We start from the raw sequence: 54,874 nt of genomic DNA, 5'->3' as shown, positions 1-54,874 counted from the left end.
CATGGCCCCCACCACCCACAGCAGCCAGACGCCAGCGAAATAGACCGTCCAGAGCCAATTCCGGGCGCGTAGTCCGATCCGGCTGGCTTGGCCGGCAGACAATCGGGACGGACGTCTCCAGACAGCTTCGATGCCGATGACGAGCAACACGAGGCCAAGCGAATAGGCGACCAGTTGCCGGGCCGGGTCGGAAAAGCCGAGAGTGCCGAGCAGGCGGATGGTCACCCAGCCAAAGGCATACCAGCCGACGAGATAGCCCAGGCGTTTCGCCCAGTGGCGGGCGGCATCCTTCGTGATCGGGACGACACGGAATCGACCCTCTTCCTCTGCCCGGGGCGCGAGAAGCACGTCGAAAAGCGCGCTCGCCAGGCGGAAGACGACGATCGCGAAGAGATAGCCGACGACGATCTCCCGGATAACAGGCGGCCATTGGAACAGCAGGAAGAAGCCGATGCTGCCAAGCCCGAAGGAGAGGACGTAACATGCCGCCCACAGAAGCCTCGCGGCCAGTGCCACCACCCTCTCGCGGACCGTGGCAAAGGGCGCGCGCGCCATCCATGCACGCCAGCCGGCGCTGATCCACCAGAACAGCCATTGCGCGGCCAGACCGACGGCGACGAAGGCCGCGACCAGGAAGATCGGCCTCGTCCCGCCATTCGCCTGGATGTCCCGTTCGAGCACTGCCCCGCCTTGCATCGTCTCCAGGGGAAAGGACTGGATAGCGCCGAGAAGGCCGGAGGCGTGGGCACGGAATCGCATCGCGAATTCCGAGAATGATGGGTCGGAGTTCGGGGTTGCCAAGGGCGGTTTCGCCGCAGCCTGGGCTGCTTGGGACTGCTGTTGCAGGAAGCGCTGGACGTCAGGATCCGAGAACATCCCAATGAAGCGTTGAACGCTTTCAGGCTGCGCGTTCGCAGGCGTCACGGTCTGAGCCACGGTAATGGAGGCACAAAGGAGAACGGCCGCCAGGGCGGCCGCCGTGAGAAGCGATCTAACCATGCGGATCTTGGAAACTCGTGGCATTGTCTATCCTGATCTTTGTGAACTGTCAGTTGCCAATTCCTGAACCGTTATTGCCTGCACGACTCCTTCGATCGGCCTCCGGCAGTGCAGTCGGGCGCCCGCTGCTGTTTGCCCATAGGACCCGTGAGGCCGCTGACCTGGCCGGCATAATTATCTCTGGTGTCGGCATCGACGACTGCGACCGGGGCGGCAAGGATCAGGCCGGCTGCGCTGCCCGCTGCGGCGGCCGTGCTCGTTGTTGCGGCAAGGATCTTGTCCCCGAGCCCGACCTTGCTGTCAGTCAGCGTCTGGCCGTCGGAAATCCGCGCTCCGATCAGCTGAACAACCTCGGGCGATTCTGCAAATTTCCCGTGGTTCAGTCTGTCGCCCGCTTTGACTTTGGTGAGGTCGATCACCGTGATCTGGCTGTCGGCCAGTTCCTTCTTGAAGGGAGCCTGCTCGGGATCGATGGCGCCGAGTCTCGCGACGTCACCCCATACCCTGCGGGATACTGCGAGCGCGCGGTCATCTCGCGAGACGAACAAGGTGAACTGCGGATGCTGCTTGCCCATGTCGACGATCTGCTGGCGGAAGACATCGACATCCACGTCGGGCGAGGCYAGCATCACATTCTCGAACTTGGCAGGGAGGCGGCCGTTGCGGATCGCCATCTGGCGAAGCGCTTCCAGCGCCAGCCAGTTCCCCATGGAATGCGCGAGGATGGACACCTCCTTCACTTCAGGATCCCTGGCGAGATATTGGAAGAGCATCTCCAATGCGTTGCGCGTGTAGTTCGTGCTCTCCCTGTCATATCCGTATGCAAGCAGACTGCCGCGCGACGGCCATGTCACGAGCACGGGAGCACTATGGACGCCGGAATCCTTGACGATCTGAGCGAAGCGATAAACGGAGTCTTCGAAGCGGTTGTTGAAGCCGTGAATGAACACCAGCACGCTGCGGTCGTGGCTCTTCCTGACCGAGGCGCTCAGCCATTTCTTGGCGTCGTCGCGCGTGATCTCGTCGGCTTTCAAGGTTGCGAAATCGGTTGCGGGATTGGATGGAAGCCTCTTCGGCCAGGCGACTTCGCCGACCTTTCGGACGTTTGCAGGGGGGATGGATACGGTGATGTCGGCAAAGGCCGGGGCGAGTGCGCGCTCGCCTGTAAACATTTCGCCCCGTATCGTGGAGCGGCTGCGCGTCGTGGTCACTAGCATGTCGACCTTGGTGGAATTCGGCGCGCTGTCGGCAACGGGGATGARCACATTCTTCGGGTGGCCGCCACATCCGACCAATACGCAGAGCAGCAGGAGAGCCAAGATCCATTCCAGACCTGGGTAAAGTCTCGGTTGAATTCGGCCATTATGACATCTTGCTGTGCTCACTGCGGCTGCTCCTCATAACTCTGCCGAGTTCAGGCAGGCCTCGACGCCGCACGCCGCGGCGGTCGAAGTCTGCACAAGGCCAGACTACGCGAAGATCGGAGACGTTACCCGTATAATCGGGGTATGTTACGCAGAGACAGTGTCAGCGGGGTTGCAGATCCGAGACGGTGGGAGCAGCCGACGCCGATTTATCGGGCACCGCCGCTCCCGCCTCGCGAACTGGCATCCGGACCTTCAACCCGGACGACAATTGGGACGTGACTGCTGATTGAACACGGTCGCGCGTGTTGGGAACCAAGTCTGCTCCACGTCGTTGCCGCTTCGTACCTGACAATGATGCAAAGGAGGAAACGATGATTTCCGCAGAGCAGATCCGTGAACATATGGAAGTGCGGGCTGCCGACGGCACCCATGTCGGCACAGTCGATCATCTCGACGGCCCCACGCGCATCAAGCTGACGAAGCTCGATTCGGAGGACGGCAAGCACCACTTGATCCCGATCGATTGGGTCGATCACGTGGATGCTCACGTCCATCTGTCGAAGAACGCCAGGGATGTTCGAAGCCAGTGGGCCACCATCAACTGACAGCCGGTCGGCTGCGGCTTGCGGGCCGCAGCCTCCTTAGAACAGGATAGTTAGAGCATGATGACTTTGACGCCGGCCACCGCCCGTTCAAGCGATAGGAGATCGATATGCCAGCCAAGTCCAGGGCCCAGCAGAAGGCCGCAGGCGCCGCCCTCTCGGCCAAGCGCGGCGAGACACCCAAGAGTGAACTCAAAGGCGCCTCGAAACAAATGGTCGAATCCATGAGCGAAAAGCAGCTCGAAGAGTTCGCCTCAACCAAGAGGAAGGGCAAACCCCAGCATGTTTCGAAATGAGGGTGCCGAGCACCGCCATGTGGTGCGGAACGTTTCCGCCGCTTAACAGCTACGGGGCGGTGACCTTGAAAGCGGGCTGCCTCTGCCGCCGGCGCCGGCCGCCTATCAACCGAGATTGGCGGTTCGTCCGCGGTCGGTGTATGGTTCCGACAATCGTTTCGCGGCAATTGCCCATCAGCTAGAAGAGCGCATCGCGCTAAAACGGAGTCCGAGATTGGCCGTCGCTTTTACCAAGGAAGAGAGTTTCGAAACCGCTTCGGAAACCCTGCTGCCCGATCGTCCGATTTCGGCGCATCCGAACCTTGTTACGGAAGCAGGACTGAAGGCTCTCGAGCTGCGCTTCAAAGAGGCTCGCGAGGCCTATGATGGCGCGAGCACCATCGACGACGTGAACGAACGGCGGCGGCAGACAGCCAGTCCCTTGCGTGATCTTCGCTACTTAGCCGCAAGACTTCGCACCGCCCAGCTCGTGCCTGACCCTACGTCAATCGACACCGTCGCCTTCGGCAGCACGGTGACTTTCCGCCGTGACGACGGGCGCGTGCAGACCTATCGTATCGTCGGAGAGGACGAAGCCGATCCCAAGGCCGGATCGATTTCCTACGTTTCCCCGGTGGCGCGGTTGCTGATGGGCAAGGCTGTCGGCGATGTAGTGGAGACAGGCGGCCAGGAACTGGAAATCATCGCCATCGCATAGGCGCGCGCTATTTGCGTGGCCATCCCCGTTATTTTGGTACTATCCGGTACTTTATTTATCGAACCTTTACCATCCGCGGCTAGAACGATGACATTCCACCATCGAAAGTCATGCTCATGGTCAGCGCAATTTCCAGTTCTGCATCCACCATTTTGAGTTCAGCCGCTACAACCTCGTCTTCCAGTTCGTCGGATCAGCTTGTCTCTCTCGAGGCACAGCTTGCCGAAAAGAAGGCAGCCCTGTCGGAAACGCAGGACGAGCAAGAGAAGGCCACGATCGAAAAATCCATCGATACGCTGGAAGCGAAGATTGCCAAGCTCGAAGCGAGCGAGAGCAGCCAAACTCAGGCGTCTGCTGCATCGAAGCCTGCCGGTGACGCTCCTGGAGAATTTTCCGGCGAAAGCGAGCGTATCGGCACGACGAATTTTGACGAGACCAGTGAGTTCGGCAGCCGCACGGCTTACGTTTGATAAAAGGGACCCGGTTCTGCTGCATTCTTGAGTGACGCGTCAAAGACGGCGCTTGGCCACTGTGACGACTTCGCGCGTCAGATCCGCCAGGCGATCGGCGGCGAGGCGGTTTATCTGCCAGTAGAGCGGGACATCGAGCGGTGTGTCGGGCACCAGCTCGACCAGCCGTCCGGACGCGAGATGCTCGCGGGTCAGCTGGGTCGGGTTCATCCCCCAACCCATGCCCTGTAGGCTGGCTTCGACGAAACTTTGCGGCGACGGCAGCCAATGGGTAGGATAGTCGAGATCGCGTCCGAACATCCGCCGCACCCAACTGCTTTGTAACCTGTCCTTCTGATTGAAGGTCAGCGCCGGGGCGTTGCGGATTGCCTCTGATGTCACGCCATGCGGAAAGTGCCGTGCGACGAAATCGGGCGTTGCAGTTGCGTGGTAATGCAGAATGCCGAGTGCAAAACGTCGGCATCCGCGGACCGGCTTTTCCAGGCTGGTGACAGCGGCGATCACCCGCCCGCGCTCTAGCCATTCGGCGGTGTGGTCCTGGTCGTCGACGGCGACGTTCAGCAGATAGGAAGAGCTCCTGGCGAAACTCGACATGGCCTCGACGAACCATGTCCCGAGGCTGTCGGCGTTCGTCGCGATTTGAAGCGTGACCCTTTGGCGAGGTTCGTCGGGATCGATGAGGGCCGGCAGCTGCCCGAAGAGTTCTGCTTCGAGCATGCCGACATTCTCCATATGGCGGCAGAGCCATTCTCCCTTTTCCGTCGCCGTGCACGGCGTGCCTCTGACGATGAGGACGACGCCGAGACGCTCCTCGAGCTGCTTCACGCGCTGCGAAATGGCCGACGGGGTCACGCTCAGGACGGTCGCGGCTCTCTCGAAGCTGCCTGTCTGGACAATGGTTGCGACGGCACGAAGAGCGGAATAGTCGAGCATGGATTAGTTTCACTTAATCTAGGTAAGTCAGATTAACTAGCCTAATTCTCCCAATCGCGATAGCGCAACCTTACCGAAATGAGGGGCGTTGGCCGAAGAGATGAATTTTTCGATCTATATAACCGGCTTGATGATGGGCCTCAGCCTGATTGTCGCCATTGGCGCGCAGAACGCCTTCATCCTCCGGCAAGGCTTGCGAAACGAACATGTCTTTGCCGTCTGCCTCGCATGCGCGGTATCGGATGCCGCGCTGATCGTACTTGGTGTGACCAGCCTCCAGCAGATCGCCAGGTTCATGCCCTGGCTCGACCCGGTCATGCGCTATGGCGGAGCCGCATTTCTGGTCTGGTACGGGGCAAGAAGCCTCTATTCCGCCTTGCGGTCGTCCGCTGCTCTGACGACCGGGGAAGCAAAGTCGTCGAGTTTTCGGCAGACGCTGGCGACCTGCCTCGCACTCACCTGGCTCAATCCCCACGTCTATCTCGACACGGTCGTGCTGCTCGGCACGATATCGACGCGATATCCGGGAGAGCAGGCTTCCTTTGCGGCAGGGGCGGTGACGGGTTCCTTCCTGTTCTTCTTTTCGCTCGGATATGGCGCAAAGCGGCTGAGGCCGATCTTCTCGAAACCCTCATCCTGGCGCATGCTGGAAACGCTCGTCGCTTTCACGATGTGGATCATAGCGTTCAAACTGCTGGGCGGGATGTGATCGGCGTTCGACCGTCGATCATCCGCTGCGGCGCAAGTCGAGTAAGACGTTGCGAGTTGACCGGCATCGATGTGCCCAGATCCTGAGCGGATTCAAAGGGATGAAGCGTCTCTACCGCGTCCCATCGCACGCGCGGCGCTCCGGGACGGTCAACTCTAGCTCGCGCTGGCAATCTGCCAGCAGATGTGGCGGAAAGCGCCTTAGCTCTCGGAGCGCATGCTCATGGTTCGCATCCCTGCGCCTCTGCGACTTGAATGCGGAAAGGGCCTGTACGATATTCCAGATGTTTGTTTGAGGCATGTCGGGCCTCCTTTGCTGCATTTAGCTGCCGACGCCCGAAATATGAGGGTCAATTGACATTCAATCAAACAAAATGATATGGGGTTATGAATCAGAAAAATTGAAAGATGCGACGATGAGCATTCCCTTTCGCCGTCCCATTCCGCTGCTTGATAACGAGGTGCTGCGTACCTTCGTGGCTATCGCAGAGACAGGCAATTTTTCGACCGCCGCAGAGGCGGTCTTCCGCACGCCATCGGCGGTGTCGATGCAGATCAAGAAACTTGAAGAACAACTGGGGGCAACGCTGTTTCTGCGCGACGCCCGCTCGGTGTCGCTGACGCGCCACGGCGAGATGTTGCTGTCCTACGCGCGCAACATCCTGGCGCTGTCGAACGAGGCGGTGTCGCGCTTCATCATGCCGGAGCTTAGCGGCGTCGTGCGGCTCGGCGCGCCTGAGGATATCGGCGAACGGCTGCTGCCGAGCATCCTGAAGAGTTTCGCCGAGAGCTATCCCGGCATCATGGTCGATGTGACGATCGACATGAGCATCGGACTGAAGAAGCGCATGGAGGAGCAGCGGCTCGACCTCGCGTTGATCAACTGTGCGACACGGCCGTTCCCGACGGGCGGCGAGGTCGTGTTCCGCGAGCGGCTGGTCTGGGCTGGCGCCAGGTGCGGTTCGGCGCATCGCCGAGATCCCCTGCCGATCTCGATCTGGGAGGATGGCTGCATCTGGCGCCAGGAGGCGCTCTCCCAACTCGAACGCAACAAGCGGCATTATCGCGTCGCCTATCTCAGCGGCCACACGATGGCGCAGCGCGCCGCCGTGCTTTCCGATCTCGCCATCGCGCCACTGCCGCTGTCCTATGTCAACGAGGACATGGCGATCCTGGGGCCTCAGGAAGGGCTGCCGGAACTCGGCGCCTTCGATATCCGGCTACTAACCGCCTCGCAGGTGTCGGGGCCGATCGAGACGGTGGCCGACAGCATTCGCGGCGCCTTTGCCGAGAGAGCAAAGGCGGTCGCCGCCTAATCCCCGAAAATCCCATTCGATTTTCGCAAAGGATTATGCGCGGATAGTGTGACAGGTATCCTTCTAGCCGGTGAACCTTTTGGTTTGTCGTGCGTTATTGGCGCGGACGGCAATTGTCGCCGTTCGGGGTTGATTTCAAACAAGGATATCCGAGATGACGACAACGGCCAAAATTGCCGCAGCCTTGATGGTTCTTCTTGCCCTTTCCTCCTGCGGAAACACGATCCGCGGCATAGGAAAGGATACAGCAAATACCGTGAACGCCACGCAGGATGCCGGCCGCTCAGTCGACCGCGCCGCGAAGAAGTAACGACCGTTCAGATCGCTGCCAGAATCGCCGGATCAGGTGCTGACCGGAGTCGGATCATCCTAACGGATGACCGGGGCCGGACCATCCTAACGGATGACCGGGGGATAAACCTTTTCCAGCCCGCCGGATCGGTCGAGACCGGTCCGGAAGGCTTGGTAGGCGGGATGTTGGCTGGAGCGGGCGGTTTCCATCAGTCGGATCTGTAACCGGTCCGGCGCCTGGGTTCCGAGCCAAATTCCCAGATTTTCGAGCTTCAGCGAGTTCAGGAAACGCGATCCGGCGGCAAGATCGAGATGGCGGCGCAGGCCGTCGAGCAGGTTGTCGTCCTGGGCGGCGTTTTCCATCAGTAGCGCCACATACGACTTGTCGGTCTCCGACAGCGCGGCAAGCTTTTCCGCAACGGTATCGCGGTCGGGAAAGGGAACATTGCCTGTCATCGAATCGTCCATGCTTGCTCGTGTCTTGTCGTTATAAGCTCCCCTTGACCTTCTCGGCTACATCGACAGGCACCCATTTCGTCCACAGGCCCTCGTAATTGCGAAGGAAATAGATCGCGGCATCCTCGTTGCTTTCGCGGTTTTCGTCCTGCCAGGCGAGCACCTGGTTGATCGTCTCATTGTCCCATTTGCGGGTCTTGAGATAGGTCGTAACAGGTCCGGCACGGCTGGCGAAAGACCGGGTCATCAGTGTGAAGGCGCGCGAGACCGGGTAGGAATTCAGCTGCGGCCTGGCGCAGCCGGCAACTGCGGTACAGCGGTCCCATTCGTTCTTGTTGTGGCCGACGCCGAAGCTCAGGCGCGTCATGTCATATTTGCCGAGGATGGCGGTCGGCGCCCAGTAATAACCGAGCCAGCCGACCTTGTTTTCGAAAGCGCGGGCAATCGAGGCATCCAACTGTTCGGGACTGCCGGTTTCGACAAGCTCGAAGCTTTTCTTGTCGGCAGCAAGCGCCTTGAACAGGTTGGTGGTTGATATCTGGCAGCTCCAGTCGGCGGGACAGTTGTAAACTGCGCCCTTCGATGGGTCGTCCTCGGCGGGGAAGAGCTCGGGATGTCTCAGCGCGTCTTCGACCGAGCGGATGTCGGGGTGGGCGTCGGCGATGAATTTCGGGATCCACCAACCCTCGACGGCGCCGTCAGCCAGGATTTCGGCCCCCTGCACCAGCCGGCCGCTGTTGACGGCTTGATCGAGCAGGGCCCTGACGGAATTGATCCAGTATTCCGAGGCGATGTCAGGGGTGCCTTTCTCATTCATCGAGGCAAAGGTCGGCAGGGTGTCGCCATCGACAATGGTGACGGAACAGCCGTAGCCCTTTTCCAGGATGATCTTGTCGAAGCTCGCCGCAATTCCTGCCGAGGCCCATTTCATTTCGGCGATCGAAACGGTGCCGCATTCGGCTGCTTCAGCCGGCGCAACGGTAGAAAGAGCCGCGGCAAAGACGGCCGGAATCAGAAACGTCTTCATCGTCATTCCCCGAATTCTTCTTAGGCGGACGCGCAGGCTCTGAAATCAACCGACATAAATCTCTGGCACCTGAGGGGAAAACGCCTGCCGGGCGATACAGCAACAGGCTTTCCGGTTCATGGCACCGTCCGTCCTTGCGGCTCCGGCAACTCGTCGCAGGCCATGTTCAACAATGGCGCATTATGACGGAGCCTACGCGTTCGCTCGCAGAAATCAACCATCTTCTGCTCATGGTTGCGTGACTAAATGATTGAATTCGAAGAATTTATGTGAAGATCCCGAAAATGGCGCCCCTGGGCGAAATGCACGCTCTTCGCGATCGGCGGCGGATCTTCGGCAGAAATTTCGACGAGAATGTCAAAAAAGATCAAAATTAACATTTGCGTAAGCCTTCAATAACCCTCCGGTAAGAATGTGCCGTTATCAGTTGGGTCGTGGCAGCAATGACCGCCGCTTCTCTGGTTCAGGTAGTGCGTACCGGAGAAAGCGAGCTTCGCCGTGTAGGGGCGAAGACGCCTGAGTTTTCGGCAAACCGCGCAGAGCCAAGGCCATGCGCGGTTTTCGCGTTTGCGGCACGGAACTTTGGGGCAAGTCTTGACCCGGGATTACCGCCTATTGTAGGCCTCGCCTGAACGAGAGGCGGATGCKGGCCACCATGGCAAGAGCGATCATGCTGCAGGGAACCGGCTCCGATGTCGGCAAGACGGTTCTGGTTGCAGGCCTCTGCCGGCTGGCGGCCAATCGCGGGCTGACGGTCCGGCCGTTCAAGCCCCAGAATATGTCGAACAATGCGGCGGTCGCCGATGACGGCGGCGAGATCGGCCGGGCGCAGTGGCTGCAATCGCTGGCCGCGCGCACGCCATCCTCGGTGCACATGAATCCGGTGCTGCTTAAGCCGCAATCGGAGAATGGCAGCCAGATCATCGTGCAGGGCAGGGTGTTCGGCCAGGCGAAGGGGCGCGACTACCAGCGGCTGAAGCCACAGTTGCTCGGCGCCGTGCTCGAGAGCTTCGAAAAAGTGGCTGCGGGCGCCGACCTCGTTATCGTCGAGGGTGCCGGATCGCCGGCAGAGATCAATCTCAGGGCCGGCGATATCGCCAATATGGGCTTTGCGACGCAGGCGGGCGTGCCTGTCGTGCTTGTCGGTGATATTGACCGCGGCGGCGTCATCGCCTCGCTGGTCGGCACGCATGCAATCCTCGACGATGGCGACCGGGCGATGATTGCGGGTTATATCGTCAACAAGTTCCGCGGCGACGTCTCGCTGTTTGACGACGGCATCCGCGCCATCGAGGGCTTTACCGGCTGGCCGTGCTTCGGCGTCGTGCCGTGGCTGCCGGGTGCGGGACGCCTGCCGGCCGAAGATTCTGTCGTGCTCGAACGGCTGGCGAGGGGCGGGACGGGCGCGCTGAAGATCGCCGTGCCGGTGCTGCCGCGCATCGCCAATTTCGACGATCTCGATCCGCTGAGGACCGAGCCGGATGTCGAGCTGGTGTTCGTGCGATCAGGCGAGCGGATACCTGCCGATGCGAGCCTCGTTGTGCTTCCCGGCTCGAAATCGACGATATCGGATCTCGCCGACTTCAGGGCTGAGGGCTGGGACCGCGATCTCAAGGCGCATGTCAGGCGCGGCGGCCGGGTGATCGGCATCTGCGGCGGCTACCAGATGCTCGGCCGGACAGTGGGCGATCCGCTCGGCATCGAGGGCGGGACGCTCGAGACGCCGGGGCTTGGGCTGCTCGACATCGAGACCGAGATGGCGCCGGAGAAGACCGTGCGCAACAGCCAGGCTCGCTCGACCGAATATGACGCGCCGCTTGCCGGCTACCAGATCCATCTCGGCATCACTCGCGGCCCGGATTGCGATCGGCCCTCGGCGATCATTGACGGCGCGCCCGACGGCGCGCTGTCGGCCGACGGTCGGATCATGGGCACCTATCTGCACGGGCTCTTCGGCAGCGACGCCTATCGCGACCGGCTGCTTCAAAGCTTCGGCCTATCAGGTGGGCGGAGGAATTACCGCGAGAGCGTCGAGCAGGCGCTCGACGACGTCGCCGGGGAATTGGAACGCCACCTCGATTCGCGCTGGTTGGCCGGGCTGCTCGGTTAGGCCGGATGTGTACCGGACGGGCTGCCTCACCGTCATCCGGTCTCGTCGTTCGGCTATTGCCAAATTAGTTGACTGAGTCCATTAATTGTCGCGACGGACCCGGTTGAGAGCGACGAAAACCATGAGCATATTGGATAGATTTTCACTGGCAGGTCAGGTGGCGCTCGTGACCGGCGGCGGCCGTGGTCTGGGCTTAGAGATGGCGCGCGCCCTTGCCGAGGCCGGCGCGCATGTCATCGTCAACGGACGCAGGGCGGCGACGCTGGAAGGCGCCGTCAGGACCATCCGTGCCGCTGGCGGCACGGCGGAGGCCGCCGCATTCGATGTCGCCGACCGCGAGGCACAGCGTGCTGCGATGGCCGATATCGACAAGATCCATGGTCGTCTCGATATTTTGATCAACAATGTCGGCGCCCGCGACAGGCGGCCGCTGGCCGAATTCGACGATGATGCGATCATCGAGCTGCTGCGCACCGACCTTGCGGCGGCGATGACGCTTTCGCGCGACGCTGCCGTGTTGATGAAGCGGCGCAATCACGGTCGCCTGATCGCGGTGACCTCGATCAGCGGCCATGTCGTAATGCCCGGCGACTGCGTCTATCCGGCAGCCAAGCAGGGCCTGACCGGCCTGATGCGTGGCATGGCGGTCGAATTCGGCCCGCACGGCATCACCAGCAACGCAATTGCGCCCGGCTGGTTTGCCACCGAGACGAACGCGGCGATGGCTGCGAACGAGGAATTGATGCCCTTCGTGCGCCAGCGCATTCCGGTTCAACGCTGGGGACGGCCGGACGAGATCGCCGGCGCGGCGCTCTTTCTCGCAAGCGCCGCCGCTTCCTTTGTCAACGGCCACGTACTGACGGTCGACGGCGGCATGACGGTTAGGATGTGAGCGGAGCCCGCAGCTGCCGTGGCGCCGGCGTGCTTTTTCGCGTCTGCTGCCAGTCGGCCGAAGTTTAATGTCGACTTCTTAGGCGCGCCTGACAGGTGGGCTAAGTTCGCGGACGAGCTGCTGCAGGCTGCGCTGATCTTCCGCTCCCGTCTTGTCGTAGATGGCGGCCAATTGCGATTTCACGGTGCCGTCGGCAACGCCCTGTGCATTTGCGATCTCGGATCGCGTCATGCCTTCGGACACGTAGCCGACCACGCGCCGTTCGGCAGGCGTGAGAGCAAAAAGCGCGGCAACGGMTTCGACGGCCGACTGGATCACCGTTCCAGCCGCGGCGAGAAAGACAGCCGCCGCGGCCCGACTTTCGAAGCGTCCCCTTTCGGTGCGCCGCTGCAACGGCAGAACGTGAGCGACGGCGGGGCGTTCGGCCGAGGCAAGGGGAACATCGATCCCAGCGGCTGCGAGACTGATTTCGTCGCGCGCGCCAAGCGTCACGGCGTTGGAAAGGGCGGCGCCTGCATAACTGTAGCGAGCCGCCAGCCGGCCTGAAAGCGAGTGCACCACCTGCTGCTCGCGCAGCCGTGCTTCGGCGGCATCATTGGCGAAGAGGATCGTCATGTCTTCTGCAACGATGAAGACCGCATGGTCGAGAGCGTCGATGACCTCCCTGAGGACGGCGGCTTCGGCGCGCTCCATCTCGAACATATCGTGGATTGTCACGGCACGGCGGATATGCGGGCCGAGCAGCCCGACGATGTCGAAGACGCGTCGTTCGCTCGGTTCGTATTGCACCGAAATGTTGATCGTCCCGACACGGGTCGGGCGCTTCAGCACGGCCATGTCGATCGAGTTTAGAACCCCATACCTGGCATGAAAGTTCTGGTATAGCGCACCGCTCTTCCAGACGGCTTCGCCATCGGGTCCATAGAGGGAAAACATCCGCTCCAGCGTATCCGGCTGATCGATCTCCATTCGGTGAAGAAGGTGGAAGAACGGGACGTCCTTCGCATGCGCGACGAGGGTGCGGATGGCCTCTCCGTCGTCGCAGGCGATCTGGGCCAGACGTGCGGAACGCGTGGTCGTGTCGAAGACGGCAAGCGTGGTTAGAAAACCATTGACCTGGCCATTGATCAGACGAAGAGCGTTTGGCCAGGTATCCTCCCGGGCCACGCAATCATAAATAGCGCCAATAATTTCCGACAGCTGCTGTTCCATGATCACAATCCTGCATCAGCCCGGCCAGCACGGTCAATTGTCGCCGGCCATGGCGCCTTCATTTCCGGGATTTGCGGAAGATTTCATCCCCCATGCGGGAGATGTTTCATCGCGCGGATTTTTTACAACGCAATGCCGGCCGGAATCCAATCGGCTTGGACAACCAGAAATTGGAGTGCAATCTTCATGAAAGCGACAAAAGCGCCAATCGCGGCGCTTCTCATTATGGCAGTTCTTCCGGCTGCAGCGCTCGGCGGCGGCGGCCTGCCGGAACTGGTTCGGGAGGCCAATGCGCGCCTCCGGGACGTCAACCAGGCCATCAAGGAAGGCTATTCGCCGATCCCATGCACCAGCGGCATAGATGGAGGTGCGATGGGTATCCACTATGTCAGTGCCGACCTCATCAAAGATGAGGCCATTGATCTCTCCAAGCCGGAGGCTGTGATGTACGAGCCTGACGAACACGGCAAGATGAAACTCGTCGCTGTCGAATACATCACGACGAAAGGCCCCGCCAATCTCGGCGGCCAGCTGTTCAGTTTTACGAACGCACCGAACCGCTACGGCCTTCCGGCTTTCTACGAGCTGCACGTCTGGGCTTGGAAGAACAATCCGAAGGGACCGTTCGCCGACATGAACCCCGACGTCAGCTGCCGGCATGCGCACGGTTGATGAAGCGCTGCGTCACTCAAAACATCATGGAAGGATAAAACAATGCCGCAATTCGTTGTCGAACGAAACATTCCAGGTCTCGGGGACATGGACAAGGAAAGACTGCGAGAGATCTCGGCGAAATCCAACGCCGTCGTGGCCTCTCTCGGCGAACCGTATACCTGGATCACCAGCTATGTGACGGGGGACAAGATGTACTGCGTTCATGAGGCCGAGAGCGCCGATGCGGTCTATCGGCACGCAGAAAAGGGTGGCTTTCCAGCGGACCGCGTGACGGAGATCACCACGCTCATCGGCCCTCATTCGGCCGCGCGTTAAGACCGCGTTCGATAGGGCGCGCCAACCACGCTCTGTCGCTTTTCAATCCGCGCATAACCCTTTCACCAAACCGATCTCGATTCCGAGGTCTGCGCTGGGGCGCGGGAGCCGGCCGGCGGACGAGGCGCCGACCGGCTCGCAGGGCGCACCGATCTTTATGATCGGCGCACGACTCGATGGGGAGGATCATGAACGAGAAGCTCTTGTCAGGCGGGTTCGAACTGCGACTGCGCAAAGCGGTGCTGCTGCTGTTGTCTCCGGCTCGTAGCCTCATGCTGTGGCGACGACGGCGATCGGTGGAAAATCGGCTTGGGGCGTTTCGGACCACATGCTGAAGGACATTGCGGTGTCGAGAGGCGAGATCCCGTTCGTCGCCTCGCGGGACGGAGACTGGAACAGATTCCGCTAACCGAGCAGCCCTTTACATATCGAAGTGAAGCCGAACGGTTGAGGAAAAGCGCCGGCGCTCCTTGTTGTCATCATTGGATTCCGTATCACTTCCATTCGCCCAGGAGTGGTATAGCGACGCGAAGCAGGCTAATGAACGGGATGCGTGATATCGCTCTTTCAGCGCGTATCTGCGGTTCGTGTTGCCGGGCTTTGGTGGCGAAAACGGTCATTCCCGGGTCCCGATCCCATGCGGAGGTTCGAAAATTAACGATCATATTCAGTGGCTTATAGAGCAGGGACTCACCAGCGAGCATATTGGCGATCTCGTCGCCGGCCTGTGCGAGCGGCTGATCGCCGATGGCATTCCGATCTGGCGGGCCAGCATTACCATGCCATCCCTTCATCCCATGTATCGCGGCGTCTCGGCCAATTTCGTGCGGGGCGGTGCAACCGTTCTCGAAAATGCAGCGCATGGCAGCGTAGAAGAGCGCAACTTCGAGAAAACACCGATATTTTACCTGCTGAACCGCGGCGAGAGAACAGGGCGCTGGATATTGGCCAGGGGCGAGGGGCTCGACTATCCGCAGCTCGCGGAATTTGCGCTTGCCGGCGGCACGGACCATCTGGTCAGCCTTTGCGAATTTCCGAAGGAGGTCGCGTTGCGCGGGCTCGGTTTCTCCCTGACCAGCGATGCGCCGGGCGGATTTTCCGGTGATCAGCTGGCGATCGTCAAAGCGCTTGTCCCGGCGCTGGGTCTGGCGGCTTACCGTGTGGCGGCATCGAAAACCGCCACCGATATCCTCGCGGTCTATACCGGCGCTAGGACGAGCGCGCGCATTCTGGCCGGGGAGACCCAGAGGGGAACCGGCGGCTCCATCAATGCGGCGATCCTGATTGCGGACCTCAGAAATTTTACGGCCTTGACCGAGGTCTATCAACCCAGCGAGATCGTCGGGTTTCTGAACGAACATTTCGAGCTGATCGACCGGCATGTCGAGGAAAATTCCGGCGAGATCCTCAAGTTCATGGGCGACAGCGTGCTTGCGATCTTTCCGACCGACGCCGAGGGTCCGCAGAAGGCCTGCATGGCCGCGCTGGCTTCTACGAAGAATCTGCTGAAAGCAAACGAGGCGCTGAACCGTGAGCGGACGCAAAACGGCGGCCCCGATATCGGCGTCGATGTCGTCCTGCATCTCGGCGAGGTTTTCTACGGGAACGTCGGCGCCCGTGGCAGGCTCGATTTCACGGTGATCGGCAGGGCCGTCAACGAGGCCTCGCGGCTAGAAAAGCTCTGCGGCACGCTTGAACAACACCTGCTGATGTCGGAGAGCTTCGCGGCCACCTGCGCCGTGGCCTGCGAGTATCTGGGATCGTTCGAGCTGCGCGGCGTTTCGAAGCGGGCCGACGTGTTCAAGCTCGCCGACGCCGTATCCTGAAGCGTCGATCCGATCGGCGCGACGACGCTCAGATCTCGCCTGAGACCTCGCGGCGGCGGCGGTCGAGTTCTTCGCTGTAGCGGCGCAGCGTATAGCTTTCGCTGAGCTGGCCGATCACCTTGCGTTCGATCAGGTTGTTGACGACGGCGAGTGCTTCGCTTTCGCTCTTGTCGAAGATCGCCGCCGCTTGCCTGGCATTCATCTGCGGCTGCAGGAAATCGTTGCGGTAGTGGATGAAATCGGCAAGCGTCTTGCCCTCGTCCTGGGCGTCGGTCGGGTTGGCGTAGATCTCCGGCACCAGCACGAGGCCAACATATTTGTCGCTCTCCTCGACGAGGATGACGCGCTGGGTCGAGCCGATCGGGAAGGCCTGCTTGAATTCCTCCAGAGAGATGCCTGCCCTTGCCGTCTTGACATCGGCGCGCATCAGCTTGTCGACCGTCAGATTGCGGATCCAGCCGACATCATGGGCGCTGCGAATGCTTTCGCCGCGAAGATGAAAGCGCCATGTGGCGAAGGAGTAACCGAAGGTCGAGCGGACGACGAGCGAGGAGGTGATGACGGCGGCGAGCACCAGTGCCGTGATCAGGAAATCGCCGGTGATTTCGAGCGCCAGGAACGTCATGGTCAGCGGCCCGCCGATGACGGCGACGGCGAGCGAACTCATGCCGACCACGGCATAGATGACGGGCGTCAGCGTCGCATCGGCAAAATAGGGGCCGCAATAGGCGAAGAGCTTGCCGAGCAGGGCGCCCATGAACAGCGAGGCGAAGAACAGCCCACCCCTGAAGCCGGAGCCGATCGAGATCGCCGAGGCGAAGGATTTCAAGAGGAAGAGGCCGATCAGCGTCGGGATCGCCACCTCACGGGAAAGGTTCAGATGCAACGCGCCGTGGCCGGCCGAGAGCACCTGCGGTGAGATCATCGCCAACAGCCCGACGATGATGCCGCCGAGTGCCGGGCGGAAGGGTGGGGCGATCGAGCTCTTGCGCGCCAGCTCTTCGACAAAGGCGACGCCCTGCATGATCAGGATGCCGACACCGGCGCAGAAAGCACCGAGCAGCAGTGCCGGGATATAATCGGCTGGCACGACCGAGCCGAAGCTGCCGATATCGATGGTGAAATCGCTGCCGGCAAGCAGCCTTGCGATCAGGGTGGAGACAAGGGCGGAGACGACGACAGGCGTCAGCGACACGATCGTATAGGTGCCGATGATCAGCTCGAAGGCATAGAAAGCGCCGGTCAGCGGCGCGTTGAAGGCGGCGGCGATGGCGCCCGCCGCGCCGCAGCCAACGAGGGTGCGCAGGTCCGAGCGGCGAAGCTGCAGCTTCAGGCCGAATTTGGAGGCGAGGCCGGCGGCAAGCTGGGTATAGCCGGCCTCCAGGCCGACGGAGGCGCCGAAACCGTTGGAGATCAGGTTCTGCACGGCAACGATGATGCTGTCGGTCAAGGACAGGCGGCCGCCATGCAGCGCATTGGCCTCGATCGGGTCGACCATCGGCTTCTTGCGTCGTTTCGCCAGCACTAGGAGCAACAGGCCGAGCAGGGCGCCGCCAATGACGGGGGCAGTGAGCAGCAGCATCTTGTTCTCGATCTCGGACGAGCTCAGCCGCTCGCTGTCGGCGATGCCGAAGACCAGCTGATGCAGCTCGTTGGAGACGTAACTCATGCCGGTGACGGCGAGACCCGAGATGATGCCGACGACGGCGCCCGCCAGCGACAGACCGACCTCGCTACGGCGGGTCAGCGCCCGCAGGCGTCCCGGATCGAAGAAAACACGCAGCGCACGAAAACGGCGCCGATCCAATTTCATAAGCATGGCTAGACAACTAGGCGGGGAGAGGCCCGGTCAAGGGCGGAGATGGTCGCGCAGTCCGCTTGCGACGCAATTGCGGCGAAAAGCCGGCGGCTGGGACAAATTTTTATGACGTAAGTCTCTGATAAATGACGATATTTTAGGTAGAGTAAGTCGTGTTGGCGGAGTTGCTTCCTCTGGCCGGCCATTGCCCGGTCGCCAAGGCCGGTTGACTTCACCTCTGAGCTTGCCTAACCATCCCTCAACGGATGGTCGCCCGACCATCCCGACATAACGGATGGTTCCGGATCGGTGTTACGCCCTTCCGGATGAAAAGGGAATGTGACGCGGCGGACCCAAGCCGGGCGCCTTCATCACAGCCGACCCCGCGACTGTAGAGCGGTCAGGGTCTTCCATCCGGCGTTAAGCCCTTTCTGCCGGCAGCCTGCAATCGTGCAGGCGGGCGGGACGGGCGGCATGCCGGAAAAGCCACTGGATATGCATGGTGATCAACCGGGGTCGGACGCCTCTCAAGTCTACGAATCGTCCACCTTTTCACTGATGCAGCCGGGAAGGCGAGGATGATCCGCTGGCACGATCAGGGCGACCGGTTTCCGGTCTGCCCCGATCGCGGCCGATAACCGCGAGCCAGGAGACCTGCCATGCGTGCCGGGCGCGAAGCCCACACCTGGGCACTATGCCCGTTGCCAGCACGGAGGTTGTCTTGGCTGAACGATTGAATTCAGCGCAGCCTGGTGCGGCGCGATTTGGCGGGGCCTTACAGCCGCCGGCGTCTTCCGTAGCGGCTTGCGCGGCATCTATTCAGAAGGCAACGCCGGCATGACGGCTGCCCCCTCCAACACTGTCTTCATCCTCGGCGGCGCGCGCTCCGGCAAGTCCAGGTTCGCCGAATCCCTCGTCACCGCGACCGATCTGGATCGCCACTACCTTGCCACCGGGCGGGCCTGGGACGAGGAGATGCAGGCGCGCATAACGCAACACAAGGCCGATCGCGGTCCGTCCTGGACGACGCATGAGGAGCCGCTCGATCTTGTCGGCAAGCTTACCGACATCGATGGCGAAGGGCGCATCGTGCTGATCGATTGCCTGACGCTCTGGGTCACCAATCTGATGATCGAGGAGCGTGAGATGGCGGTGGAATTTGCCGCACTTGCCGATTTCCTGCCCGCCGCGAAGGCGCGGCTCGTTTTCGTTTCCAACGAGGTCGGTCTCGGCATCGTGCCGGATAATCGCATGGCGCGGGATTTTCGCGATCATGCCGGCCGGCTGCACCAATCGATCGCGGCGAAGGCCGCCGAAGTCTATTTCATCGCGGCAGGCCTGCCGCTGAAAATGAAGGGTTAAGTCCATGAACCAGCAGAAGATTCCCGCAACCGTCATCACCGRCTTCCTCGGTGCCGGCAAAACGACGATGATCCGCAACCTGCTGACCAATGCCGGCGGCAAGAAGATTGCGCTGATTATCAACGAATTCGGCGATCTCGGCGTCGACGGCGACGTGCTGAAGGGCTGCGGTGCGGAGAATTGCACTGAGGACGACATTATCGAGCTCACCAATGGCTGCATCTGCTGCACGGTCGCGGACGACTTCATCCCGACGATGACGAAGCTGCTCGAACGCGAACAGCGGCCCGACCATATCGTCATCGAAACCTCGGGCCTTGCTTTGCCGCAGCCGCTGGTCGCCGCCWTCAACTGGCCCGACATTCGCACCCAGGTGACCGTCGACGGTGTCATCACGGTGGTCGATAGTGCTGCCGTTGCCGCCGGCCGTTTCGCCGACGACCATGATGCCGTCGATGCGCGCCGTGCCGAGGATGAATCGCTCGATCACGAAAGCCCGATCGAGGAGCTGTTCGAGGACCAGCTCACCTGCGCCGACCTCATCGTGCTCAACAAGACCGACTTGATCGACGCCGCGGGCCTTATCAGGGTGCGCGACGAGGTCGCCTCCCGCACGGTGCGCAAGCCCGTGATGATCGAGGCGAGAAATGGCGAGGTGTCAGCCGGCATCTTGCTCGGCCTTGGCATCGGCACGGAGGACGATGTCGCCAATCGCAAGTCGCATCACGAGCTGGAGCATGAGGATGGCGCGCCGCACGATCACGACGAATTCGACAGCTTTGTCGTCGATCTCGGAGCCATTGCCGATCCCGCCGGTTTCGTCGAAGCGCTGAAGGACATCATATCAGCCCATGACGTGCTGCGTCTCAAGGGTTTCGTCGACGTTTCAGGCAAGCCGATGCGTTTGCAGCTCCAGGCCGTCGGCAGCCGCATCGACCATTATTTCGACCGCGCCTGGGCAGCCGGAGAAAAGCGCGGCACACGCCTCGTTGTCATTGGCCTGCACGAAATGGACCAGGACGCGGTGAGGGCGGCGATCGAAGCGCTGGCATAGACCGATGCATCTGCTTCTGGCCCAGCAGGGAACGATCAGCGACGGCGAGGAGGCAATCGACCTTGGGCAGACGCCGGGCGATATCCTGTTCCTGTCGGCGGCCGACAGCGAGCTTGCCGCGATCGCAGCCGCCCATCGCGATCGCCGGACAGCACCTTCGCTGAGGCTCGCCAGTCTGATGAGCCTCAAGCATCCGATGTCGGTCGATACCTATGTCGAGCGCACCGCGCGGCATGCGAAGCTGATCATCGTGCGTGCGCTCGGCGGCGCCAGCTATTTCCACTATGCGCTGGAAGCGCTGCATGCGGCTGCGGCTCGCGCCGGTGCACTGATTGCGGTCTTGCCGGGTGATGCCAGGCCAGATGCGGGGCTGGTTCCTTTCTCCAATGTTGATCTCGACGATCTCAACGCGCTCTGGGCCTATCTGATCGAGGGCGGCGATGCTAATGCGCGGGCGTTTCTCGATTATGCCGGGGCGATGCTGTCGGGCACAGATAAGCCGGCACCGGCTGTGCCTTTGATGAAGGCAGGTATTTGGTGGCCGGGGCGGGGGTTGATCGGGGTCGAGGAGTGGCGGCGGGTCGTTTTAGATATGTCTTCGGGTGCGGGGATGGTAGCGGAGGAGGGATTTGAATCCCCTACAGTCGCCATCAGCTTCTACCGCGCCCTGGTGCAGAGCGGCGAGACCGGGCCGATCGAAGCGCTTGTCGAGGCGCTGGCCGCACTCGGCCTCCGGCCGCTGCCGGTCTTTGCCTATAGCCTCAAGGATCCCATCTCCACCGGCATTCTCGAAAGCGTGTTTTCGGCGCTGAAACCCGACGTTGTCATCAACACGACGGGCTTTGCGGTCTCGGCACCGGGTGCGGACCGGCAGCCGACGGTGCTGGAAGCGAATGAGGCGATCGTGCTGCAGGCGATCCTGTCGGCCTCGTCGAAGGAGGCATGGGCGGCTTCTCCGCAGGGCTTGTCGGCGCGCGATCTCGGCATGAACGTGGCACTGCCTGAAGTCGATGGCCGGGTGCTGGCGCGGGCGGTCTCCTTCAAGACGGCGGCGCGCTACGATGCGCTGGTCGAGACGAACATCGTCGCCAGCCAGGCCGATGCCGGCCGGGTGCGCTATACGGCTGAGCTTGCCGCCAATTGGGCGCGGCTGCGGAAGACTTTCGCCGGCGACCGGCGCATCGCGCTCGTCATGGCGAACTATCCGAACCGCGACGGCCGGCTCGGAAACGGCGTCGGCTTGGATACGCCGGCCGGCACCGTCGAGGTGCTTCGCGCCATGCGATCGGCGGGTTATCCGGTCGCCGAGATTCCCGCCGACGGCGATGCGCTGATCCGCCACCTGATGGAAGGACCGACCAATTCCGGTTCCGACGGAAAGATCATCCGCGAGACGCTTTCCCTGAGTCTGTACAACAGCTTCCTGGAATCGCTTCCCAGTAAGATTCAGGATGAGGTGAGAGCCCGCTGGGGCGATCCCGAAGATGATCCGTATTTTCGCGAAAGCGTCTTCGCCCTGCCTTTTGCGCGCTTCGGCGAGGTGCTCGTCGGCATCCAGCCAGCACGCGGCTATAATATCGATCCGAAAGAGAGTTATCATTCGCCGGATCTCGTGCCGCCGCACGGTTATCTCGCCTTCTACGCTTTCCTGCGCCGCGAGTTCGGCGCGCATGCCGTCATACATATGGGCAAGCACGGCAATCTCGAATGGCTGCCGGGCAAGGCGCTGGCGCTGTCAGAAAGCTGTTATCCCGAGGCGATCCTCGGGCCGCTGCCGCATCTCTATCCCTTCATCGTCAACGATCCGGGCGAGGGCACGCAAGCCAAGCGCCGAAGTGCGGCCGTCATCATCGATCATCTGACGCCGCCGTTGACGCGAGCCGAAAGCTACGGGCCGCTGAAGGATCTGGAGGCGCTGGTCGACGAATATTACGAGGCGTCGGGCGGCGATCCCCGCCGTATCCGGCTGCTCAGCCGCCAGATCCTCGAGCTCGTTGCCGATATCGGCCTCGACCGTGATGCCGGTATCGCGAGCGGCGAAAGCGAGGGCGAGGCGCTGAAGAAGCTCGACGCCTATCTCTGCGACCTCAAGGAGATGCAGATCCGCGATGGACTGCATGTGTTCGGGGTCTCGCCTGAAGGACGGCTCTTGACTGACCTGACCGTGGCGCTGGCGCGGGTGCCGCGCGGGCTGGGCGAGGGCGGTGATGCGAGTTTGCAGCGGGCGATCGCGGCGGATGCGGGATTGGGCGGCGGCGTGCGGGGTGCCTCCTCCTTCGACCCTCTCGACACCGACATGGCTGCCGTTTGGGCCGGTCCACGTCCTGACATCCTCGCAGATGTTCTCGATGCCCCATGGCGAACCAACGGAGACACTGTCGAGCGCATCGAACTACTCTCGGCGAAGTTCGTTTCCGGCGAGAGCAAATGCCCCGAGGACTGGAAGGCGACACGGGCGGTGCTCTCCGAGATCGAGATCCGCCTCAAACCCTCCATCCTCGCCTGTGGCCCGGCCGAGATCGAAGGTTTGCTAAAAGGGCTCGACGGCCGGTTCGTGGCGCCCGGACCCTCCGGGGCACCAACACGCGGGCGGCCCGATGTGCTGCCCACCGGCCGCAATTTCTATTCGGTCGATAGCCGCGCCGTGCCGACGCCGGCCGCCTACGAGCTCGGCAAAAAATCGGCGGAACTGCTGGTGCGCCGCTATGTGCAGGATCATGGCGAGTGGCCTGTCTCCTTCGGGTTGACGGCCTGGGGCACGTCAAACATGCGCACCGGCGGCGACGATATCGCCCAGGCGCTGGCGCTGATCGGCGTCAAGCCGCTCTGGGACATGAGTTCGCGCCGTGTCACCGGCTACGAGATCATTCCGCCGGCGATGCTCGGGCGGCCGCGCGTTGACGTGACGCTCCGGATTTCCGGCTTCTTCCGCGATGCCTTTCCCGAGCAGATCGCGCTGTTCGACAAGGCAATCCGTGCCGTCGGCGCGCTTGAAGAGGACGAGGCCGACAATCCGATCGCAACACGCATGCGCGGCGAGGCGGCAAGGCTTGGCGCCGTCGGTCTGGACGAAGTCTCGGCAAAGCGCCGGGCGGGTTACCGCGTCTTCGGCTCGAAGCCCGGCGCCTATGGCGCCGGCCTGCAGGCGCTGATCGATGAAAAGGGCTGGGAGCGGCGCGCCGATCTCGCCGAGGCCTATCTCGTCTGGGGCAGCTATGCCTATGGCGCAGGCGAGGAGGGCAGGGCCGAACGCGGCTTGTTCGAGGAGCGGCTGCGCTCGGTGCAGGCTGTGATCCAGAACCAGGACAATCGCGAGCACGACCTGCTCGACAGCGACGACTATTACCAGTTCGAGGGCGGCATGGCCGCCGCCGCCGAGCAGCTCGCCGGCGCGCGCCCTTCGATCTATCATAACGACCATTCCAGGCCGGAAAATCCGGTGATCCGCTCGCTGGAAGAGGAGATCGGCCGCGTCGTGCGCGGGCGCGTCGTCAATCCGAAATGGATCGCAGGCGTTATGCGCCATGGCTACAAGGGAGCGGCAGAGATTGCCGCCACCGTCGACTATCTCTTCGCTTTTTCGGCGACGACGGGTGCGGTCGGCGCGCATCATTTCGAGGCCGTTTATCAGGCCTTCGTCGCCGATGCCGGCGTGCGCGATTTCATGATCGAGAAGAATCCGGCTGCATATAACGAGATGAAGGAGCGGCTGCTTGAAGCAATCGACCGCAGTCTCTGGACGCCGCGCAGCAATTCGGCCCGGTTCGACCTGGCCGCCAGACAACAGAATGAGGTGAACCAATGAGCGACGAGACCACGAACAGCGAGATCGGAGAAGCCGGGAGCGGCAAGGACGACGCCCGCCACGCCGAGAAGATGGCGAAGAAGAAGGCCGCGCGCGACAAGATCATGGCGACCAAGACCGACGGCAAGGGCCTGATCATCGTCCATACCGGCAAAGGCAAGGGTAAGTCATCAGCCGCCTTCGGGATGATCTTCCGCCATATCGCCCACGGTAAGCCGTCGGCCGTCGTGCAGTTCATCAAGGGCGCGATGTGGACCGGCGAACGCGACCTGATCGAGAAGCATTTCTCCGATCTCTGCCAGTTCCACACGATGGGCGAGGGTTTCACCTGGGAAACGCAGGACCGCGCCCGCGACGTCGCCGCAGCCGCGGCCGCCTGGGAAAAGGCCAAGGAACTGATCCGCGACGAAAGTAATTCCATGGTGCTGCTCGACGAGATCAACATCGCGCTGCGCTACGATTATCTCGACATCAACGATGTCGTCGCCTTCCTGAAGAGCGAGAAGCCCGCCATGACGCATGTCGTGCTGACCGGCCGGAACGCCAAGGAAGAACTGATCGAAATCGCCGATCTGGTGACCGAGATGGAACTCGTCAAACATCCCTTCCGCTCCGGTATCAAGGGCCAACCGGGCGTCGAGTTTTGAGACGGTCAGTTGAGCGCGAGGCTGCGCAGGATGGCAGCCGTTTCCTCATCCGCCGGAAAGAAAGATTCGACCGCGAGTTCCGACAAAGTGATGTCGACGGGCGTGCCGAAGATCGTTGTTGTCGAGATCAGGGAAAGCAAGCCAGCCTTGGTCCAAAGCTGAAGGGGAACGGCGATGCCGGCATAGTCGGTATGGACCTCGCCAGCAGTTTTAGGCGCTGGATAGGACAACAACTCCTTCAAAAGCTTGTCCAACATTGGATCGCCCGAAGCCGAGAACTGTTGGCGCAGCCTGCCGATAAGGTGGGCGCGCCACTCGGAAAGGTTTTTGATATGGGGCGCCAATCCTTGTGGATGCAGGCTGAGGCGCAGTACGTTGACGGGTGCCGTGAGCAGAGCCTGGTCAGCAACGGCTGAGAGCAGCGGAGCGATGGCCGCATTGGCCGCGATGAGTGTCCAATGGCGGTCGACGGCGATTGCTGGGAAGGGCTCGTGCCCTTTCAGCACTATGTCGATGGCGAGACGGGCCGGTTCCATTGCGGGATCGTCGAGCGCGCGTTCGGCAAAAACAGGAGCGAAACCCGCCGCGAGCAGCAGCGGGTTCCGATCGCGAAGGGGCACGTCGAGCCGTTCGGCAAGATGCAGCAGCATGTCGCGGCTCGGTGTCGAGCGCCCGCTCTCGATGAAGCTCAGATGGCGCTGCGAGATCTCCGCCTCCAGCGCGAGCTCGAGCTGGCTCATGCGGCGACGTTGGCGCCATTCGCGCAAATGGTCTCCAAGCGAGCGGGCGGTCGGCGTCATCAGGCGGCTTCCGGCAGCAAATCTATGAACCCGCGGACGGATTTCAGCTTGCCGCCTTGGAGTTCGGCGAAATCCGTGCCCTTTATCAGCGCTGCGCCATTTTCCGGGCCGAGGCCCCAGGAGAAGCGCAGGTTGTCGCCGTAGCCGTCGGCCGCCCCGATCAGGGCGAAGCGGAAGCCGGGGAAGCGGCTTTGCACGGCCTCGACCAGCGAATTGATCTGCTCATGGCCTTCGCCGCGCATCAGTGGGTCGATATAGGTTGCGGCTTCGCTCCAGCTCTCGGCGATGAGAGCGCGGCGGCGAGCGGCATCCGTCTCATTCCAGATGGCGAGATAGCGCTCTGCGTTGGTGTTTGCTTCGTTCATCGGGTCATCTCCTTCTGATCGCCCATCAGTTCCAGGCAGCCCGATCATGCGGGAAGGCGGTGCACCTTATCAATTACGCCAGAGGTAATGGAAGATGGTCGAGGGTTTGGGTCAGACGCCGAGCCACAGGCGCAGCGGATTTGCCGGGTCGGCGAGCAGCTTTACCGCAAGGGCGACGCAGACGATCACAAGCAGCGGCTTGATGAGCTTTGCGCCGATGCGTATGGCAAGCCGCGAGCCCAGCTGCGCGCCGAGGAATTGGCAGACACCCATCAACAGGCCGATCTTCCAGAGTATCTCGCCGAAGCTTGCGAAGACGATTAGCGCGCCGAAATTCGAGCCGAGATTGAGAAGCTTGGTGTGGGCCGTCGCCTTCAGCATGCCGAAGCCGGCGAGCGTGACGAAGGCCAACATGAAGAAGGAGCCCGTGCCGGGGCCGAAGACGCCGTCATAAAAGCCGATGACAGGTACCAGCGTCAGACCGAAGGCGAAGGGAGTCATGCGGCGGTGGGTGTCGAGGTCGTTGAGGTTCGGCTTGACGGCGAAGAAGACGGCGATCGCCACCAGGAGTACCGGCATGATGGCCTGCAGCACCTGGCCTGGAACGATCGTCGCGAGTGCCGCGCCGAGCGCGCCGCCCATGGTGGCCATCAGCGCCATCGGCAGTTGTTCGGCAAGTTGCACATGGCCCCTGCGGGCATAGGCTATCGTGGCCGAGGCGGCGCCGAAGAGAGACTGCACCTTGTTGGTGCCGAGGGCCTGGAGTGGTGGAATACCTACGATCAGCATGACGGGAACGGTGATGAGGCCGCCGCCGCCGGCAATGGAATCGACGAAACCGGCAAAAAAGGCCGCCGCGCAGAGCAGCGGAAGCAGATGGAAAGCGATATCGGGCAAGGTGGTATTCCGGGGGAGGGACTTCAGACGGCCTTGTTGCATTTGCCGCGCCAAGCTGCAATGGCTGCAACGACACGGGCAGGGCGCATTCGACGGTTTCCATGAGCGATCTCTCTTTCGATACGGCGAGGCACCACGTGCTCGGCCTCGGCTGCGAGCGCGGGACGTCGCCTGCCGAGGTGCTGGCGCTTGCGATCGAGGCGCTCGACGTAGCCGGTATCGGCGCGGCGGAACTCGCAGCCATCGCCTCGATCGACAGCCGAAGACTGGAGCCGGCGATCCTTGCGGTTGCTGCGCATTTTTCCGTGCCTGGCGTCTTCTTCGATGCGCTGCGGCTGGAGGAGGAGACGCCGCGGCTCGCGAATCCCTCTGCGATCGTCTTTGCCCGCGTCGGCTGCCATGGGGTCGCCGAGGCAGCTGCGCTGGCGGCTGCGGGGCCGGATGCCGAGCTTGCTGTCGCCAAGATCAAATCTGCGCATGCGACGGCGGCAGTTGCCCGCAGCGGGTTGCAGAAAGCCTAGTGGGCGTTATGGTGGCGCCAATTCGCGGCACCGTCCGGCAGCTTCACGGTTCACATCTAGAGGATATCTCATGCACAAGGTCATCTATGACACCGACCCTGGCGTCGACGACGCCATGGCGCTTCTCTTCCTGCATCGTCATCCCGAAATCGACCTTCTCGGCATCACCACGGTCTTCGGCAACGCCTCGGTCGAGACGACGACGCGCAATGCGCTCTTCCTCAAGCGTGAATGGAATATACCGGCACCCGTTTCCAAAGGCGCCAGCGTCACTATCGATTCCTCGCGCGCGGAGCGGCCATGGCCCGCCATGGTGCATGGCGAGAACGGCCTCGGTGATATCGACGTGCCCGAGACGATCGACCTGCCGCTCGATCCGCGCCCGGCGCATCGTTTTATCATCGACACGGTGCGCGCCCACCCGGGCGAAGTGCGGCTCGTCGCCGTTGGYCGTATGACCAATCTGGCGCTGGCGCTGAAGGAGGATCCCGAGATTGCGACGCTGGCCAAGGACGTCGTCATCATGGGCGGCAATTTCTATGTGCCGGGAAATGTCTCGCCCGTCGCCGAGGCCAATATCCACGGTGATCCTGAGGCTGCCGACATCGTCATGACCGCGCCCTGGAAGGTGGCCGTCATTGGCCTCGACGTCACCGCGATCACCACGATGAGCCGCAGCTATCTCGGCGATATGGCGGCTATGGGCGACAAGGCGGTCAAGCAGCTCGACGCACTCTCGCAGTCCTACATCGATTTCTACAAGCACGCGGTTGAAGACGGCATGATGGTGCATGACAGCTGCGCCTGCGTCTATGTCGTGGTGCCGGAGCTGTTCTCGTCAATATCGGGTGCAGTGCGTGTCGTCTGCGGCGGCATCGCCGATGGCCAGACGATCGTCAGGCCAGATGGGCGGCGTTTTCCGCCTGATGGCGCTTGGGATGGCTTGCCGAGCCAGATCGTCTGCACAGGCATCGAGTCGGAAAGGGTCCTGGACCTCATCCGTAATACGCTGCTTGCAGCCTGACACGCTTGAGGGCCGGCAGCATCGCGGCCGGCCTTCGGGATATATTGTAATATATTCATTGCGTTGTACGGGTTCTCCGAGGATTTGAATCCGACGCTTCACAAAGTGATTCATGATCTTCTCAGCAACTTCAAGTGAGGCGATGGGCGCGGCGTTGACCTTGCCCTTTGCGGGGCCTAGATCAGCAGGATGATCGATGCCGCATTCTCCAATTTTCCGGCGCTTGAGCCGGGCAGCGTCTGGCTCGTCGGCGCCGGTCCCGGCGATCCCGGGCTTTTGACGCTGCTCGCCGCCAAGGCGCTTTCCGAGGCCGACGTCATCGTGCACGACGCTTTGGTCAACGAGGAATGCCTGGCGCTGGCGCGGCCGGAAACGCTTGTGGAATATGCCGGTAAACGCGGCGGCAAGCCTTCGGCGAAGCAGCGCGACATCTCGCTGCGGCTGGTGGAGCTTGCGCGCGCCGGCAAGCGAGTGCTGCGGCTGAAGGGCGGCGATCCTTTCGTCTTCGGTCGCGGCGGCGAAGAGGCGCTGACGCTGGTCGAGCACAACATCCCCTTCCGCATCGTGCCCGGCATCACCGCCGGTATCGGCGGGCTCGCCTATGCCGGCATCCCGGTGACGCATCGCGACATCAACCATGCCGTGACCTTCCTCACCGGCCATGATTCGTCCGGCATCGTGCCCGACAGGATCAACTGGGAGGCGATAGGCCAGGGCTCGCCCGTCATCGTTATGTACATGGCGATGAAGCATATCGCCGAGATCAGCGCCCGGCTGATCGCCGCGGGACGGTTGGCGTCGGAACCCGTCGCCTTCGTCTGCAATGCGGCCACTGGCCGGCAACAGGTGCTGGAAACGACGCTCGGGGAGGCGACCGAGGCCGTCGCTGTCTCCGGGCTGGAGCCGCCGGCGGTGGTCGTCGTCGGTGAGGTGGTCCGGCTCCGAGCCTCGCTCGACTGGCTTGGTGCGCTGGCGGGGCGGCGCCTACAACCCGATCCATTCCGCCGGTCCGGCAAGGTGCGGGCATGAGCGGCCTCCTGATCGCAGCCCCTTCCTCCGGTGCCGGCAAGACGACGGTAACGCTCGGGCTGCTCCGAGCGCTTCGCCGGCGCGGCATCGCGGTCGCGCCCGGCAAGGCCGGCCCTGACTATATCGATCCCGCCTTCCATGCGGCAGCGAGCGGCACGCTCTGTCTGAATTTCGATCCCTGGGCGATGCGCCCGGAGCTGATCTCGGCCAATGCGGCCCTTCACCGTTCCGGCGACCGCATCCTCGTCATCGAGGCGATGATGGGGCTTTTCGATGGGGCGGCCGACGGAAGGGGGACGGCGGCCGATCTGGCGGCCCAGCTTGGGCTTTCCGTGGTGTTGGTCGTCGATGCTTCGCGCATGTCGCAGTCGGTGGCGGCGCTGGTTACTGGTTTTGCCGGTTTCCGTGCCGATGTGCGGGTTGCTGGCGTCATCCTCAACAAGGTCGGCAGCGACCGGCACGAGGCGATGCTGCGGCAGGCGCTCGAAGCTATCCGGATGCCTGTCATCGCCGTCATCGGCAGCGACAAGGCGCTTTCCCTGCCGGAGCGCCATCTCGGCCTCGTCCAGGCCGGCGAACACGCAACCCTCGACAATTTCATCGACCATGCGGCGGATGCCGTCTCCGAGGAATGTAATTTCGAATTCCTGCTGCGCATCGCCAGGCAGGGGCTCAACCGGCCGTCGGCCGCCAATATCGACCGGTTGCCGCCACTGGGTGCCCGCATCGCCGTGGCGCGCGATGTCGCCTTTGCCTTTTCCTACGAGCATATGCTGCTCGGCTGGCGCCGCCGGGGTGCTGCGATTTCCTTCTTCTCGCCGCTTGCCGACGAGGCGCCGGCTGGTGATGCCGATGCGATCTATCTGCCCGGTGGTTATCCCGAGCTGCATGCCGGGCGGCTGGCAGAGGCGCAGAATTTCCGCGCCGGCATGCTCGATGCGGCAGCGCGCGACATCCGGATCTATGGCGAATGCGGCGGCTACATGGTGCTTGGCGAGGGCTTGATCGATGCAAAGGGGCATCGCCATGAAATGCTCGGCCTGCTGCCCGTCGTCACCACCTATGCCGAGCGAAAGCGCCATCTCGGCTATCGCCGTGTTGTGCCCCTCGACGGCGCCTTCTTTGCTCGGATGATGACGGCCCATGAATTCCACTATTCCAGCGTCGTTTCCGAGGGCGAGGGCAAACGGCTTTTTCAGGTGCAGGATGCGCTCGGAACCGATCTGGGCGCCGCTGGTCTCAGGCGCGACCAGGTGGCAGGCTCCTACATGCATCTGATCGATCTTGCCGGAGCTGCAGGATGAGCGCACCGATCGTCCACGGCGGCGGCATCACCGCCGCTGCCGCTACCTTCGGCGGTAGACCGGAAGATTGGCTCGATCTTTCCACGGGCATCAATCCGTGCCCCGTCGCCCTGCCTGACATTCCGGCAAGGGCCTGGCATCGCCTGCCGGACCGGCATCTCCTCGATGAGGCAAGGCGTGCGGCGCGAGATCATTACCGCAGCGGCGAGATCTTGCCGCTGCCGGTGCCAGGTACGCAGTCGGTCATCCAGCTTCTGCCGCGCCTCGTCGAGGCGGATAGGCTGGTTGGCGGCACGGACAACAGTGTCGCGGTGACGGATAACAGGGTTGCCGTGACGGACAACAGGGTTGCCGTGGTATCGCCGACCTATGGCGAGTATGCGCGCGCCTTCGCCTCGGCCGGTTTTGCCGTCGATGCGGTCGACGATATTGCCGCGATCGGAGCCGGACATCGGCTGGCTGTCGTCGTCAATCCGAACAATCCTGATGGGTTGATATGGCCGGCCGAAACGCTGATTGCCCTGCACGACAGGATGAAGGCAGCGGACGGACTTCTCGTCGTCGACGAAGCCTTTGGCGATACCGATCCGGCGCTCAGCCTTGCATCCCGCGCGCCGCAGCTTTCCAATCTGGTGATCTTTCGTTCTTTCGGCAAGTTCTTCGGGCTTGCCGGCCTGCGGCTCGGTTTTGCGATTGCGCGCAGCGATATTCTCGCGCGTTTCGAAGACTGGCTCGGCCCCTGGGCGGTCTCCGGCCCGGCTCTTTCGATTGCAGCTTCGCTGCTGCGCTCGGACGTTTCTCCGATTCGCGGCCGCATCAATGAACGCTGCGCCGGCCTGCATGGGGTGCTGACGGGCGCCGGGTTGCAGCTTTCAGGAGGCACGGCGCTCTTCACCCTTGTCGCCGATGCGAGAGCCGACGACATTTACACACATCTCTGCCGCCATCATATTCTCGTCCGCAAGTTCGACTATGCGCCGGAGTGGCTGCGTTTCGGGCTGCCGCCCGATCCGGCGGCAGACAGGCGGCTTGGCGAAGCCCTTCAGAGATTTGAGCGATGACGATCGACGAAAACCTTCTCGTACTGCTTCTGGCGCTGCTGCTCGACCGGATCGCCGGCGATCCGCAATGGCTGTGGTCGCGGATGCCGCATCCCGTTGTCATGTTCGGCGCGGCGATCTCCTATGCCGAGCGGCAGCTCAACCCGGCAAGCCTCACGGGCTCGCAACGCCGAATGAACGGTATTGCCGCCATCCTGGCGCTGCTTCTTTTGGCGGTGGCCGCAGGCTTCGTGTTCAACCGGTTCTTCGCGCTGTTCGGCCCTGTCGGCATCTTGCTGGAGACCGGGCTGGTGGCGATCTTCCTGGCGCAAAAAAGCCTTGCCGATCACGTCGCGGCCGTCGCTGTCGCCTTACGCCACGAAGGGCTTGCCGGCGGACGAGCCGCCGTTTCCCGCATCGTCGGACGCGATCCCGAGACGCTGGACGAGCCGGCCGTCTGCCGCGCGGCGATCGAAAGCCTTGCCGAGAATTTCTCCGACGGCGTTGTGGCGCCGGCGCTCTGGTATGCCATCTTCGGGCTGCCGGGGCTCTTCGCCTACAAGATGCTGAACACCGCGGATTCGATGATCGGCCATAAGTCTGAAAAATACATCGACTTCGGCTGGGCAGCCGCCCGGCTCGACGATGTCGCCAACTGGCCGGCCGCTCGCCTCTCCATCCTGCTGATTGCCGCCGGCGCCTGGATCCGGCGGGGAACAAGCGCGGGCCGTGAAGCGATCCGCGTGGCGATGCGGGACGGGGCCTTACACCGCTCGCCGAATTCCGGTCGGCCGGAGGCGGCCATGGCGGGTGCGCTGAACGTCCAGCTCGCCGGGCCGCGCATCTATGGCGGCGTCATCGTGCGTGAACCGATGATCAACGACGCCGGCCGCGACGTGGCGACCTCAGGCGACATCGAGGACGGCGTATCGGTGTTCTACGCCAGCTGCATGGTGCTCGCCGGTGTTACGTTCGGGCTGTTTTTGTGTTTTCTGTAGGGTTGTGCCGTGCATGCCCCAGTGGACAGGTCAGGCTCAAACGTTTATTCCGACCGCCTCATATCTCGTCAGACCGGAAGTAGAGCGATGACAGTTCAGGTTGAATTACCGTGCCCGAAGTGCAAGAGCACCAAGATGAAGTTCGAGCGGCCCGAGATCCGGGAGACCGACATCATCACCTGTGCGGCCTGCGGGCATAATCTCGGCACGATGGCCTCAATCCGCGAGAAGATGAACAAGGCCTACCAAGGGCTCAAGAAGCCTTCGGCGGCACGCAAGCTCCAGTGAGCAGGTGCCACTATCTTCCGGCGCTTGCTCCTGCTTTGGCTCGTTAAAATTGTGATTACCATTCGGATTAAAGCAATATAACAAGTATTGCCGTAGTCTCTCTTTCGTGAGGGCGCAATTAAGCTGCGCGAGTTCGAAGAGGGCTATGATGAAGACGATTTTGGCGGCTGCGGCCGCAAGTTTATTGCTGCAGTTTTCTCCCGTTGCCGCTCAGGCAGCAACGCTGGTCGCCAATATCAGCATCGGTAAGCAGATGATGACCGTTTCCGAGAACGGCTTCGTCAAGTATCGCTGGAAGGTTTCGACCGCGCGCAACGGCTATGTCACGCCGACCGGTTCGTGGAGCGCCAAGTGGCTGTCGCGCGATCACCGCTCCAGAAAATACGACAACGCGCCGATGCCCTTTGCCGTCTTCTTCAACGGCGGTTACGCCGTTCACGCCACCTTCGACCTGAAACGCCTGGGTCGGCCGGCCTCGCATGGCTGCGTTCGCCTGCATCCCGACAATGCGGCGCAGTTCTTCTCGCTGGCGCGGCAGGCCGGCCTTGCCAATACCCGCGTCGTGATCACACGCTAATCTCGGATCAGCGCGTGAATCCGGGTTCGGTATCGGATCCTGTTTTACGCGCTAATCTCAGATCAGCGCCTGCCCCCGAAATCGGCAGCTGACCCCAGTTTACGCACTGATCATCCTCTCCAGCTCATCCATGTCGGGGACGATGATATGCCGGAAGTTCTCGATGCGTATGACGCCGCTCTTGCGCAACCTGGTCATCTGGCGGCTGACGGTTTCGATCGTCAGACCGAGGAAATCGGCGATCTCGGCGCGGGATAGCGGCAGGTCGAAGGCGGTGCTTGTGGCGGTTTGCGGTTCGGCATGGGTGGCGATGAGGTGGAGCAGGCTTGCGACCTTCTCCTCGGCGGTGCGCCGGCCGAGCGTCAGCATCCATTCACGCGCCGCATCCAGCTCCTTCAGCGCCTGATCGTGCAGGCTACGCTGCAGTTCCGGCGTTTCCGATATCATGCGGTCGAGCAGGCTGCGCGGGAAGACGCAGATTTCGGCATCGGTCGCAGCCTCGGCCGACAGCGTGCTTTCGCGCACGAAGGGCCTGCCGACGAAATCGGGAGCGAATTGCAGGCCGACGATCTGCTGGCGCCCGTCCGGCATCACCTTGCAGAGCTTCACCACCCCGCGCATGATGTTCGAATAGAAAGAGCTTTCCGACCCTTGTGCGATGATCTCGCAGCCGGCATCGACCTTGCGGCGCAGCGAGTGGCGGCCGAGGTCCTTCAACTGACCGCTCGACAGTACGCCGCAGACGACGCCGTGCCGCGCCTGGCAGGAACGGCAGGCGACGGGGATACCAACCTCGAGAACCCCACTATGTGCGACGTCCATATCCTGATCCCTTCGAAATCCGCATGTGCCGGGCGTAGCTGCGCATGCCGGGCATGCCCTAGACGATTACGCCGCGATTGCGGGTTCGGCTATCCCGATTTCTTCCAGCGCGGCTTGATGATTATCAATTTCGCCGGGATCGCGATTTGATCCAGATCAAAGTTTGCGTGCCCTGGCTGTTATTGAAAGTGCGGCGTCGAGATGAGGCCGTCCGCGGGTTGATTCGGACGGCTTCTTCGCCCTCGCTGGCGAGACGGGTTCTCTGCAGCGGCATCGCCTCGCGCCTTGGGTGACGGCAAAGGCCGGCATTCCATTGCTGTTTAGGCAACACCCAGCCGGCAAATTGCCCCAACGCCGGGACGAAAGCATTGGCTTTTGAAATGGATTTGCCTATGAGGGGGTTTAAATCGTCATTTCATGAGGTACAGCGCGTGACCGCTACATTCGATAAAGTTGCCGACATTATTGCAGAAACCAGTGAGATCGACCGCGCGACGATCACGCCGGAGAGCCATACGATCGACGACCTTGGTATCGACAGCCTCGATTTCCTCGACATCGTCTTCGCGATCGACAAGGAATTCGGCATCAAGATCCCGCTCGAAAAGTGGACGCAGGAAGTCAATGAAGGCAAGGTTTCCACCGAAGAATACTTCGTGCTGAAGAACCTCTGCGCCAAGATCGACGAGCTCAAAGCAGCCAAGGCCTGAGCGATATAACAGTCTTTTTTGAACGCCCTGCCGCCCTGAATATGGCGGCCGGGCGATTTTGTTCCTAAGTAGGCGTCACCGGCGGGCGGATCTGGCCCGTCGGGCCGGAGGATCCGAATGCTGCTGGAATATTTCCAGATGATTGACCGCGTCGAAGCGGTGGACCTGAAGAAGGGCACGCTTAGGGCGCGATCCGTCGTGCCGGCGCAGAGCCCCGTCTTCGAGGGTCATTTTCCCGGCATGCCGCTCGTTCCCGGCGTGCTCCTGATCGAGACCATGGCGCAGGCCTCCGGCATGCTGGTGCTTGCCGTCACCAATTTTGCCGCCATGCCCTTCCTGATGACAGTCGACGGCGCCAAGATGCGCACCTTCGTTGAACCGGAAGCCGTGCTCGACATCGAGGCGGTGCTCGAGCATGACGGTTCGGGGTTCGCGGTCACCAAGGCTAAAATCACCAGCGGCGGCAAGAAGGTCTGCGATGCGCAGCTGAAACTCCGCACTATGCCGTTTTCCGAGGTGCCGCTCGGCGATATCGTGAAGAAACGTGCCGGCGAGATCGGGCTTCTCGAAGCGATCGCGGCGCAGGGAGTGATTGGATGAGCAAGGCTGCAAACGACGTCGTCATCTCGGGCATCGGCATCGTCACCTGTCAGGGCGTCGGCAAGGATGCGCATATCGCGCTGCTTTCGGCCGCCAGCACGCCGAAGGCGATCGTCGAGATCGAGAAGTTCAAGCCCTATCCGGTGCATCCACTGCCCGAGATCGACTGGTCGCAGCAGATCGCCAAGCGCGGTGATCAGCGCCAGATGGAGAACTGGCAGCGCATCGGCGTCTTCGCCGCCGGCCTTGCGCTCGATGATGCCGGTTTCAAGGATGATATCGAAGCCTGCGGCACGATGGACATGATCGTGGCGGCCGGCGGCGGCGAGCGTGACATCAATGTCGACACACTAATCGTCGACGAAGCGCTGAAGCGCAATGACCGCGAGCTGCTGCTCAACGAGAAGCTGACGACGGAGCTCAGGCCGACGCTGTTCCTCGCCCAGCTTTCCAATCTGCTCGCCGGGAATATCTCGATCGTGCACAAGGTCACCGGCTCGTCGCGCACCTTCATGGGCGAGGAAGCGGCCGGCATATCCGCCGTCGAGACCGCCTTCTACCGCATCAAATCAGGCGAATCCTCGCATGCGCTTGTTGGAGGCGCCTTCGCGGCCGAACGGCCGGATATGATCCTGCTCACCGAAGCGATCGGCGCCCATGCGCGCGGCGACTGGGTGCCGCTCTGGTCGCGCAAGCCGAGCGACGGCGGCGGCATGATCACCGGTTCGGCAGGCGCCTTCCTGGTGCTCGAATCGCGCAAACACGCCGAAGCCCGCGGCGCCCATATCTATGCGGTCATCGACGCGGTCGAGGGTGACCGTGGCAACCGCAATTCCGGCAATCTCGAAGTCCGGCTGGAGCGGCTTTTGGCACCGGCTGCCGGGCTTGCGGCCGAAAGCACGGCGATCTTTTCCGGATCGACCGGCATGCACGATCTTGCCGCCCGTGAGCGGGCGGTGCTCGAACATCAATTGCCGGACTTTGCGATCCGCGGCTTCGGCGGCGTCACCGGCCATACGATTGAGACGCAGTTTACGCTGGGTCTTGCGCTCGCCGCCCTTGCCGTCGACGGCAAGGCCAAGGTTCCGCCCTTCGATGCCGCCCATGAGGCGCCGATGCGGGCAGGGGCCACCGCCGCCGTCGTGACCACGGTCGGACACCAGCGCGGCGAGGGCGTTGCCGTTCTTTCCGCAGATGCGTGAGGAGTGAGAGATATGACAGCTTCCGCTTATAGAGATCACCTCGGCCGTCCGATCGTGGCGGTTACCGGCATGGGCATCATCACCTCGCTCGGCCAGGGCCTCAGCGACAACTGGGCAGCGCTTTCGTCAGGCACGTCGGGCATCCACGAGATCAACCGCTTCCCGACCGAGGGCCTGTCGACGCGGATCGCCGGCACCGTCGATTTCATCGGCATTCCGGTGCCGAACGCCGTCGAGCGCTCCTATGCCTTTGCGCGCGAGACGACGATCGAGGCGCTGGCCGATGCCGGCCTTTCCGGTGATTTCAACGGTCCGCTATTCCTCGCCGCCCCGCCGATCGAGCCGGAATGGAGCGCGCGCTTCGAGCTTGCCGACCGTTCGCCGGCCTCCGACCATCCGGGTGATGCCTATGAGCGTTTCCTGACGGCGCTGCGCCAGCGTCCGGACCCAGCCTTCCATGAGGCGGCTCTGTTCGGCGCGATTTCCGAGCGCCTTGCCGACCGGTTCGGCACCCGCGGCCTTCCCGTGACGCTGTCGACAGCCTGTGCCTCCGGCGTCACGGCGATCCAGCTTGGCATCGAGGCAATCCGCCAAGGCCGCACGGATCGCGCGCTGACGGTCGCGACCGACGGATCGCTGAGTGCCGAAGCACTGATCCGATTCTCGTTGCTGTCAGCCCTTTCGACGCAGAACGATCCGCCGACCAAGGCTTCCAAGCCATTCAGCAAGGATCGTGACGGCTTCGTCATCGCCGAGGGTGCGGCGACCCTGGTGCTGGAATCGCTGGAATCAGCTGTCGCCCGCGGCGCCAAGGTGCTCGGCATCATGAAAGGCGCCGGCGACAAGGCCGACAGCTTCCACCGCACCCGGTCGTCGCCCGATGGCGGCCCGGCAATCGCGACGATCCGTGCAGCCCTTGCCGATGCCGGCATCGACGAGAGCGGCATCGGCTACATCAATGCGCACGGCACCTCGACGCCGGAGAATGACAAGATGGAGTATGGCGCGATGTCGGCTGTGTTCGGCGAGCGGCTGGTCGGGATTCCGGTTTCGTCGAACAAGTCAATGATCGGCCATACGCTGACGGCGGCGGGCGCCGTCGAGGCGGTGTTCTCGCTGCAGACGATGTTGACCGGAACGCTGCCGCCGACCATCAACTACAACAACCCCGATCCGTCGATCGTTCTCGATGTCGTGCCGAACAAGAAGCGGGAAGCACAGGTTTCAGCCGTGCTTTCCAACTCCTTCGGCTTCGGCGGGCAGAATGCCAGCCTTGTCATGGCGCTCGAACCGGCTTAAGCGGTTCCCGACAAATTTTCGAGACGAGATGACGCCTTCAGGCGAGGGATTTTGCCATGCGCGCTTTGCAACTGATCGACGACCGCAAGCTTGAGATCACCGATCTGCCGGAACCGGATGCTCCAGCCGCTGGCGAGGTGACGCTGCGCGTCAAGGCGGTGGCGCTCAACCATATCGACGTCTGGGGCTGGCGCGGCATGGCATTCGCCAAGCGCAAGATGCCGCTGGTCATCGGTGCGGAAGCCTCCGGCGTGGTGGAATCGATCGGCCCGGGCGTCGCCAACGTGCTGCCGGGCCAGCTCGTCTCCATCTACGGCGCGCGCACCTGCGGCCTCTGCCGCCCCTGCCGCGAAGGCCGCGATAATCTCTGCGAACATGTCTCGGGCGTGCACGGCTTCCATCTCGACGGCTTTGCGCAGGAGAAGGTCAACCTGCCGGCGCGCCTGCTGGTGCCGGCTCCTCCCGGCGTCGACGCGATCGGCGCGGCGCTTGCTCCGGTCACTTTCGGCACGGTCGAGCACATGCTGTTCGACAATGCCAAGCTTGAGCCGGGCGAGACGATCCTCGTCCATGCCGGCGGCTCCGGCATCGGCACGGCGGCAATCCAGCTTGCCAAGAAGATCGGCTGCACCGTCATCACCACGGTCGGCTCGGACGACAAGATCGAGAAGGCCAAGGCGCTCGGCGCCGATCACGTCATCAACTACCGCACCGACCGTTTCGAGGGCGTGGTGCGCAAACTCACCAAGAAGAAGGGCGTTGACGTCGTCTTCGAACATGTCGGCAAGGACACCTGGGCAGGCTCGATGCTCTGCATGAAGCGGGGCGGGCGGCTCGTCACCTGCGGCTCGACCTCGGGTGTTTCCACAGAGATGAACCTGATGATGCTGTTCCAGCAGCAGCTGAAGCTCTTCGGCTCGTTCGGCTGCCGCATGGAGAACATGGCGGATGCGATGCAGAAGATGGGCCGCGGGCTCGTCCATCCGGTCATCGATACCGAGGTCAGTTTCGGCGATATCGATCGGGCACTGGAGCGGATGGAATCGCGCCAGATCTTCGGCAAGATCATCCTGAAGATGGATTGACCGCGTGAAGCTGTTCATCACCCGGATCGTTCTGGCGCTCAGGAATTTCCAGCAATGGCTGGTGGCGCAGATGATGTTCGGCTTTCTGAATTTCCTGAAGCTGTTTCCGGCCGATGGCGCGATCCGCTTCGCCGACAGGATGATGCGCCGCCTCGGCCGGCTGACCAGCCGCCACAGACTGATGCTGACCAATCTGCGCAACGCCTTTCCTGAGAAGAGCGAGGCCGAGATCGAGGAGATCGCGCTCGCCAGTTGGGGCAATATGGGCCGGCTTGCTGCGGAATACGTCTTCCTCGACCAGCTGTTCGACTATGATCCCGAAAAGTCGGAGCCGGGCAGGGTGGAGGTGTCGGGCATCCCTATCTTCCTCGACCTGCGCGACAATCCGCGCCCCTTCATCGTCTTTACCGGCCATACCGCCAATTTTGAGCTGCTGCCGGTGGCGGGTGCCGCCTTCGGGCTCACGGTAACCGTGCTCTTTCGGCCGCCGAATAATCCTTATGTCGCCAAGAAAGTGTTCGACTTCCGGAGCGCGCGCATGGGCAAGCTGGTGCCCTCGCATGCCGGCTCCTCCTTCGCGCTCGCCCGTCAGCTGGAAGCAGGTCAGGGCGTCGGCGTGCTGGTCGATCAGAAATTCCGCAAGGGGCTGAAGGGCACCTTCTTTCGCCGCGACGTGAAGACCAATCCGCTGCTGCCAAAGCTGGTGCGCCAGTTCAACTGCGAAGTCTATCCGGCGCGTTGCATCCGTCTGCCGGGAAATCGCTACCGGCTGGAAATCGAGCCACGGCTGGACATGCCGCGCGACGCCAATGGCAATCTCGACCTGCCGGCGGCCGCCCAGCTGCTCAACGACAAGGTGGAAAGCTGGGTGCGGGAATATCCGGAACAGTGGCTCTGGTATCACGACCGCTGGCAAATCAAGCAGACGCTCGCGCCTTAGAGCAGGATGATTAAATAATTAGAGCACGATGTCGCGTGAAAACCGCTCACACTTTCGGCATCATGCTCCAAAAACGTCCACCCTCATTTATCAGCGGTGAAAAGCGGCAGGTGCTCTCGGATTGAAACTGAGGGCACTTCATGTTACCCGTCACCACCAAGACGCGAATAATGTCTACCGGAAGGCGCATTTTTGGGAAATGCAGCCATATGAGGTTTCGGACTCGTCTCTTGGGAAAATGGGAGTGGAGGCGTCTTGCTGGAGCTTTTTCGAGCTTTTTCCTTGCGTTGCGTGCAAATCGAGGAAGCCATACGCCTGGGCGACGACCAGCGCGTCACGGCGCTCGACCGCCATGTCGAGCCGCTGGTCGAGGCAATCCTCGCCTACCGGGCAGTCAATCTGCTCGAAGTTTACATGCAACTGCAGTTTGTGAGCCATCTGATCAGCCAGGATGCCGACGACAGCGCCAGCGTCACGGAGCACACGTCGGTGCTTTCCTACCTGCTCGACCGCTATTTCGGGGCGCATGGGCCGGACTGGCGCGTGCCTTCGCCGCAGGATGTGCGCATCGAGCCGCCGCCGGCTTATGTGCCTGATACCGACAATGGCCAGTTCCTCAACGCGGTAATCCTTGAAAGCCTGCCGGATCGCGTGGCGGTGCTGACAAGGGACTATCGCTACCTCTATTCCAATCCAGCCAACAGCGCCCATCTCAACAGGAAGCCGATGGAGCTCATCGGCCGCCACCTTTCCGAATTCATCGGCGAGGAGCGGTTTGCCGAATGCGCCAAGCATAAGCTCGATGCCTGTTTTGCCGGCGAACAGATCGACTATTCCTATGAGCGCTCGGCCGGCAGCGGCAAATCGCGGCAGGTGCGCTGTCGCATGTCGCCGCTGCGCGATGCGGGCGGTACGGTGATTGGCGCCCTGCTCGTCATGGAAGATCTCGATCGGCTGTCGCAGGCTGCCTGATCCCGGTCGGCAGCCTTAGGCAGCCTGACCAACTCGGCTGCCTTGGGTAGTCTGGCTAAGCCGCCGCCCAGACGGCGAGCTCGTAACCATCGCGGTCGAGGAAGTGGAAGCGACGGCCGCCGGGAAAATCGGTGATCGGCCGGCAGATCGTGCCGCCGGCTCTTTCGACTGAGGTCAGCACTTCTTCCAGATCGCTGGCATAGACGACGACCAGCGGGCCGCCGCCCGGCCGCACGGGTCCGAAATCGGTAAAGCCGCCCTTCAGCCGGCCATCGTCGAATTCGCAATAATTGGGGCCGTAATCGGTGAAGCGCCAGCCGAAGGCCGAGCCGTAAAAGGCTTTGGCGGCGGCAATGTCGGCGACGTTGAATTCGACATAGTCGATGCGGCGGTCGTGGTTTTCTGTCTTCTCGGCCATCTATCTCTCCATCAGGGCTTTCAGCATGGCGAGATCCTTCTCGACATGGGCGGCATCGGCGGAAAACTGCGTGTCGGTCATGCCGGGCAGACGCAGCAGCGTGAACATGACCTCGCAGCCATCGCCGTTCGGCACGATGCGCAGAGCATTATAAACCCTGAGGCCGGATTCGATCGTCACCGTATGGTCGATCACGCCGAATTCATTGGCAGGAACGAAGCTCACCTTGACGCTGCCGAGAGCGCCGTGGGCGATCCAGTCGGCGCCGTGAGGCTCTAAGCCGGTCGCAAGGCCGGAGGCCCAGAGCGGCATGTTCTCCGGCTTGCCGGCGAAGTCATAGACGTCGCGCCAGTCGCGCTCTATCGACAGGTGGATGATTTTCGCGGGCATTGTCGACATGGCTTGCAGGTCCCTGGCATTTGGTTTCGTCAGAATAACAGACCGGCCAGCAGCGTCTTGAACAAAACGGTCAATCGGCTCTTTGCCGTATGCTGAGCTGGTCGAGAATGACGGCAGGTGTCAGCGTCGAGAGCTCGCCGACCTCGCGTGTCATGTGGGGCTGGTCGGCAAAGCCCGCTTCGAGAGCAAGGCGGGCAAGCGGCATCGCGCCCGACCTGTGGCAGAGGTCGAGGAAACGCTGGAACCGGCGAATCCGTTCCAGCGTCTTTGCGCCGTAGCCGAAATGGTGGTGGCAGCGGCGGCGCAGCTGCCTCTCACTCATGCCGAGGTGCTCGAGCAGGCTGGACGCCGGGCGAGCGTTGTCGGCGGCGGCGAAGATCATGGCGGCATCGCGGGCGGGCTCCTCCTCATCGCGCGCGGTCTCTTCGAGCAGGCGGCTAAACAGCGCCCTGGCGGCCGAGGGGTCGGGACAATCCGCAAGYCGCGCTTCGAATTCGGCGGTGTCCTTCCGGCCGATGTCAGCGAGGGGCACCGAGCAGCCGACCAGAGCCGAAAGCGGCGTCTTCAGCCAGGGTGCTGCGGCGCCGGGCGCAAAACGTGCGCCGATGACTGTCGCGCCCGGCCGGATGACGGGAAAGGACGCTGTCCTGTCGGGACCGGCGACAACCAGCCGGCCGTCGATCCAGAGGAGATCGCAATAGCCGTCAGGCACGATCGCCACCATTGCCGGCGGTCCGTCATGAAGCGCATGCGACCAGAGGCGGCTGAAATGGCGTCGCAGCGCCGGCGGCGGCATAGACTCGCGGTAGCAGCCGGCGCGGGCCGCCAGGAGAGCCGTATCTTTTCGTCTTCCCGATGCCAATGCGATATCTCCCGAGGCACTGATGATAACAGATAGGGCATTGCGGGCGGGGCGCACGAAAAAAACTAGGGTTTCCGGAGTAGGCGCCAGCCGGCGGGTTGTCGGACAAGCGGCGATATTGCAAGCTTCATTTCATTGGCTTTTGCGAACCGATTAGACCCTTGCGAGACTTGCCGTTTGACCGAGACAGTGCCACAACACCGGTCCAAATGACACATCGGAGGTTTGTCGTGGAAAAGGCAGAAATCGGACTGATCGGTCTTGCGGTCATGGGCTCCAACCTGGCGCTCAACATCGCGGAGAAAGGCAATAAAATCGCGGTGTTCAACCGCACGCCGGAGAAAACCGACGAATTCTACGAAAGCGCCGGCGATCTGAAGAAGCAGATTATTCCCTGCAAGACGATCGAAGAGTTCGTCGATGCGATCCGGCCGCCGCGTCCGATCATCATCATGATCAAGGCGGGCGAGCCTGTCGACCAGCAGATGGAGCTGCTGCGCCCGCATCTCTCCAAGGGCGACATCATGATCGATGCCGGCAACGCCAATTTCCGCGACACCGTCGCCCGCTTCGACCGGCTGAAGAATACCGATCTGACCTTCATCGGCATGGGTGTTTCCGGCGGCGAAGAAGGTGCGCGCCACGGCCCGTCGATCATGGTCGGCGGCACAGAAGAGTCCTGGAAGCGCGTCGAGAAGGTGCTGACATCGATTGCCGCCCGCTACAATGACGAGCCCTGCGTCGCCTGGCTCGGCAATGACGGCGCCGGCCATTTCGTCAAGACCATCCATAACGGCATCGAATATGCCGACATGCAGATGATCGCCGAAATCTACGGCATCCTGCGCGACGGCCTCGGCAAGAGCGCCTCAGAAATCTCCGGCATCTTCGGCGAATGGAACAAGGGCCGGCTGAACTCCTACCTGATTGAAATCTCCGAGAAGGTGCTTGCGGCCACTGATCCGGTCTCCGGCGGGCCGATGGTCGACATGATCCTCGACAAGGCAGGCCAGAAGGGCACCGGCAAGTGGTCGGCGATCGAGGCGCAGAATATGGGCATTCCGGCAACGGCGATCGAAGCCGCCGTCGCCGCCCGCAGCCTCTCTTCGATGAAGTCGCAGCGCGAAGCCGCTGAAAAGATCTTCGGCACGCAGGCTGTGTCCTTCCCGATCGCTTACGGCCCCGAACTCAACAAGGATCTGGAACTGGCGCTGTTTGCCGCCAAGATCGGCGCCTATGCGCAGGGCTTTGCGGTGATGGCGGAAGCATCGCGCGAGTTCAACTGGTCGCTGCCGATGCCGACGATTGCCAGGATTTGGCGCGCCGGCTGCATCATCCGCTCGCAGTTCCTCGACGAGATCACCTCGGCCTTCACCAAGGCGCCGGATGCTGCCAACCTGATCGTCACGCCTGCCTTCTCCGACATGGTCAAGGAATCGATCCCGGCGCTACGCCGCGTCGTCGGTGCCGCGATTGCCGCCGGCTTGCCGATTCCGGCGCTGACCTCGGCGCTGACCTATTTCGACGCCTATCGCCAGGGCAGGGGAACGGCAAACCTCATCCAGGCGCAGCGCGACTTCTTCGGCGCCCACGGTTTCGACCGCCTGGACGGCAAGGATTTTCACCACGGCCCCTGGGGCAGCGGTGCGTCGACCTTCTGAGGTCGCTGAGAAGAGATCGAGGAAAAGCCCGGCCGTCGCGCCGGGCTTTTTCGTCATTGTGCCCTCAAATTCTCCATCTACGATCCGCTGGGGTGGCGCTCCCTGCGCAGGCCCGATCGGATAGTCTGCAAGGCATCCAATTGCGGCGATCGGGCTAGATCGGTTGACCGACGTCGATGCGGTTCCCGTCGGGATCTTCAAACACGAATGCCCGCAATCCGTAGTTCTTGTGCTGAAGGCTTTTGATGATTCTTAACCCGTATTGCCGGCAAACCGTGTGCAGGGCATCGACATCGTCCACCATCAGGTGCGCAACATTGAAGTCCGCAGCCTTGTGGCTCGGCTGCAAGGTGAGATGCAGCTCCCCGCGATCACGCTTCAGGATCATGAAGCCGACAGGATTTCCGTTCTCGAATATTTTCTGGGAGCCGAGGACATTGGCATAAAAATCGTAGGCTTTGGTCATGTCCTTGACTGGCAGCATGGCGGCAATTCGTCCGAAACGAACACCGTGATCGGCGATATTATTCATCGCAGAACCTCTGGTTGCGAAGACGCTCACACCCTTCGGACGGTGCCGGCAGAGATTTCACGCTTCGATGTTTCGATCAGCAGGACGGTGCCCACGCCTYTCCGTCTATAGCCTCGGAAAATCCTCTGCGGAAGAGGGGCAACCGATTCGCGCGAGATTCGCGTGGGTCTACGACACTTCGTTTCAATAGGATAAGACGTTATTTATACGCTACAACGCGCCCGAGGAATTGACCGTGATGCTTATCCGAGACGAAACGCCGGAGGATTTCGACGCGATCCATGATCTGACCTCGACCGCCTTCAAGCCGATGTCTTACAGCGACGGGACGGAAGCGGAGATTGTTCGAAGACTTCGTGAAAACGGTGATCTGACAATATCGCTGGTCGCAGAGCAGCACGGCGAGATCCTGGGGCATGTCGCGTTTTCCCCGGTCACGATCGACGGCGCGCATGATGGCTGGTTCGGGCTGGGGCCGATATCGGTCAAGCCGGAGAGACAACGGCAAGGCATCGGTAAGGCGATGATTGCAAGAGGTCTCGAACTGCTGAACGAGATGGGTGCCAGCGGATGCGCGTTGATCGGCAATCCCGACATCTATAGCCGTGTCGGTTTCAGCAGCGACGGGCAACTGAAGTATCTCGACCTCGATACGCGGCTCGTGCAGCGGATTGTTTTTCGCGGATCCCGGCCAAGCGGGACGTTGCAATTCGCCCCGGCATTTGAAAGCTAGGATATTCCGTTCAACGGCCGAAACTTCAAAACCAAGCTGACAGAGAAGGCGGCGAGATGTCCGAAACGGGCGCGATGACCATCCGAACCGAGCGTCTCAGGCTCCGCATGCCAGATATCGACGATTTCGCCGCCTATGCGCAGTTGATGGCGTCGCCGCGATCGCTCGGAATGGGCGGCCCGTTCGATCTGCGCGCGGCGTGGGGGATGTTCTGTCACGACGTCGTTCTCTGGCAGCTTTTCGGCCACGGAGCGCTGACGATGGAGCTCAGCGAAACTGGCGAATGCGTCGGTCAGGTAGGGATCAATCACGGGCCGCTCTTTCCAGAGAAGGAGCTCGGCTGGTTCGTCTATGCGGAATATGAGCGCAAGGGCTATGCTACCGAAGCGGCCTTGGCGCTGCGCGACTGGGCCTTTGCGACACTCAAGCTGCCATCGCTTGTCAGCTATATCGCTCCCGGCAATGCCGCATCCGTTGCGGTTGCGGAACGGCTGGGAGCGCGTCTCGATCCCGCAGCACCCCGAACCGATCCCGCCGATCTCGTTTACCGGCACCTCCCTTCCTGAAATGCGGAAGTGGTCTTGGGAACTGCATTGGTTGCGGACGTCTCAGTCCCTACATGTTGATCTGTTAGGATGTCGGGCTCCGCAAGAGATGGGGATATCGGATGACAGGCGCGAAGCGGGAACACTGGGACGAGGTCTACCGCACGAAAGCTGCCGACAGCGTCAGTTGGTATCAGCCGACGCCCGGGCCTTCCTTGCGAGCGCTTGACGAGCTGCAACTGCCGGTCACGGCCTCGCTGATCGATGTGGGCGGCGGCGCATCGAACCTTGTCGACCGTCTTATTGAGCGCGGGTGGTCCGACCTCACCGTCGTCGACATCGCCGCGCCGGCGCTCGAGGTCGCCAAGGCGCGGCTACGGGATGAAGCCGGCCGGATCGCCTGGGTGGTTGCTGACGTCACTTCATGGCAACCCGACCGGCATTACGATGTGTGGCACGACCGCGCCGTCTTTCACTTCCTCACCGAGCCCGAGCAGCGGCTGGCCTATCGGCATGCGCTCGAAACCGGCACGGCGCCGGACAGCGCCGTGATCATCGCCACCTTCGCGCCGGACGGGCCGGAACGGTGCAGCGGCCTGCCGGTCCAGCGCTACGACGCGGTAGCGCTTGCGAGTGAATTCTCGTCCACCTTCGCGCTTCAGCGCGACTGGCGCGAGGAGCACACGACACCCGCTGGTGGCCGGCAGTCGTTCCAGTGGTGCGTCTTTCGCAGGCGCTGAGCCCTCGGAGAGGGCGGCCGAGAGGCACGACCCTGATGATCGCGTCTACTGCTGCCTCGTTTCCCGAGAGAGGCAGTCGAGGATGAAATCCGCCCGGTCTGCGACCGCGATTTTCGGCAGTATGATGATGTCGTAGCCGAGCGTCGGATAGATCGCGGCCAACCATATTCGTCGACAGCCTCGTCGAAGCCATGGCGCCGCTCGGGATCGGTCGTGTAGATTTCGGGCCATGGCGGGGTCAGAAAAACCGTCTGGTGACAGCGGTGGGCTACGCTCAATTTTTCCAGGATAGGTTCTCCGGTGAGGTGCTGAAGCGCTGCCGCCGCATCGACCAGCCCGCGATCGAAAAACATCCAGCCGGTCTGCTCACACGCCGCTGCATGGTCGGCGATCGCCATCTCGATCGCGCGGCGCGCAAAGGCCACCATGTCGACCCAGGACAGGGCTGCGCCGTCGCCTTCAAGTTCTTGCTTGACGATGCGCCGGCCGGGCTCTTCGACGACGGCATGACCGCGGGCAACAAGCTCCTGAAGCAGCGTCGATTTCCCGCCGCCGGAACATCCCGACATCAAGACCGACCTGTTCATGTTCGAGCTCCCGCCTAGGCGACGCGTCCGGCGCGCGCCAGGCCGTGGTCGACGAGCCTGTCGATGATTTCGGCGTATCCGACGCCGCTTGCCGCCAAAGCTTTGGAATACATGCTGATATTGGTGAAGCCGGGGATGGTGTTGATTTCATTGACCAGGAACTGCATGTCATCAGTCAGGAAGAAGTCGATGCGGGCCATGCCGTCGCAACCGACGGCCCGGAAGGCTCTTGCGGCCGCGTCGTGCATGGCAGCCTCGACTTCCTCAGGCAGTTCGGCCGGCACTTTCAGCGCCGCACCTTTCTCGTCGATATATTTGGCATCGTAACTATAGAAGCCGTGGCTTTCCGCCGGCACGATCTCGCCCGGCCGGGAGACGAAGAGTTCTCCTGCCGCATCCTCCAGCACGCTGAATTCGATCTCGCGGCCGCGCACGAATTCTTCGGCGAGCAGCGTGCGATCGTGGCGGAACGCCTCAGTAAGGGCGGGCGCGAATTCCTGGCTGGCATGGACCTTGGCGACACCGACCGACGATCCCTGCCGCGCCGGCTTGATGAAGAGCGGCAGGCCGAGTTCACCTTCGAGGGCTGCCAGCGAAGGGGCAGCACCCTGATGGATCGTCACCGCACGCGCTACCGGCAGGCCCGCCGCCCTCAGCAGGCGCTTGGCGATGTCCTTATCGAGTGCTGCGGCGGAGCCGAGAATGCCGCAGCCGGCGAGCGGAACGCGGGCCACCTCCGCTACCCCCTGCACCGAGCCGTCTTCGCCGTGGGGTCCGTGCAACACGGGAAACAGGATGTCGATCCTTGCCAGTTCATGCGGCGCGCCGTGGGCCGGGATCGCCAGCATCCGGCCCCGTCCGCCCGGCACGAGGCAGATTCCCGTGCCTGATGAAGGTGTCGCCAATATGCCGTCTTCGAAACTGCTCAGCAGCCATTGTCCCGCGCGGGTGATGAAGATGGGGACGGCATCGTATTTTTCGGGCTTGAGCGCGCCCATGACATTGGTTGCCGAGAGCACGGAAACCTCATGCTCGGCCGAGCGTCCGCCGAAGAGCACGGCAATGCGCAGCCTGTGTGGGGAAGGGGTCATGAAAGCCTCCGAAACGATCTGGTGTTGAAAAGGTCAGGCGTCGACCGATATGCCGCGATTGGCGAAGAAGCGGTCGAAGACGGCAAGCGGCAGCGTCACATCGGCCTGGCTCGCCGCGTCGTGGCCGGACGGGTTGTGGAATCGGATTGCCCCCTGCGAGGCCGCCGTCACCAGCACCAGATGCCCGCCCTTCGACGGCGGCTCGCGCTCCGGCCAGCGGATGCCCGAGTTCACCGAGGCGATGAAGAACCGGCGCTTCGACAGAAGCTCGGGAATGGCTGATGTCTCGACGCCGGTCATCGTCTCCGCGCTAAGTGCGAAACGGTCGGTGGCGAAGCGGACGAAGGGCGCGTAGATCAGCCCTTTGATCGAGGCATCGATTTCGTTGACGACATAACCGCCATAGGCGGTGCAGGCGCGGGCAAGCTCGAGTGTCGGATGGATCTCGCCGCGTGCGGCAAGAATCATCTTCAGGCAGGCCATGCCGCAGACATTGACTGCCCAGCGCGCATATTCCTCGATCGTTGCGGCCCCCGATTGATGCCAGAGCGGGTCGCCGAGCAGGGCCTGTTGTCCCTCGGCAAGCACCGGCAACGTCATGCCGGGTGTTTCCCATTGGCTGAAATAGGGCACGCCGCTTTGCTGCATCCTGTCGATATCCCCCTGGTTCGTCTCATGAGATGGCCGGCAATCTTGGCTTTTTTCGAACCGATGCCCGCTTGCGAATCCAAGGCTAAGGTGCAGCTTTCTTCAGGTCCACTTAATTAAAGTAAGTATATAGGTTAGAAATTATGGCCAAATGATCGGCCGGGGAAACAGGCCGGATTTCTTCCGATTGCGCACACTTCGCGAGCTTTCGCGCCGCGAGACGATGGCGGCGGTCGCCGACGCACTGGGTATTTCCTCATCGGCCGTTTCTCAGCAGATCGCCCAACTGGAGGACGAAGTGGGAATCCCGCTCGTCGAGCGGCGCGGGCGAGGGGTGATGCTGACACCGGCCGGCCAGAGGCTCGTCCTGCATGCCGACCGGATATTCGCCGTCGTCGAGGAAGCCAAAACCGATATTGCCGAGCTGCAGAACATCGTCGCCGGCGACTTGAGGATCGCCGCCCAACCCTCCGCGGCGTCCTCCTTCATCCCGGCCGCGATGCGCGAGCTCGCGATCCACCATCCGCATCTCAACATCGTCATGACGACGATGGGACCTGCCGAAGGCGTGGCCGCGCTCCGGGCCTGGCAGGCCGACATCGTCGTTGCCGACGACATATCCTTCGATCCGCATACGCTGGAGGGCACGGCCGACACGTTGTTCCTCTGCCGCGACCAGCTCTTCGTGCTGCTGCCCGCTGGCCACAGGTTGGAGAGCGAGCCCGTCATCGAACTTGCCCAGCTGAGGGATGAACATTGGGCGCTCGACGTCGCCTCCAGCGCCTATTCCATGACCATCCGCAAGGCTTGCCGCGACATTGGTTTCGAGCCCGTCATCAATGGCTTCAGCGACAGTTTCGAAGTCGTGTTCGCGCTTGTCGAAGCCGGATGCTCGATTTCGGTGATGCCCGGACTGGCGCTTCGAGATTTTCGCGAAGGCCTGACCGTCAAGCCGCTGGCGCCAGCCGCCTACCGCGGCATCCATGCGATTAGCCGGCGCGGCGAGGTGCGCAACCCGAAGGTCGCGGCGGTGCTCGATCAACTGGTAAAGAGCGCGCCGCGGGATTTGAACAGATCCTGATTTTCGCGCGAATGCACTCTTGGCAGAAGCGATCATATCGGGCACTCTTGGTTGATGGTTATGGCAACTCAAGCAGCAGACGTTCGCGCACGCGACGCACGACTTACCACCACGGCCTCCTGATCGGAGCCGGGTTAACACGTCGTTTGCTTTCTCCTTATTTGCCTTGAGTCACCGTCCATGGACACCAGATCGTTTCCAAAGCCACATCGCGCTTTTTTCGTCCGGAGCGTCGCGCGGACGTTCTGCGTCGCAACTCCGCACGCGTTTCGACTTAGCCGCGGCTGCCGGACGTCACCGGAGCACCGGCAGCCGTAGCTGCTCCTGAACCAAAGAACGCCTCCACYTTTCAGGACACGCCGCCGCCAGAGCCGGTCGGCGCCAGGAGTGATGCATGCCTTATGATCCCAGGACGATCGAACCGAAGTGGCAGGCCTATTGGGCCGATCACCATATTTTTCGCGCGGAAATCGATCCCGCCAGGCCGAAATTCTACGCGCTCGACATGTTTCCGTATCCTTCGGGCGCGGGCCTGCATGTTGGCCATCCCCTTGGCTACACTGCCACTGATATAATGTGCCGCTACAAACGCATGCGCGGCTTCAACGTCCTGCATCCGATGGGATGGGACAGTTTCGGCCTGCCGGCGGAGCGCCACGCCATGCGGACCGGTGTGCATCCCGATGTCACGACGAAGCGCAATATCGAGACGTTTCGCGGACAGGTGCAAAGGTTGGGTTTCTCCTATGACTGGAGCCGCGAGTTCGCCACCACCGATCCTGCCTACTTGCGCTGGACACAGTGGATATTCCTGAAGCTGTTCGAGAAGGGCCTCGCCTATCAAGCCGAGGTCGCAGTCAACTGGTGCCCGGCACAGAACGCCGTGCTCGCCGACGAGGAGGTCAAGGACGGGTGTTACGTCGAGACCGGCGATCCCGTCATCCGCCGCAGGATGCGCCAGTGGATGCTGCGCATCACGGCTTATGCTGACCGACTGCTGGAGGGACTGGATGGCCTCGATTGGCCCGAAAGCCTGAAAACCATGCAGCGCAACTGGATCGGGCGTTCTGAAGGGGCCGAAATCCGTTTTTCGCTCGAGCATGGCACGGAGGGCATTACCGTCTTCACGACGCGCCCCGAAACCCTATTCGGAGCAAGCTATATCGTGCTCCCACCGGAGCATCCCGCTGTCGCCACCACCGTCACGCCCGAAGCAAGAGAGGCGGTTGCCGCCTATATTGCCGAGGCCGAGGCATTGGAGGAAACGACGCGTACCGATGCTGGACGCGAGAAGACCGGCGTCTTCACCGGCGCCTATGCCGTCAATCCCGCAACCGGCGCCCGGCTACCGATCTGGGTGGCCGATTACGTCCTGGCGGGCTACGGCACCGGCGCCTTGATGGCGGTGCCGGCCCATGACGCGCGGGACTACACCTTTGCCTGCGCGCACGGCCTGCCGATCATTCGCGTGATCGACAGTGCGGACGACATCGAAAAGGCGGCCTTTGAGGGCGAGGGGAGGATGGTTAATTCCGACTTCCTGAATGGTCTGGCCGCGCCGGAGGCCAGGAAAGCCATGATTGCTTGGCTGCAGGCGAGTGGCGCAGGCTGGCCTAAAGTCACCTATCGCCTACGCGATTGGCTGTTTTCCCGCCAGCGCTACTGGGGCGAGCCGATACCGGTGCTGCATCTGGCGGATGGCTCGGTGATGCCGCTGCCCGAGGAATGCCTGCCGCTGCTGCCGCCTGAGCTGGACGACTACGCCCCGACGCCGGACGGCGAACCGCCGCTTGCCCGTGCGCATGCCTGGGTCGAAACGATCGTGCCGGCCACCGAGATTCCGGCACGGCGGGAGACTAACACGATGCCGCAATGGGCGGGCTCCTGCTGGTATTTTCTCAGATTCCTCGATCCCGGCAACGCCCGCGAGCCCGTCGGGCGCGAGGCCGAGCGCTATTGGATGCCGGTTGATCTCTACGTCGGCGGTGCCGAGCATGCGGTCCTGCATCTGCTCTATGCCCGCTTCTGGCACAAGGTTCTCTACGATATCAGGGTCGTTTCGACGGAAGAGCCGTTCCAGCGTCTGTTCAACCAGGGCATGATCCTTGCTCATTCCTACCGCGATGCGGCGGGCCGGTATTACGCGCCGTCTTCCGTCGTCGAAGAGCAGGGCAGATGGTTCGCTGGGCCGGTCGAAGTGCAGCGCGCCGTCGAGAAGATGTCGAAGTCGCGGTTGAACGTCGTCAATCCCGACGATGTCGTCGATCAGTTCGGGGCCGACGCCTTGCGGTTGTACGAAATGTTCATGGGGCCTCTGGATGCGGCAAAACCCTGGCAGACCGCTGGCGTGATCGGTGTGCGCCGGTTTCTAGAGCGCGCCTGGCGTATTGTTTGCGACGAGAGCGACGGACTCTCCTCAGCGGTGCAGGAGGCGGCCCCGAGCCCGCAGCTTCTGTGCTTGCGCCACCAGACGGTGAAGACCGTGACGGCGGATATCGACGCAATGCGGTTCAACACCGCGGTTTCCCGGCTGATGGAACTGGCCAATGCACTGACGGTAGAAGCCGCGCGTCCGCGCGAAGTGGTGGAGACATTCGTGCTGTTGCTGGCACCCTTTGCGCCTCACATCGCGGAGGAGTTATGGAGCAAGCTTGGTCACGGGGTAACACTGACATGGGTTTCCTGGCCGACCTTCGACCCTGCGATGATCGAGCTTGAGACCTGCGAATATGTGGTGCAGATCAACGGCAAGGTTCGCCACCGCTTCGAAGCCGCAGCCGACCTCGGCGAGGCGCTGCTGGCGGCGGCGCGATCGGAACCCGCTGTCATGGCCTTGCTCGACGGCAGAATGGTGGTCAAGGAAGTTCTGGTCCCGGGGCGACTGGTGAATTTCGTCGTCGAAGACCTGTGATGATCCAAAGCTGATCGTCGGATTTGAGCCCGGCGGTCCGTTCCCTCAACCGACCGCCTACCTGCCGCTCTCCGGCCAAGTCGGCTGGCTGACGCTCTGCAGCAGTTCCGGTTCGACGCCGTCGATACGGGCGATGACGGCTTTGGCCATTTCGCGGCCGGCCTGGCGCACGTCTTCCTGGGCGGTGATGATCTCGGGGCGGATCCAGTTCAGGATCGGTACCGATTGCTTGGAAACCATGTCGAGATCGCGGCCGAGCGCTTTGCCGGCGGCCTCGATGCCGGCATTGACGGCGATTGCCGCGCTACCGGCCGAACAGACGATGCCGTCGGGGGCGTTGGCCGAGCGCATCATCACCTCGACGATGTCGCGGATGTCGGCGAGCGGGGCGTCGGTGTTGACGCGCAGCGGCACTTCCTCGGCGCCGTAATCATGCAGGCCGGTCTGGAAGCCGATGCGGATATGGGCGTAGTAGGTGAGCTTGCTCGGCGGCTGCAGCAGGGCAATGCGGCGCCGGCCGCGCTTGACGAGCTTTTCCACCGCCTGATGCGCGAAGGCCTCGTTGTCGAAATCGTGGAACGGGTGCGTGAGACCCGCGTCGGTGCGCCCATGTGTGGCGAAGGGCATGCCGCGCTCGCTCAGCAGCCGCACGCGCGGATCATCCGGCTCGATGCGGGAGATGATGACGCCGTCCGCCGAGCCGGTATCAAGGATATAGCGCACCGGCAGCATCGGGTCCTTGCTGTGGGAATGCGGCGTGATGACGATATGATAGGGCGTGCCGGATAGCACCTCGGAGATGCCGAAGACCATCTGGCTCGAGAAGCCCATGATCTCCTCGTCGATGCTGAGAACGAGGGCAATGACGTTGGTCTTGCCGGTGCGCAGGCGCACACCTGCTCTGTTCGGCTGGTAGCCGAGCTGGCGGGCGACCATGCGCACCCGCTCCTTGGTTTCCGCTCCGATATCCGGCGCATCCTTCAGCGCGCGCGACACCGTCGTCACGCCAAGGCCGGTCATGTAGGCGATCGTCTTCAACGTCGGGCGCTCGCGCGCTGCCGGCGTCGATGCCGTGTTCTCGAAATTTCCCTTGTTTTCCATCCCTTTAGGCCTGCCTCGCGCGAATTGGTGTCGCTTATAGAGGCTTTTTCCAGCGTCGTAAGCCCGCCGCCTGCCAAAATCGCGCCTCCCTGAGGAATGCAATCTGTAACGATACAGTAGAAATGTCGAGTGCTTTTTGTGGTGTGCGTTGYAACATTGTACGCATAGGTTGAATCGGCAATTCGTGCTTTGTTTTTTTGCGATTGCGAAGAGGCTGAATCGCACGGCTCAATT

General features: G+C 62.2%; 57 protein-coding genes, 1 pseudogene and 1 riboswitch (1 of these 59 cut by a window edge). Of the genes and pseudogenes, 37 read left to right on the top strand and 21 right to left on the bottom strand.

The window, feature by feature from the left end; translation table 11 throughout:
• Positions 1–1,023, bottom strand: partial view of a mechanosensitive ion channel family protein gene (locus AC1D1Z_RS02600; RefSeq protein WP_047621452.1) — the beginning only. 1,134 nt of this gene lie to the left of the window's left edge; only the first 1,023 of its 2,157 coding nucleotides appear in the window; the start codon lies at positions 1,021–1,023; its stop codon lies off the left edge, out of view.
• A gap of 47 nt (positions 1,024–1,070) precedes the next feature.
• Entirely contained in the window at positions 1,071–2,384 is a 1,314-nt protein-coding gene (locus AC1D1Z_RS02595) for an alpha/beta hydrolase (protein ID WP_477849412.1), read from the bottom strand.
• Between the two features lie 353 nt (positions 2,385–2,737).
• Here AC1D1Z_RS02595 and AC1D1Z_RS02590 point away from each other — a divergent pair, with 353 nt between their 5' ends.
• The 4 genes from AC1D1Z_RS02590 to AC1D1Z_RS02575 all read left to right on the top strand — a co-directional run bounded on the left by AC1D1Z_RS02590 (position 2,738) and on the right by AC1D1Z_RS02575 (position 4,431).
• Complete coding sequence (locus AC1D1Z_RS02590; protein WP_012757858.1) at positions 2,738–2,971, top strand: DUF2171 domain-containing protein; 234 nt, start codon at positions 2,738–2,740, stop codon at positions 2,969–2,971.
• A gap of 107 nt (positions 2,972–3,078) precedes the next feature.
• The gene (locus tag AC1D1Z_RS02585) at positions 3,079–3,264 is read left to right on the top strand and encodes a DUF3008 family protein (RefSeq protein ID WP_028733115.1); all 186 of its coding nucleotides are present in this window, start codon (positions 3,079–3,081) and stop codon (positions 3,262–3,264) included.
• A gap of 214 nt (positions 3,265–3,478) precedes the next feature.
• Positions 3,479–3,961 (top strand): transcription elongation factor GreA, encoded by a 483-nt coding sequence (greA, locus tag AC1D1Z_RS02580; protein ID WP_047621449.1) that lies wholly within the window; start codon positions 3,479–3,481, stop codon positions 3,959–3,961.
• Positions 3,962–4,071: 110 nt separating this feature from the next.
• Positions 4,072–4,431, top strand: a complete 360-nt coding sequence (locus AC1D1Z_RS02575) for a hypothetical protein (RefSeq protein WP_047621447.1) — start codon at positions 4,072–4,074, stop codon at positions 4,429–4,431.
• A 39-nt stretch (positions 4,432–4,470) separates the two neighbouring features.
• On the opposite strand, the gene AC1D1Z_RS02570 is transcribed toward AC1D1Z_RS02575, so the two are convergent.
• Positions 4,471–5,364, bottom strand: coding sequence for a LysR family transcriptional regulator ArgP (locus tag AC1D1Z_RS02570; RefSeq protein WP_130652579.1), 894 nt, complete (start codon positions 5,362–5,364; stop codon positions 4,471–4,473).
• 100 nt (positions 5,365–5,464) lie between these two features.
• On the opposite strand from AC1D1Z_RS02570, the gene AC1D1Z_RS02565 reads away from it, so the two are divergent.
• Positions 5,465–6,073: a LysE/ArgO family amino acid transporter gene (locus AC1D1Z_RS02565; protein WP_032994612.1), complete on the top strand. Its 609-nt coding sequence runs from the start codon at positions 5,465–5,467 to the stop codon at positions 6,071–6,073.
• Between the two features lie 111 nt (positions 6,074–6,184).
• On the opposite strand, the gene AC1D1Z_RS02560 is transcribed toward AC1D1Z_RS02565, so the two are convergent.
• Positions 6,185–6,373: a hypothetical protein gene (locus AC1D1Z_RS02560; RefSeq protein ID WP_018242412.1), complete on the bottom strand. Its 189-nt coding sequence runs from the start codon at positions 6,371–6,373 to the stop codon at positions 6,185–6,187.
• A 73-nt stretch (positions 6,374–6,446) separates the two neighbouring features.
• Between AC1D1Z_RS02560 and AC1D1Z_RS02555 the strand changes: the two genes are divergently transcribed.
• Together AC1D1Z_RS02555 and AC1D1Z_RS02550 are read left to right on the top strand one after the other, a co-directional pair.
• Entirely contained in the window at positions 6,447–7,388 is a 942-nt protein-coding gene (locus tag AC1D1Z_RS02555; RefSeq protein WP_018242411.1) for a LysR family transcriptional regulator, read from the top strand.
• 154 nt (positions 7,389–7,542) lie between these two features.
• Positions 7,543–7,698, top strand: coding sequence for an entericidin domain-containing protein (locus AC1D1Z_RS02550; RefSeq protein ID WP_003540537.1), 156 nt, complete (start codon positions 7,543–7,545; stop codon positions 7,696–7,698).
• 86 nt (positions 7,699–7,784) lie between these two features.
• Here AC1D1Z_RS02550 and AC1D1Z_RS02545 read toward each other — a convergent pair whose 3' ends face one another.
• Both AC1D1Z_RS02545 and AC1D1Z_RS02540 read right to left on the bottom strand, forming a co-directional pair.
• Entirely contained in the window at positions 7,785–8,147 is a 363-nt protein-coding gene (locus tag AC1D1Z_RS02545) for a hypothetical protein (protein ID WP_028733111.1), read from the bottom strand.
• Positions 8,148–8,166: 19 nt separating this feature from the next.
• On the bottom strand, positions 8,167–9,168 hold the full coding sequence (locus AC1D1Z_RS02540) for a glycine betaine ABC transporter substrate-binding protein (RefSeq protein WP_018447275.1): 1,002 nt from the start codon (positions 9,166–9,168) through the stop codon (positions 8,167–8,169).
• 649 nt (positions 9,169–9,817) lie between these two features.
• Here AC1D1Z_RS02540 and AC1D1Z_RS02535 point away from each other — a divergent pair.
• Positions 9,818–11,272: a cobyric acid synthase gene (locus AC1D1Z_RS02535; RefSeq protein ID WP_130653545.1), complete on the top strand. Its 1,455-nt coding sequence runs from the start codon at positions 9,818–9,820 to the stop codon at positions 11,270–11,272.
• A gap of 121 nt (positions 11,273–11,393) precedes the next feature.
• Complete coding sequence (locus AC1D1Z_RS02530) at positions 11,394–12,164, top strand: SDR family oxidoreductase (RefSeq protein ID WP_130652578.1); 771 nt, start codon at positions 11,394–11,396, stop codon at positions 12,162–12,164.
• A 78-nt stretch (positions 12,165–12,242) separates the two neighbouring features.
• Here the strand turns inward: AC1D1Z_RS02530 and AC1D1Z_RS02525 are convergent, their stop codons facing one another.
• Positions 12,243–13,376 (bottom strand): helix-turn-helix transcriptional regulator, encoded by a 1,134-nt coding sequence (locus AC1D1Z_RS02525; protein ID WP_477849403.1) that lies wholly within the window; start codon positions 13,374–13,376, stop codon positions 12,243–12,245.
• Positions 13,377–13,562: 186 nt separating this feature from the next.
• On the opposite strand from AC1D1Z_RS02525, the gene AC1D1Z_RS02520 reads away from it, so the two are divergent.
• The 3 genes from AC1D1Z_RS02520 (at position 13,563) to AC1D1Z_RS02510 (ending at position 16,192) form a co-directional block, all read left to right on the top strand.
• Positions 13,563–14,048 (top strand): hypothetical protein, encoded by a 486-nt coding sequence (locus tag AC1D1Z_RS02520; protein WP_028733109.1) that lies wholly within the window; start codon positions 13,563–13,565, stop codon positions 14,046–14,048.
• 42 nt (positions 14,049–14,090) lie between these two features.
• Positions 14,091–14,366 (top strand): DUF4242 domain-containing protein, encoded by a 276-nt coding sequence (locus AC1D1Z_RS02515; protein ID WP_028733108.1) that lies wholly within the window; start codon positions 14,091–14,093, stop codon positions 14,364–14,366.
• 587 nt (positions 14,367–14,953) lie between these two features.
• Positions 14,954–16,192, top strand: coding sequence for an adenylate/guanylate cyclase domain-containing protein (locus tag AC1D1Z_RS02510; RefSeq protein WP_312864662.1), 1,239 nt, complete (start codon positions 14,954–14,956; stop codon positions 16,190–16,192).
• 28 nt (positions 16,193–16,220) lie between these two features.
• On the opposite strand, the gene AC1D1Z_RS02505 is transcribed toward AC1D1Z_RS02510, so the two are convergent.
• Positions 16,221–18,011 carry a chloride channel protein gene (locus tag AC1D1Z_RS02505; RefSeq protein WP_130652577.1) on the bottom strand — a complete coding sequence of 597 codons (1,791 nt, stop codon included), beginning with the start codon at positions 18,009–18,011 and terminating at the stop codon, positions 16,221–16,223.
• A 258-nt stretch (positions 18,012–18,269) separates the two neighbouring features.
• Positions 18,270–18,666, top strand: a riboswitch (cobalamin riboswitch).
• A gap of 161 nt (positions 18,667–18,827) precedes the next feature.
• Between AC1D1Z_RS02505 and cobU the strand changes: the two genes are divergently transcribed.
• From cobU to cobO, 4 genes are read left to right on the top strand one after another with little or no spacing between them, the layout of a single operon-like run.
• Positions 18,828–19,352: a bifunctional adenosylcobinamide kinase/adenosylcobinamide-phosphate guanylyltransferase gene (cobU, locus tag AC1D1Z_RS02500; RefSeq protein WP_028733104.1), complete on the top strand. Its 525-nt coding sequence runs from the start codon at positions 18,828–18,830 to the stop codon at positions 19,350–19,352.
• A gap of 4 nt (positions 19,353–19,356) precedes the next feature.
• A complete protein-coding gene (gene cobW / locus AC1D1Z_RS02495) occupies positions 19,357–20,406 on the top strand; it encodes a cobalamin biosynthesis protein CobW (RefSeq protein WP_477849398.1) in 1,050 nt (349 codons plus the stop codon).
• Positions 20,407–20,410: 4 nt separating this feature from the next.
• The gene (gene cobN, locus AC1D1Z_RS02490; RefSeq protein WP_130652575.1) at positions 20,411–24,211 is read left to right on the top strand and encodes a cobaltochelatase subunit CobN; all 3,801 of its coding nucleotides are present in this window, start codon (positions 20,411–20,413) and stop codon (positions 24,209–24,211) included.
• Entirely contained in the window at positions 24,208–24,858 is a 651-nt protein-coding gene (gene cobO / locus AC1D1Z_RS02485; protein ID WP_130652574.1) for a cob(I)yrinic acid a,c-diamide adenosyltransferase, read from the top strand. The genes cobN and cobO overlap by 4 nt, the downstream gene beginning before the upstream one ends.
• A 5-nt stretch (positions 24,859–24,863) precedes the next feature.
• Here cobO and AC1D1Z_RS02480 read toward each other — a convergent pair whose 3' ends face one another.
• The 3 genes from AC1D1Z_RS02480 to AC1D1Z_RS02470 form a co-directional block, all read right to left on the bottom strand.
• Positions 24,864–25,658 carry a helix-turn-helix domain-containing protein gene (locus tag AC1D1Z_RS02480; protein WP_130652573.1) on the bottom strand — a complete coding sequence of 265 codons (795 nt, stop codon included), beginning with the start codon at positions 25,656–25,658 and terminating at the stop codon, positions 24,864–24,866.
• Positions 25,658–26,071 (bottom strand): nuclear transport factor 2 family protein, encoded by a 414-nt coding sequence (locus AC1D1Z_RS02475; RefSeq protein WP_182563285.1) that lies wholly within the window; start codon positions 26,069–26,071, stop codon positions 25,658–25,660. Before AC1D1Z_RS02475 ends, AC1D1Z_RS02480 begins: the two co-directional genes overlap by 1 nt.
• 63 nt (positions 26,072–26,134) lie before the next feature.
• The gene (locus AC1D1Z_RS02470; protein WP_477849395.1) at positions 26,135–26,920 is read right to left on the bottom strand and encodes a TSUP family transporter; all 786 of its coding nucleotides are present in this window, start codon (positions 26,918–26,920) and stop codon (positions 26,135–26,137) included.
• A 101-nt stretch (positions 26,921–27,021) separates the two neighbouring features.
• Between AC1D1Z_RS02470 and AC1D1Z_RS02465 the strand changes: the two genes are divergently transcribed.
• From AC1D1Z_RS02465 to AC1D1Z_RS02430, 8 genes are all read left to right on the top strand, one after another.
• Positions 27,022–27,441 carry a cobalamin biosynthesis protein gene (locus AC1D1Z_RS02465; protein ID WP_018242391.1) on the top strand — a complete coding sequence of 140 codons (420 nt, stop codon included), beginning with the start codon at positions 27,022–27,024 and terminating at the stop codon, positions 27,439–27,441.
• A gap of 70 nt (positions 27,442–27,511) precedes the next feature.
• Positions 27,512–28,465 carry a nucleoside hydrolase gene (locus AC1D1Z_RS02460; protein ID WP_130652570.1) on the top strand — a complete coding sequence of 318 codons (954 nt, stop codon included), beginning with the start codon at positions 27,512–27,514 and terminating at the stop codon, positions 28,463–28,465.
• A gap of 189 nt (positions 28,466–28,654) precedes the next feature.
• Positions 28,655–29,494 (top strand): uroporphyrinogen-III C-methyltransferase, encoded by an 840-nt coding sequence (cobA, locus tag AC1D1Z_RS02455; RefSeq protein ID WP_130652569.1) that lies wholly within the window; start codon positions 28,655–28,657, stop codon positions 29,492–29,494.
• Positions 29,491–30,798, top strand: a complete 1,308-nt coding sequence (locus AC1D1Z_RS02450) for a cobyrinic acid a,c-diamide synthase CobB (protein ID WP_018447294.1) — start codon at positions 29,491–29,493, stop codon at positions 30,796–30,798. The genes cobA and AC1D1Z_RS02450 overlap by 4 nt, the downstream gene beginning before the upstream one ends.
• The gene (cobD, locus tag AC1D1Z_RS02445; protein ID WP_028733093.1) at positions 30,795–31,859 is read left to right on the top strand and encodes a threonine-phosphate decarboxylase CobD; all 1,065 of its coding nucleotides are present in this window, start codon (positions 30,795–30,797) and stop codon (positions 31,857–31,859) included. The genes AC1D1Z_RS02450 and cobD overlap by 4 nt, the downstream gene beginning before the upstream one ends.
• A complete protein-coding gene (cbiB, locus tag AC1D1Z_RS02440) occupies positions 31,856–32,836 on the top strand; it encodes an adenosylcobinamide-phosphate synthase CbiB (protein ID WP_018447296.1) in 981 nt (326 codons plus the stop codon). Before cobD ends, cbiB begins: the two co-directional genes overlap by 4 nt.
• A gap of 87 nt (positions 32,837–32,923) precedes the next feature.
• Positions 32,924–33,124, top strand: coding sequence for an ECs_2282 family putative zinc-binding protein (locus AC1D1Z_RS02435; protein WP_018074603.1), 201 nt, complete (start codon positions 32,924–32,926; stop codon positions 33,122–33,124).
• Between the two features lie 145 nt (positions 33,125–33,269).
• Positions 33,270–33,701, top strand: a complete 432-nt coding sequence (locus tag AC1D1Z_RS02430) for a L,D-transpeptidase (protein ID WP_196767180.1) — start codon at positions 33,270–33,272, stop codon at positions 33,699–33,701.
• Positions 33,702–33,800: 99 nt separating this feature from the next.
• Here AC1D1Z_RS02430 and AC1D1Z_RS02425 read toward each other — a convergent pair whose 3' ends face one another.
• A complete protein-coding gene (locus AC1D1Z_RS02425) occupies positions 33,801–34,523 on the bottom strand; it encodes a Crp/Fnr family transcriptional regulator (protein WP_018447299.1) in 723 nt (240 codons plus the stop codon).
• Positions 34,524–34,954: 431 nt separating this feature from the next.
• On the opposite strand from AC1D1Z_RS02425, the gene AC1D1Z_RS02420 reads away from it, so the two are divergent.
• The 7 genes from AC1D1Z_RS02420 to AC1D1Z_RS02390 all read left to right on the top strand — a co-directional run bounded on the left by AC1D1Z_RS02420 (position 34,955) and on the right by AC1D1Z_RS02390 (position 41,331).
• Positions 34,955–35,233 carry an acyl carrier protein gene (locus tag AC1D1Z_RS02420; protein ID WP_003540486.1) on the top strand — a complete coding sequence of 93 codons (279 nt, stop codon included), beginning with the start codon at positions 34,955–34,957 and terminating at the stop codon, positions 35,231–35,233.
• Positions 35,234–35,350: 117 nt separating this feature from the next.
• Positions 35,351–35,833, top strand: coding sequence for a 3-hydroxyacyl-ACP dehydratase FabZ family protein (locus AC1D1Z_RS02415; RefSeq protein ID WP_018447301.1), 483 nt, complete (start codon positions 35,351–35,353; stop codon positions 35,831–35,833).
• Positions 35,830–37,035: a beta-ketoacyl-ACP synthase gene (locus tag AC1D1Z_RS02410; protein ID WP_047621432.1), complete on the top strand. Its 1,206-nt coding sequence runs from the start codon at positions 35,830–35,832 to the stop codon at positions 37,033–37,035. The genes AC1D1Z_RS02415 and AC1D1Z_RS02410 overlap by 4 nt, the downstream gene beginning before the upstream one ends.
• Before the next feature lie 12 nt (positions 37,036–37,047).
• A complete protein-coding gene (locus AC1D1Z_RS02405) occupies positions 37,048–38,334 on the top strand; it encodes a beta-ketoacyl-ACP synthase (protein WP_018242382.1) in 1,287 nt (428 codons plus the stop codon).
• A 56-nt stretch (positions 38,335–38,390) separates the two neighbouring features.
• Positions 38,391–39,419 (top strand): zinc-binding dehydrogenase, encoded by a 1,029-nt coding sequence (locus tag AC1D1Z_RS02400; RefSeq protein ID WP_018242381.1) that lies wholly within the window; start codon positions 38,391–38,393, stop codon positions 39,417–39,419.
• A gap of 4 nt (positions 39,420–39,423) precedes the next feature.
• Entirely contained in the window at positions 39,424–40,359 is a 936-nt protein-coding gene (locus tag AC1D1Z_RS02395) for a lipid A biosynthesis lauroyl acyltransferase (RefSeq protein ID WP_130652568.1), read from the top strand.
• A gap of 255 nt (positions 40,360–40,614) precedes the next feature.
• Positions 40,615–41,331, top strand: coding sequence for a PAS domain-containing protein (locus AC1D1Z_RS02390; RefSeq protein ID WP_018447306.1), 717 nt, complete (start codon positions 40,615–40,617; stop codon positions 41,329–41,331).
• A gap of 55 nt (positions 41,332–41,386) precedes the next feature.
• Here the strand turns inward: AC1D1Z_RS02390 and AC1D1Z_RS02385 are convergent, their stop codons facing one another.
• From AC1D1Z_RS02385 to AC1D1Z_RS02375, 3 genes are all read right to left on the bottom strand, one after another.
• On the bottom strand, positions 41,387–41,749 hold the full coding sequence (locus AC1D1Z_RS02385) for a VOC family protein (protein ID WP_018242378.1): 363 nt from the start codon (positions 41,747–41,749) through the stop codon (positions 41,387–41,389).
• Positions 41,750–42,148: a polyketide cyclase gene (locus AC1D1Z_RS02380; protein WP_028733086.1), complete on the bottom strand. Its 399-nt coding sequence runs from the start codon at positions 42,146–42,148 to the stop codon at positions 41,750–41,752.
• Between the two features lie 70 nt (positions 42,149–42,218).
• Positions 42,219–43,010, bottom strand: a complete 792-nt coding sequence (locus tag AC1D1Z_RS02375; RefSeq protein ID WP_047621431.1) for a helix-turn-helix domain-containing protein — start codon at positions 43,008–43,010, stop codon at positions 42,219–42,221.
• A 209-nt stretch (positions 43,011–43,219) separates the two neighbouring features.
• Between AC1D1Z_RS02375 and gndA the strand changes: the two genes are divergently transcribed.
• Positions 43,220–44,671, top strand: a complete 1,452-nt coding sequence (gndA, locus tag AC1D1Z_RS02370) for an NADP-dependent phosphogluconate dehydrogenase (protein ID WP_018242375.1) — start codon at positions 43,220–43,222, stop codon at positions 44,669–44,671.
• Between the two features lie 154 nt (positions 44,672–44,825).
• Here the strand turns inward: gndA and AC1D1Z_RS02365 are convergent, their stop codons facing one another.
• Positions 44,826–45,203 (bottom strand): VOC family protein, encoded by a 378-nt coding sequence (locus tag AC1D1Z_RS02365; protein WP_130652567.1) that lies wholly within the window; start codon positions 45,201–45,203, stop codon positions 44,826–44,828.
• Between the two features lie 238 nt (positions 45,204–45,441).
• Here AC1D1Z_RS02365 and AC1D1Z_RS02360 point away from each other — a divergent pair, with 238 nt between their 5' ends.
• From AC1D1Z_RS02360 to AC1D1Z_RS02350, 3 genes are all read left to right on the top strand, one after another.
• Positions 45,442–45,936, top strand: coding sequence for a GNAT family N-acetyltransferase (locus AC1D1Z_RS02360; protein ID WP_018242373.1), 495 nt, complete (start codon positions 45,442–45,444; stop codon positions 45,934–45,936).
• 56 nt (positions 45,937–45,992) lie between these two features.
• Positions 45,993–46,502, top strand: coding sequence for a GNAT family N-acetyltransferase (locus AC1D1Z_RS02355; RefSeq protein ID WP_047621428.1), 510 nt, complete (start codon positions 45,993–45,995; stop codon positions 46,500–46,502).
• Between the two features lie 101 nt (positions 46,503–46,603).
• Positions 46,604–47,221: a class I SAM-dependent methyltransferase gene (locus AC1D1Z_RS02350; RefSeq protein ID WP_018242371.1), complete on the top strand. Its 618-nt coding sequence runs from the start codon at positions 46,604–46,606 to the stop codon at positions 47,219–47,221.
• 45 nt (positions 47,222–47,266) lie between these two features.
• Here AC1D1Z_RS02350 and AC1D1Z_RS02345 read toward each other — a convergent pair.
• The 3 genes and pseudogenes from AC1D1Z_RS02345 to AC1D1Z_RS02335 all read right to left on the bottom strand — a co-directional run bounded on the left by AC1D1Z_RS02345 (position 47,267) and on the right by AC1D1Z_RS02335 (position 49,547).
• A pseudogene (locus tag AC1D1Z_RS02345) lies at positions 47,267–47,808 on the bottom strand (AAA family ATPase).
• A gap of 14 nt (positions 47,809–47,822) precedes the next feature.
• A complete protein-coding gene (locus AC1D1Z_RS02340; RefSeq protein ID WP_130652566.1) occupies positions 47,823–48,899 on the bottom strand; it encodes a D-alanine--D-alanine ligase family protein in 1,077 nt (358 codons plus the stop codon).
• A gap of 33 nt (positions 48,900–48,932) precedes the next feature.
• Positions 48,933–49,547, bottom strand: coding sequence for a C39 family peptidase (locus tag AC1D1Z_RS02335; protein ID WP_018242369.1), 615 nt, complete (start codon positions 49,545–49,547; stop codon positions 48,933–48,935).
• Between the two features lie 151 nt (positions 49,548–49,698).
• On the opposite strand from AC1D1Z_RS02335, the gene AC1D1Z_RS02330 reads away from it, so the two are divergent.
• Both AC1D1Z_RS02330 and leuS read left to right on the top strand, forming a co-directional pair.
• A complete protein-coding gene (locus AC1D1Z_RS02330; protein ID WP_018242368.1) occupies positions 49,699–50,628 on the top strand; it encodes a LysR family transcriptional regulator in 930 nt (309 codons plus the stop codon).
• A 394-nt stretch (positions 50,629–51,022) separates the two neighbouring features.
• Positions 51,023–53,539: a leucine--tRNA ligase gene (gene leuS, locus AC1D1Z_RS02325; RefSeq protein WP_130652565.1), complete on the top strand. Its 2,517-nt coding sequence runs from the start codon at positions 51,023–51,025 to the stop codon at positions 53,537–53,539.
• A 57-nt stretch (positions 53,540–53,596) separates the two neighbouring features.
• Here the strand turns inward: leuS and AC1D1Z_RS02320 are convergent, their stop codons facing one another.
• Both AC1D1Z_RS02320 and AC1D1Z_RS02315 read right to left on the bottom strand, forming a co-directional pair.
• On the bottom strand, positions 53,597–54,640 hold the full coding sequence (locus AC1D1Z_RS02320; protein WP_018242366.1) for a LacI family transcriptional regulator: 1,044 nt from the start codon (positions 54,638–54,640) through the stop codon (positions 53,597–53,599).
• A gap of 34 nt (positions 54,641–54,674) precedes the next feature.
• On the bottom strand, positions 54,675–54,874 hold a 200-nt coding region (locus tag AC1D1Z_RS02315; protein WP_477849373.1), incomplete at its 5' end, for a hypothetical protein.

This window comes from Rhizobium sp. P1_E1 (genome assembly GCF_056406015.1).
Note: the sequence above shows the minus strand (reverse complement) of the source record. Positions and strands in the feature narration are given on the sequence as shown.

Excerpts from the sequence above, each read along its gene's own strand:
- AC1D1Z_RS02415 (WP_018447301.1), top strand. The coding sequence starts at position 35,351 with ATGCTGCTGGAATATTTCCAGATGATTGACCGCGTCGAAGCGGTGGAC.
- cobU (WP_028733104.1), top strand. The coding sequence starts at position 18,828 with ATGACGGCTGCCCCCTCCAACACTGTCTTCATCCTCGGCGGCGCGCGC.
- AC1D1Z_RS02565 (WP_032994612.1), top strand. The coding sequence starts at position 5,465 with ATGAATTTTTCGATCTATATAACCGGCTTGATGATGGGCCTCAGCCTG.
- AC1D1Z_RS02450 (WP_018447294.1), top strand. The coding sequence starts at position 29,491 with ATGAGCGGCCTCCTGATCGCAGCCCCTTCCTCCGGTGCCGGCAAGACG.
- AC1D1Z_RS02380 (WP_028733086.1), bottom strand. The coding sequence starts at position 42,148 with ATGTCGACAATGCCCGCGAAAATCATCCACCTGTCGATAGAGCGCGAC.
- AC1D1Z_RS02505 (WP_130652577.1), bottom strand. The coding sequence starts at position 18,011 with ATGCTTATGAAATTGGATCGGCGCCGTTTTCGTGCGCTGCGTGTTTTC.
- AC1D1Z_RS02335 (WP_018242369.1), bottom strand. The coding sequence starts at position 49,547 with ATGCAGCAAAGCGGCGTGCCCTATTTCAGCCAATGGGAAACACCCGGC.
- AC1D1Z_RS02365 (WP_130652567.1), bottom strand. The coding sequence starts at position 45,203 with ATGAATAATATCGCCGATCACGGTGTTCGTTTCGGACGAATTGCCGCC.
- AC1D1Z_RS02535 (WP_130653545.1), top strand. The coding sequence starts at position 9,818 with ATGGCAAGAGCGATCATGCTGCAGGGAACCGGCTCCGATGTCGGCAAG.
- AC1D1Z_RS02540 (WP_018447275.1), bottom strand. The coding sequence starts at position 9,168 with ATGACGATGAAGACGTTTCTGATTCCGGCCGTCTTTGCCGCGGCTCTT.
- AC1D1Z_RS02475 (WP_182563285.1), bottom strand. The coding sequence starts at position 26,071 with ATGATCGGGCTGCCTGGAACTGATGGGCGATCAGAAGGAGATGACCCG.
- AC1D1Z_RS02350 (WP_018242371.1), top strand. The coding sequence starts at position 46,604 with ATGACAGGCGCGAAGCGGGAACACTGGGACGAGGTCTACCGCACGAAA.
- AC1D1Z_RS02515 (WP_028733108.1), top strand. The coding sequence starts at position 14,091 with ATGCCGCAATTCGTTGTCGAACGAAACATTCCAGGTCTCGGGGACATG.
- cbiB (WP_018447296.1), top strand. The coding sequence starts at position 31,856 with ATGACGATCGACGAAAACCTTCTCGTACTGCTTCTGGCGCTGCTGCTC.
- AC1D1Z_RS02585 (WP_028733115.1), top strand. The coding sequence starts at position 3,079 with ATGCCAGCCAAGTCCAGGGCCCAGCAGAAGGCCGCAGGCGCCGCCCTC.
- gndA (WP_018242375.1), top strand. The coding sequence starts at position 43,220 with ATGACACATCGGAGGTTTGTCGTGGAAAAGGCAGAAATCGGACTGATC.
- AC1D1Z_RS02575 (WP_047621447.1), top strand. The coding sequence starts at position 4,072 with ATGCTCATGGTCAGCGCAATTTCCAGTTCTGCATCCACCATTTTGAGT.
- leuS (WP_130652565.1), top strand. The coding sequence starts at position 51,023 with ATGCCTTATGATCCCAGGACGATCGAACCGAAGTGGCAGGCCTATTGG.
- AC1D1Z_RS02465 (WP_018242391.1), top strand. The coding sequence starts at position 27,022 with ATGAGCGATCTCTCTTTCGATACGGCGAGGCACCACGTGCTCGGCCTC.
- AC1D1Z_RS02410 (WP_047621432.1), top strand. The coding sequence starts at position 35,830 with ATGAGCAAGGCTGCAAACGACGTCGTCATCTCGGGCATCGGCATCGTC.
- AC1D1Z_RS02355 (WP_047621428.1), top strand. The coding sequence starts at position 45,993 with ATGTCCGAAACGGGCGCGATGACCATCCGAACCGAGCGTCTCAGGCTC.
- cobN (WP_130652575.1), top strand. The coding sequence starts at position 20,411 with ATGCATCTGCTTCTGGCCCAGCAGGGAACGATCAGCGACGGCGAGGAG.
- AC1D1Z_RS02320 (WP_018242366.1), bottom strand. The coding sequence starts at position 54,640 with ATGGAAAACAAGGGAAATTTCGAGAACACGGCATCGACGCCGGCAGCG.
- AC1D1Z_RS02340 (WP_130652566.1), bottom strand. The coding sequence starts at position 48,899 with ATGACCCCTTCCCCACACAGGCTGCGCATTGCCGTGCTCTTCGGCGGA.
- AC1D1Z_RS02590 (WP_012757858.1), top strand. The coding sequence starts at position 2,738 with ATGATTTCCGCAGAGCAGATCCGTGAACATATGGAAGTGCGGGCTGCC.
- AC1D1Z_RS02385 (WP_018242378.1), bottom strand. The coding sequence starts at position 41,749 with ATGGCCGAGAAGACAGAAAACCACGACCGCCGCATCGACTATGTCGAA.
- cobO (WP_130652574.1), top strand. The coding sequence starts at position 24,208 with ATGAGCGACGAGACCACGAACAGCGAGATCGGAGAAGCCGGGAGCGGC.
- AC1D1Z_RS02520 (WP_028733109.1), top strand. The coding sequence starts at position 13,563 with ATGAAAGCGACAAAAGCGCCAATCGCGGCGCTTCTCATTATGGCAGTT.
- AC1D1Z_RS02330 (WP_018242368.1), top strand. The coding sequence starts at position 49,699 with ATGATCGGCCGGGGAAACAGGCCGGATTTCTTCCGATTGCGCACACTT.
- AC1D1Z_RS02560 (WP_018242412.1), bottom strand. The coding sequence starts at position 6,373 with ATGCCTCAAACAAACATCTGGAATATCGTACAGGCCCTTTCCGCATTC.
- AC1D1Z_RS02425 (WP_018447299.1), bottom strand. The coding sequence starts at position 34,523 with ATGGACGTCGCACATAGTGGGGTTCTCGAGGTTGGTATCCCCGTCGCC.
- cobA (WP_130652569.1), top strand. The coding sequence starts at position 28,655 with ATGATCGATGCCGCATTCTCCAATTTTCCGGCGCTTGAGCCGGGCAGC.
- AC1D1Z_RS02550 (WP_003540537.1), top strand. The coding sequence starts at position 7,543 with ATGACGACAACGGCCAAAATTGCCGCAGCCTTGATGGTTCTTCTTGCC.
- AC1D1Z_RS02480 (WP_130652573.1), bottom strand. The coding sequence starts at position 25,658 with ATGACGCCGACCGCCCGCTCGCTTGGAGACCATTTGCGCGAATGGCGC.
- AC1D1Z_RS02400 (WP_018242381.1), top strand. The coding sequence starts at position 38,391 with ATGCGCGCTTTGCAACTGATCGACGACCGCAAGCTTGAGATCACCGAT.
- AC1D1Z_RS02570 (WP_130652579.1), bottom strand. The coding sequence starts at position 5,364 with ATGCTCGACTATTCCGCTCTTCGTGCCGTCGCAACCATTGTCCAGACA.
- AC1D1Z_RS02360 (WP_018242373.1), top strand. The coding sequence starts at position 45,442 with ATGCTTATCCGAGACGAAACGCCGGAGGATTTCGACGCGATCCATGAT.
- AC1D1Z_RS02430 (WP_196767180.1), top strand. The coding sequence starts at position 33,270 with ATGATGAAGACGATTTTGGCGGCTGCGGCCGCAAGTTTATTGCTGCAG.
- AC1D1Z_RS02405 (WP_018242382.1), top strand. The coding sequence starts at position 37,048 with ATGACAGCTTCCGCTTATAGAGATCACCTCGGCCGTCCGATCGTGGCG.
- AC1D1Z_RS02545 (WP_028733111.1), bottom strand. The coding sequence starts at position 8,147 with ATGGACGATTCGATGACAGGCAATGTTCCCTTTCCCGACCGCGATACC.
- AC1D1Z_RS02555 (WP_018242411.1), top strand. The coding sequence starts at position 6,447 with ATGATATGGGGTTATGAATCAGAAAAATTGAAAGATGCGACGATGAGC.
- cobD (WP_028733093.1), top strand. The coding sequence starts at position 30,795 with ATGAGCGCACCGATCGTCCACGGCGGCGGCATCACCGCCGCTGCCGCT.
- AC1D1Z_RS02435 (WP_018074603.1), top strand. The coding sequence starts at position 32,924 with ATGACAGTTCAGGTTGAATTACCGTGCCCGAAGTGCAAGAGCACCAAG.
- AC1D1Z_RS02530 (WP_130652578.1), top strand. The coding sequence starts at position 11,394 with ATGAGCATATTGGATAGATTTTCACTGGCAGGTCAGGTGGCGCTCGTG.